General features: G+C 68.6%; 48 protein-coding genes (2 of these 48 cut by a window edge). 32 read left to right on the top strand and 16 right to left on the bottom strand.

Annotated features, from left to right (window positions below):
- From BLT71_RS03350 to BLT71_RS03380, 7 genes are all read left to right on the top strand, one after another.
- Positions 1-1,512, top strand: the 3' portion of a protein-coding gene (locus BLT71_RS03350; protein WP_091717563.1) for a dipeptide/oligopeptide/nickel ABC transporter permease/ATP-binding protein. 612 nt of this gene lie to the left of the window's left edge; 1,512 of the gene's 2,124 nt are visible here — the last part of the coding sequence; the start codon falls outside the window, past its left edge; its stop codon occupies positions 1,510-1,512.
- Entirely contained in the window at positions 1,509-2,516 is a 1,008-nt protein-coding gene (locus BLT71_RS03355; protein WP_091717565.1) for an oligopeptide/dipeptide ABC transporter ATP-binding protein, read from the top strand. Before BLT71_RS03350 ends, BLT71_RS03355 begins: the two co-directional genes overlap by 4 nt.
- Before the next feature lie 68 nt (positions 2,517-2,584).
- On the top strand, positions 2,585-4,879 hold the full coding sequence (locus BLT71_RS03360) for a family 78 glycoside hydrolase catalytic domain (protein ID WP_091717567.1): 2,295 nt from the start codon (positions 2,585-2,587) through the stop codon (positions 4,877-4,879).
- On the top strand, positions 4,876-5,832 hold the full coding sequence (locus BLT71_RS03365; RefSeq protein ID WP_231994434.1) for a glycoside hydrolase family 43 protein: 957 nt from the start codon (positions 4,876-4,878) through the stop codon (positions 5,830-5,832). Before BLT71_RS03360 ends, BLT71_RS03365 begins: the two co-directional genes overlap by 4 nt.
- A 261-nt stretch (positions 5,833-6,093) precedes the next feature.
- Positions 6,094-6,558, top strand: a complete 465-nt coding sequence (locus BLT71_RS03370; protein WP_091717569.1) for a phage tail protein — start codon at positions 6,094-6,096, stop codon at positions 6,556-6,558.
- 62 nt (positions 6,559-6,620) lie between these two features.
- Positions 6,621-8,966 (top strand): glycosyl hydrolase family 95 catalytic domain-containing protein, encoded by a 2,346-nt coding sequence (locus BLT71_RS03375; protein ID WP_091717571.1) that lies wholly within the window; start codon positions 6,621-6,623, stop codon positions 8,964-8,966.
- Positions 8,967-9,052: 86 nt separating this feature from the next.
- Complete coding sequence (locus BLT71_RS03380) at positions 9,053-10,549, top strand: glycoside hydrolase family 43 protein (RefSeq protein ID WP_091717573.1); 1,497 nt, start codon at positions 9,053-9,055, stop codon at positions 10,547-10,549.
- 29 nt (positions 10,550-10,578) lie between these two features.
- Here BLT71_RS03380 and BLT71_RS03385 read toward each other — a convergent pair whose 3' ends face one another.
- On the bottom strand, positions 10,579-11,046 hold the full coding sequence (locus tag BLT71_RS03385) for a CBU_0592 family membrane protein (protein WP_091717575.1): 468 nt from the start codon (positions 11,044-11,046) through the stop codon (positions 10,579-10,581).
- A gap of 100 nt (positions 11,047-11,146) precedes the next feature.
- On the opposite strand from BLT71_RS03385, the gene BLT71_RS03390 reads away from it, so the two are divergent.
- The 3 genes from BLT71_RS03390 to BLT71_RS03400 all read left to right on the top strand — a co-directional run bounded on the left by BLT71_RS03390 (position 11,147) and on the right by BLT71_RS03400 (position 13,787).
- Complete coding sequence (locus BLT71_RS03390; RefSeq protein WP_091717577.1) at positions 11,147-12,070, top strand: LysR family transcriptional regulator; 924 nt, start codon at positions 11,147-11,149, stop codon at positions 12,068-12,070.
- Between the two features lie 132 nt (positions 12,071-12,202).
- The gene (locus BLT71_RS03395) at positions 12,203-12,598 is read left to right on the top strand and encodes a hypothetical protein (protein WP_091717578.1); all 396 of its coding nucleotides are present in this window, start codon (positions 12,203-12,205) and stop codon (positions 12,596-12,598) included.
- 37 nt (positions 12,599-12,635) lie between these two features.
- Entirely contained in the window at positions 12,636-13,787 is a 1,152-nt protein-coding gene (locus BLT71_RS03400; protein ID WP_091717580.1) for a cation:proton antiporter, read from the top strand.
- A gap of 4 nt (positions 13,788-13,791) precedes the next feature.
- Here the strand turns inward: BLT71_RS03400 and BLT71_RS03405 are convergent, their stop codons facing one another.
- Entirely contained in the window at positions 13,792-14,634 is an 843-nt protein-coding gene (locus tag BLT71_RS03405) for an IclR family transcriptional regulator (protein ID WP_091717582.1), read from the bottom strand.
- Positions 14,635-14,793: 159 nt separating this feature from the next.
- Between BLT71_RS03405 and BLT71_RS03410 the strand changes: the two genes are divergently transcribed.
- The 4 genes from BLT71_RS03410 to BLT71_RS03425 all read left to right on the top strand — a co-directional run bounded on the left by BLT71_RS03410 (position 14,794) and on the right by BLT71_RS03425 (position 20,198).
- Positions 14,794-17,559 (top strand): alpha-L-rhamnosidase, encoded by a 2,766-nt coding sequence (locus tag BLT71_RS03410; protein WP_091717583.1) that lies wholly within the window; start codon positions 14,794-14,796, stop codon positions 17,557-17,559.
- Positions 17,556-18,623: an alpha/beta hydrolase gene (locus BLT71_RS03415; RefSeq protein WP_091717585.1), complete on the top strand. Its 1,068-nt coding sequence runs from the start codon at positions 17,556-17,558 to the stop codon at positions 18,621-18,623. The genes BLT71_RS03410 and BLT71_RS03415 overlap by 4 nt, the downstream gene beginning before the upstream one ends.
- Positions 18,620-19,573 carry an alpha/beta hydrolase gene (locus tag BLT71_RS03420; RefSeq protein WP_091717587.1) on the top strand — a complete coding sequence of 318 codons (954 nt, stop codon included), beginning with the start codon at positions 18,620-18,622 and terminating at the stop codon, positions 19,571-19,573. The genes BLT71_RS03415 and BLT71_RS03420 overlap by 4 nt, the downstream gene beginning before the upstream one ends.
- Before the next feature lie 244 nt (positions 19,574-19,817).
- A complete protein-coding gene (locus tag BLT71_RS03425; protein WP_091717589.1) occupies positions 19,818-20,198 on the top strand; it encodes a nuclear transport factor 2 family protein in 381 nt (126 codons plus the stop codon).
- A gap of 52 nt (positions 20,199-20,250) precedes the next feature.
- Here BLT71_RS03425 and BLT71_RS03430 read toward each other — a convergent pair whose 3' ends face one another.
- From BLT71_RS03430 to BLT71_RS03455, 6 genes are all read right to left on the bottom strand, one after another.
- Entirely contained in the window at positions 20,251-21,474 is a 1,224-nt protein-coding gene (locus tag BLT71_RS03430) for a glycerate kinase (RefSeq protein ID WP_091717591.1), read from the bottom strand.
- A 2-nt stretch (positions 21,475-21,476) separates the two neighbouring features.
- Positions 21,477-23,003: a C4-dicarboxylate transporter DctA gene (gene dctA / locus BLT71_RS03435; RefSeq protein ID WP_091717592.1), complete on the bottom strand. Its 1,527-nt coding sequence runs from the start codon at positions 23,001-23,003 to the stop codon at positions 21,477-21,479.
- Between the two features lie 167 nt (positions 23,004-23,170).
- Entirely contained in the window at positions 23,171-24,268 is a 1,098-nt protein-coding gene (locus tag BLT71_RS03440; protein WP_091717594.1) for a tartrate dehydrogenase, read from the bottom strand.
- A gap of 135 nt (positions 24,269-24,403) precedes the next feature.
- Positions 24,404-25,321, bottom strand: coding sequence for a LysR family transcriptional regulator (locus BLT71_RS03445; RefSeq protein WP_091717596.1), 918 nt, complete (start codon positions 25,319-25,321; stop codon positions 24,404-24,406).
- A gap of 92 nt (positions 25,322-25,413) precedes the next feature.
- The gene (locus BLT71_RS20530; protein ID WP_091717598.1) at positions 25,414-27,759 is read right to left on the bottom strand and encodes a multicopper oxidase domain-containing protein; all 2,346 of its coding nucleotides are present in this window, start codon (positions 27,757-27,759) and stop codon (positions 25,414-25,416) included.
- Entirely contained in the window at positions 27,756-28,448 is a 693-nt protein-coding gene (locus BLT71_RS03455; protein WP_091717600.1) for a hypothetical protein, read from the bottom strand. The genes BLT71_RS20530 and BLT71_RS03455 overlap by 4 nt, the downstream gene beginning before the upstream one ends.
- A 163-nt stretch (positions 28,449-28,611) precedes the next feature.
- Between BLT71_RS03455 and BLT71_RS03460 the strand changes: the two genes are divergently transcribed.
- The 8 genes from BLT71_RS03460 to BLT71_RS03495 all read left to right on the top strand — a co-directional run bounded on the left by BLT71_RS03460 (position 28,612) and on the right by BLT71_RS03495 (position 39,442).
- Positions 28,612-29,616 carry a bile acid:sodium symporter family protein gene (locus tag BLT71_RS03460; protein ID WP_091717602.1) on the top strand — a complete coding sequence of 335 codons (1,005 nt, stop codon included), beginning with the start codon at positions 28,612-28,614 and terminating at the stop codon, positions 29,614-29,616.
- A gap of 101 nt (positions 29,617-29,717) precedes the next feature.
- The gene (locus BLT71_RS03465; protein ID WP_091717604.1) at positions 29,718-30,740 is read left to right on the top strand and encodes a 3-oxoacyl-ACP synthase III; all 1,023 of its coding nucleotides are present in this window, start codon (positions 29,718-29,720) and stop codon (positions 30,738-30,740) included.
- Positions 30,734-33,427 (top strand): alpha/beta fold hydrolase, encoded by a 2,694-nt coding sequence (locus BLT71_RS03470; protein ID WP_091717606.1) that lies wholly within the window; start codon positions 30,734-30,736, stop codon positions 33,425-33,427. The genes BLT71_RS03465 and BLT71_RS03470 overlap by 7 nt, the downstream gene beginning before the upstream one ends.
- Positions 33,424-34,395 (top strand): NAD-dependent epimerase/dehydratase family protein, encoded by a 972-nt coding sequence (locus BLT71_RS03475; protein WP_091717608.1) that lies wholly within the window; start codon positions 33,424-33,426, stop codon positions 34,393-34,395. Before BLT71_RS03470 ends, BLT71_RS03475 begins: the two co-directional genes overlap by 4 nt.
- Before the next feature lie 75 nt (positions 34,396-34,470).
- On the top strand, positions 34,471-35,430 hold the full coding sequence (locus BLT71_RS03480; RefSeq protein ID WP_091717610.1) for an alpha/beta hydrolase: 960 nt from the start codon (positions 34,471-34,473) through the stop codon (positions 35,428-35,430).
- A 58-nt stretch (positions 35,431-35,488) separates the two neighbouring features.
- Positions 35,489-36,388: a fumarylacetoacetate hydrolase family protein gene (locus BLT71_RS03485; protein WP_091717612.1), complete on the top strand. Its 900-nt coding sequence runs from the start codon at positions 35,489-35,491 to the stop codon at positions 36,386-36,388.
- On the top strand, positions 36,388-38,229 hold the full coding sequence (locus BLT71_RS03490) for an FAD-dependent monooxygenase (protein ID WP_091717614.1): 1,842 nt from the start codon (positions 36,388-36,390) through the stop codon (positions 38,227-38,229). Before BLT71_RS03485 ends, BLT71_RS03490 begins: the two co-directional genes overlap by 1 nt.
- Positions 38,207-39,442, top strand: coding sequence for a DUF3500 domain-containing protein (locus BLT71_RS03495; protein ID WP_091717616.1), 1,236 nt, complete (start codon positions 38,207-38,209; stop codon positions 39,440-39,442). The genes BLT71_RS03490 and BLT71_RS03495 overlap by 23 nt, the downstream gene beginning before the upstream one ends.
- Positions 39,443-39,588: 146 nt before the next feature.
- Here the strand turns inward: BLT71_RS03495 and BLT71_RS03500 are convergent, their stop codons facing one another.
- The 6 genes from BLT71_RS03500 to BLT71_RS03525 form a co-directional block, all read right to left on the bottom strand.
- Positions 39,589-40,659: a quercetin 2,3-dioxygenase gene (locus BLT71_RS03500; protein WP_091717618.1), complete on the bottom strand. Its 1,071-nt coding sequence runs from the start codon at positions 40,657-40,659 to the stop codon at positions 39,589-39,591.
- Between the two features lie 121 nt (positions 40,660-40,780).
- Entirely contained in the window at positions 40,781-42,484 is a 1,704-nt protein-coding gene (locus BLT71_RS20890; protein WP_091717620.1) for an acyltransferase, read from the bottom strand.
- The gene (locus tag BLT71_RS03510) at positions 42,481-43,452 is read right to left on the bottom strand and encodes a sugar phosphate isomerase/epimerase family protein (RefSeq protein ID WP_231994435.1); all 972 of its coding nucleotides are present in this window, start codon (positions 43,450-43,452) and stop codon (positions 42,481-42,483) included. Before BLT71_RS03510 ends, BLT71_RS20890 begins: the two co-directional genes overlap by 4 nt.
- 121 nt (positions 43,453-43,573) lie before the next feature.
- Entirely contained in the window at positions 43,574-44,869 is a 1,296-nt protein-coding gene (locus tag BLT71_RS03515) for a BNR-4 repeat-containing protein (RefSeq protein ID WP_091717622.1), read from the bottom strand.
- Between the two features lie 142 nt (positions 44,870-45,011).
- Positions 45,012-45,311 carry a DUF4193 domain-containing protein gene (locus BLT71_RS03520; RefSeq protein ID WP_056082606.1) on the bottom strand — a complete coding sequence of 100 codons (300 nt, stop codon included), beginning with the start codon at positions 45,309-45,311 and terminating at the stop codon, positions 45,012-45,014.
- A gap of 166 nt (positions 45,312-45,477) precedes the next feature.
- Entirely contained in the window at positions 45,478-45,873 is a 396-nt protein-coding gene (locus BLT71_RS03525; protein ID WP_091717624.1) for a hypothetical protein, read from the bottom strand.
- Between the two features lie 476 nt (positions 45,874-46,349).
- Between BLT71_RS03525 and BLT71_RS03530 the strand changes: the two genes are divergently transcribed.
- The gene (locus tag BLT71_RS03530) at positions 46,350-47,558 is read left to right on the top strand and encodes an aspartate transaminase (RefSeq protein ID WP_091717626.1); all 1,209 of its coding nucleotides are present in this window, start codon (positions 46,350-46,352) and stop codon (positions 47,556-47,558) included.
- A gap of 63 nt (positions 47,559-47,621) precedes the next feature.
- A complete protein-coding gene (locus BLT71_RS03535; protein WP_091717628.1) occupies positions 47,622-48,317 on the top strand; it encodes a 4-carboxy-4-hydroxy-2-oxoadipate aldolase/oxaloacetate decarboxylase in 696 nt (231 codons plus the stop codon).
- A 141-nt stretch (positions 48,318-48,458) separates the two neighbouring features.
- Here the strand turns inward: BLT71_RS03535 and BLT71_RS03540 are convergent, their stop codons facing one another.
- Together BLT71_RS03540 and nac are read right to left on the bottom strand one after the other, a co-directional pair.
- A complete protein-coding gene (locus BLT71_RS03540) occupies positions 48,459-48,701 on the bottom strand; it encodes a hypothetical protein (protein WP_091717629.1) in 243 nt (80 codons plus the stop codon).
- Between the two features lie 132 nt (positions 48,702-48,833).
- Positions 48,834-49,787: a nitrogen assimilation transcriptional regulator NAC gene (gene nac, locus BLT71_RS03545; protein ID WP_091717630.1), complete on the bottom strand. Its 954-nt coding sequence runs from the start codon at positions 49,785-49,787 to the stop codon at positions 48,834-48,836.
- A gap of 400 nt (positions 49,788-50,187) precedes the next feature.
- On the opposite strand from nac, the gene BLT71_RS03550 reads away from it, so the two are divergent.
- From BLT71_RS03550 to BLT71_RS03585, 8 genes are all read left to right on the top strand, one after another.
- Positions 50,188-50,973 (top strand): LamB/YcsF family protein, encoded by a 786-nt coding sequence (locus BLT71_RS03550; RefSeq protein WP_091717642.1) that lies wholly within the window; start codon positions 50,188-50,190, stop codon positions 50,971-50,973.
- A 2-nt stretch (positions 50,974-50,975) separates the two neighbouring features.
- Positions 50,976-51,707, top strand: a complete 732-nt coding sequence (locus BLT71_RS03555; protein WP_091717644.1) for a 5-oxoprolinase subunit B family protein — start codon at positions 50,976-50,978, stop codon at positions 51,705-51,707.
- Positions 51,704-52,717, top strand: a complete 1,014-nt coding sequence (locus BLT71_RS03560; RefSeq protein WP_091717646.1) for a 5-oxoprolinase subunit C family protein — start codon at positions 51,704-51,706, stop codon at positions 52,715-52,717. Before BLT71_RS03555 ends, BLT71_RS03560 begins: the two co-directional genes overlap by 4 nt.
- A gap of 41 nt (positions 52,718-52,758) precedes the next feature.
- Complete coding sequence (locus BLT71_RS03565; RefSeq protein WP_091723784.1) at positions 52,759-54,099, top strand: MFS transporter; 1,341 nt, start codon at positions 52,759-52,761, stop codon at positions 54,097-54,099.
- 82 nt (positions 54,100-54,181) lie between these two features.
- Positions 54,182-54,937 (top strand): SDR family oxidoreductase, encoded by a 756-nt coding sequence (locus BLT71_RS03570; RefSeq protein ID WP_091717648.1) that lies wholly within the window; start codon positions 54,182-54,184, stop codon positions 54,935-54,937.
- Positions 54,938-55,010: 73 nt separating this feature from the next.
- On the top strand, positions 55,011-55,997 hold the full coding sequence (locus tag BLT71_RS03575) for a 2-hydroxyacid dehydrogenase (protein WP_091717649.1): 987 nt from the start codon (positions 55,011-55,013) through the stop codon (positions 55,995-55,997).
- Positions 55,994-56,764, top strand: coding sequence for an SDR family oxidoreductase (locus tag BLT71_RS03580; protein WP_091717651.1), 771 nt, complete (start codon positions 55,994-55,996; stop codon positions 56,762-56,764). The genes BLT71_RS03575 and BLT71_RS03580 overlap by 4 nt, the downstream gene beginning before the upstream one ends.
- A protein-coding gene (locus tag BLT71_RS03585) for an L-idonate 5-dehydrogenase (RefSeq protein ID WP_091717653.1) crosses the window boundary here: on the top strand, positions 56,764-57,671 show its 5' portion. The gene runs 199 nt beyond the window's last position; only the first 908 of its 1,107 coding nucleotides appear in the window; the start codon lies at positions 56,764-56,766; the stop codon falls past the right edge of the window. The genes BLT71_RS03580 and BLT71_RS03585 overlap by 1 nt, the downstream gene beginning before the upstream one ends.

Genomic DNA, 57,671 nt, shown 5'->3' on the forward strand with positions numbered 1-57,671 from the left:
AAGGTGGACGGCCTCAGCCCGGTGGGCATCAGCCTCCGCCACGTCCTTCCCGGCCTGGCCAACACCATCGTGGTGCAGGCGGCCCTGATTTTCGCCGTCGGCATGCTGATCCAGGCCGGCCTGGCATTCATCGGCTTCGGCCCGCCCCTCCCGCAGCCCAGCTGGGGCGGCATGATCCAGGGCGCCTCGCAGCACGTCTATGACGCCCCCTGGATGATGGTTCCCACCGGCGCCGTCCTGGCGCTGACAGTCCTGTCCGCCAACGCCATCGGCAACGCCCTGGGCAAGGCACCCAACGCCGCCGCACCGCACCTTCCCTCCGCCGCCGCGCGGAGGCAGCGGGCCAAAGCCGTGGCGGCGATCGCCGCCGCCCCGGCACCCAAGGACGCAGAGGCGCAGGAGGCCCCCGGGAACGGAACCCTCAGCGTCCGCAACCTTTCCGTCGGCGTCGACGGTGCTGGTACGGGCAACGGCGTCGCCCTTGTCACGGGCGTCTCCTTCGACGTCGCACCGGGCACCGTCCTGGGCCTGGTGGGCGAATCCGGGTGCGGCAAGACCATGACCGCGCTGTCCCTGCTGGGGCTGCTGCCCTCCGGCGTCTCCGTCAGCGGTGGGCAGATCCTCTGGAACGGCCGGAACCTCGCCGCCGCAATGGAGAAGGACATGGAAGGCATCCGCGGCCGCGACATCGCGCTGATCAGCCAGGAGCCCATGCGGGCACTGGATCCCATGTTCACCGTGGGGTACCAGCTCACCGCAGCCATCCGCCGGCTCCGCGGCATGGGCAAGACCGAGGCGCGCACTGAGGCCCGGAACCTGCTGGAAAAGGTGGGCATCGTGGACGCCCAGCGGATCCTGAAGACCTATCCGCACCAGATCAGCGGCGGCATGGCCCAGCGCGTTGCCATCGCACTCGCCCTCTCCGGACAGCCCCGACTGCTGGTGGCGGACGAGCCCACCACCGCCCTGGACGTCACGGTGCAGGCAGAGATCCTGTCCCTGCTCCGGGCCCTGGTCAAGGACACCGGGATGTCAGTGGTGATGGTGACGCACGACCTCGGCGTGGTGGCGGACATCTGCGACCAGGTGGCCGTGATGTACGCCGGCCAGGTGGTGGAAAACGGCAAGACCGCCGCCATCCTGGACAACCCGCGCCACCCCTACACCCTGGCCCTCCTGGCCGCGGACCCGCACGCCAACGACGCGGACAACATGCCCGAACGCCTGGCCACGATTCAAGGCCAGGTGCCGCAGCCCAAGGACTGGCCCACCGGCTGCCGCTTCGCCGCCAGGTGCCAGTTCGCCGGCTCCGCCTGCACGGACCCCGTTCCGCTGCTGGCGTCCGGCACCGGCGAGGGCCTGGTGCGCTGCGTCAAGGCGGACCAGTTGGCCGTCGAGGGCATGGACTGGCTTGCCACCGATGTGCCCGCCGCCCGCCTCCTCCCGATTAGCTCCCAGCACACCACCGCCACCTCCCAGCACACCGCCGTCATCGAGAAGGACCTGGCATGAGCACCGCAGTCACGGAACGCACCGATTCCACCCTTCCCTACGACGGCACCCCCATGCTGGAGGTCAAGGACCTGGTGGTCCGCTACGGCCGGGGACGCAAGGCAGCAGCCGCACCGGCCGCCGTCGACCATGTCAGCTTCAGCATCGCCCCTGGCGAAACCGTGGGACTGGTGGGGGAGTCCGGCTCAGGCAAGTCCACCATCGGCAAGGCCATCCTGGGCCTGCAGAAGGTCTCCGGCGGGTCCATCAGCTACCAGGGCAAGGACATTACCTCCGCCGGCGCCGCCCAGCGGCGGGCCCTTGGCGGCGAACTTCGGGCGGTTTTCCAGGACCCCAACTCCTCCCTGAACCCCCGCAACACCGTTGGCACGTCCCTCGCGGAACCGCTGCGCCTCCGTGGCGTGCCGGCGGCAGAGGCCCGCGCCAAGGCTGAGGACATGCTGGAACGCGTCGGGCTCCCGCGCGAGGCCGTGGACCGCTACCCCAGCCAGTTCTCGGGTGGCCAGCGGCAGCGGATCTCCGTGGCGCGGGCCCTGATCTGCGACCCCCAGCTGGTGGTCTGCGACGAAGCCGTCAGCGCCCTGGACCTCTCCACCCAGGCGCAGGTGCTCAACCTCCTGGCCGACCTCCGCGACGAGCGCGGGCTGAGCTACCTGTTCATCGCCCACGACATCGCCGTGGTGCAGTTCCTGGCCCAGCGGGTGGTGGTGCTCTACCGCGGCCAGGTCATGGAAAGCGGACCGGCGGCGGCCGTCACCGAAAACCCGCGGCACCCCTTCACGCAGGCCCTCGTGGCCGCCTCACCCGTGCCCCGGCCCGCCGAACAGGCCGCCCGGCGGGAAGCCCGCGAATCGCTCGGAGTCCGCACCGGCGCCGCCGCAGTACCCGGTCCCGGCGGCTGCCCCTTCCGGCTCCGCTGCCCCCTCGCCACCGAACTCTGCGCCACCGAACGCCCGGCGCTGCGGCGCGTGGGCACGGCGGACGTCGCCTGCCACTACGCCTGACGGCGCCCGCGTTTTCGCGGACCGAACCACCCTTGACCCTGCTTCCACCAGAACGGAACACTCCCTCCATGACTTCAGCTTCCTGGCTCGCCGCCATGATCACGCCCGAAAACGACTTCGACGGCGCCCCGCTGCTCCGCAAGGAGTTCACCCTTGAGGAGGACCACGGCGCCGTGGTGAAGGCGACGCTGCGGGCCACCGCGTTGGGCGTCTACGAGGCGTCCATCAACGGCGTCCCCGCGGGTCCGGATGTGCTGAGCCCGGGCTGGAGCTCCTACGAGTGGCGCCTCCGCCACCGCAGCTACGACGTCACCGCACTCATCCGGCCCACCACCGTGATCGGCGTCGAGCTCGGCAACGGCTGGTACCGCGGCAGGCTGGCCTGGCACGGCATGTCCAACCTCTACGGCAGCGAGCTGGGGTTCTTCGGCCAGATGGACATCGAGTTCGCCGACGGGCACGTCCAGTCCGTTGCCTCGGATGCGTCCTGGCAGGCCGGCCTGTCCGCCACCACCTTTAACGACCTCTACGACGGCCAAACCATCGATTCCCGCCGGCTCCAGCAGGGCTGGGCGGAACCGGGCTTCGTGCCCGGCACCGGTTGGACCGGTGCGCGCGAGGTGGCGTTCGACGTCGGGCGGCTGGCTGAGCCGGTGGGCCCGCCCGTGGTGCGTGCCGGCGTCGTACGTCCCGTCGAGGTCTTCACCTCGCCGGGCGGAAAGACTTTGGTGGATTTCGGCCAGAATCTGGTTGGCTGGCTGCGGTTCACCGTGCAGGGCGAAGCGGGCCACACCATCACCATCAGGCATGCCGAAGTGCTGGAGGAGGGCGAATTGGGCGTCCGGCCGCTGCGCACGGCGAAGGCCACGGACACGTTCATCCTCTCCGGCGGCCAGGATTCCTTCGAGCCCACCAAGACCTTCCACGGCTTCCGCTACGCCGAGGTGACCGGCTGGCCTGGGAACCTCGGTGCCGATGACCTCGAAGCCGTGGTGGTCCACTCCGACCTGGAGCGCACCGGCACCTTCGAGTGCTCCAACGAACTGGTGAACCAGCTGCACCGCAACATCGTCTGGGGCCTGCGCGGCAACTTCCTGGACCTGCCCACGGACTGCCCGCAGCGCGACGAACGGCTCGGCTGGACCGGCGACATCGGCGTCTTCGCGCCCACCGCCGCCTTCCTCTACGACGTCAAGGGCTTCCTGCAGGACTGGCTGCTGGACCTCGCCGCGGAGCAGAAGGCGCAGGACGGGCTGGTCCCCATCACCGTGCCCGACGTCCTGAAGTACTGCCCGCAGCCGGCTGAATTCCCCGCCCCGGAATCCTCCGCGCTGTGGAGCGAGGCATCCGTCTGGGTGCCCTGGGCCCTGTGGGAGGCCTACGGTGACCTGTCCGTGCTGGAGAACCAGTACGAATCGATGGCCGCCCACACCCGCCGGGTGGAAGGCCTGCTCTCGCCCGCCGGGCTGTGGGATTCGGGCTTCCAGTTCGGTGACTGGCTCGATCCCGATGCCGCTCCGGACCAGCCGTGGGCAGCCAAGGCGGACACCGCCGTCGTGGCCACCGCCTGCATGTACCGGACCGCAATTCTCACCGCCCGGGCCGCAGGACTGCTGGGGAAGCACGACGACGAGGCCTCCTTCGAGGCGCTCGCCGCCCGGGTGCGGAACGCCTTCGCCGAGCATTACGTGGCGGCCGACGGCACCATTTCCAGCGACTGCACCACCGTCTACGCGCTGGCCATCGCCTTCGACGTCCTGCTGACGCCGGAGCTGCGGGAATTCGCCGGCAACCGCCTGGCCGAACTGGTCCGCGACAACAGCTACCGGGTGTCCACCGGCTTCGCGGGGACGCCGTTCATCACCCACGCACTGACCGATACCGGGCATGTGGACGGGGCGTACCGGCTGCTGCTGGAGGAGGGCTGCCCGTCCTGGCTGTACCCGGTAACCATGGGCGCCACCACGGTGTGGGAACGCTGGGACTCCATGCTCCCGGACGGCACCATCAACCCCGGCGAAATGACCAGCTTCAACCACTACGCCCTGGGCGCTGTGGCGGACTGGATGCACAAGGCCATCGGCGGCATCCGCCCGCTGGAACCCGGCTACTCCCGCGTGCTCATCCAGCCGCAGCCGGGGGAGGGGATCGACTGGGCGTCCACGTCCCTGAAGACCCCGCACGGCGAGGTCCGCACCGCGTGGAAGTACGACGACGGCGGGTTCCGGCTCGAGGCGACCGTCCCGGACGGGGTGGCGGCCGACGTCGTCCTTCCGGACGGTGCGCGGCACGGCGTCACGGGCGGAACGCACCACTTCGAAGCGGCGCTGGCGCCTGCCCCCGACTATGAGGTAAGCCGATGACGGGCCAACAGGAGACTGTTCCGCAGTTCCGCCTCGAGGACATCCGGATGCGTGACCCTTTCATCCTGGAGTCTGCCCCCGGCGAGTTCGTCCTGTTCGGAACCAGTGACACCAACGTGTGGGGCGGGCCGGCAACGGGTTTTGACTGCTACACCAGCCGCGACCTGGAGCACTGGGAAGGCCCCATCGCAGCGTTTCGGCCGCCCGACGGCTTCTGGGCGGACACCCAGTTCTGGGCGCCGGAGGTGTACGCCCTTGACGGGCGGTTCTTTATGTTCGCCACATTTGCCACGTCCACTGGCGAGCGCCCCCGCGGGGTAGCAGTGCTGGTCTCGGACAGCCCGACCGGCCCTTACCGCCCTTGGAGCGACGGACCTGTCACGCCGGCAACCCAGCCATGCCTGGACGGAACCCTGCATATCGACGGCGACGGCACCCGCTGGCTGGTCTACAGCCGCGGGACGGAGGGGACGCCGGACCAGGCAGGCATCGGTGACGGCAAAATGTACGCGCTGCGGCTGTCCGAGGACCTCCGCTCCGGTGTTGATGAGCCGGTCCTCCTGTTCGCGGCGTCCTCGGCCAACTGGACCCGTCCCCTTCGTTTCCCGGAGGGCGTGGAACCTCCCAAGGGACTGAACCTGGCCGCGGATCCCATGTTCACCGACGGGCCGTTCCTGGTGCGCGCCGCTGAGGACAGGCTTCTCATGCTGTGGTCCAGCCATGGCGAGACTGGGTATGCGATGGGCGTCGCCGAGTCGGCCAGCGGGACCATCACCGGGCCCTGGACCCAGCATCGCGAGCCTCTGTGGTCCAGCGACGGCGGCCATGGCATGATCCTCCGCACGGCCGGCGGACGTGACTACCTGAGCTTCCACTGGCCCAACAGCTCTCCGGACGAACGGGTCACCCTCACCGAGATTGGGATCAGCGGGGCCGGTATCAGGATCCTGTAATGATGGAGGGTGTTCCGGTACCCGTGGCTGTACAACGATGTAGGCTGCCGGAATGAGCGACAGCCCATCGCGGTCGACTGGGAGACCGCACGCGCCACCAACAGGGACAACTGGGAAAACCGGACGGCTACGCGTGGCCGGAAGCCGAGCGGGACCTCGTCCCCTGCACCCACACCGTGGTTGCCCGCAAACCGGAGCTGTGAGTGCGCGGCAGCCCCTGATCTGCAACGATGTGCCACAGGACAAAACCCAGGAGGACTCATGCCGTACACCGTGGACTTCAAGAACGTCTCCACCGTTGGCCTGGAATCATCGCCGGTGGTGGACGCCCTGGCCGGGCTGCGCGCCAACGAGGCACGCTATTACAAGAACAAGTACGACCATGACTTCACCGTCACCGCCGCCCAAGACGATCCGGAGACGCTCGCCTACATCCACAACATCCTCGCCGAGGAGCGGGACCTGGTGATTGCCTCGAAGCCGCTTGAAGTGTCTTCTTTCGAGGTGGACGGGCTGCGGATGGCGTACGTGTTCTACGAGTCCGGGCTGGCCATCAACGTCATGTACGGCATCGAGGAGGGCGCCAAGCGGGCGGTTGGATTCAAGCTGTCCGACGGCATGGAGGTGCCGGAGGAACTGGCGTCCAGCTTCAAGTTTGCGCGCCAGAAATCCAAGCTCGCGGGCACCATCCGCGGCTCCTACTTCGTGATTAAGGGACAGTACTGAGCCGCCCGGCCGCCGCGGGGCAACCGCCGGCCATCGAACTGTCCCGCGCCGATCCCGGCCACGTGCTCTGGTACCGCGCTCCCGCGGAACAGTTCGTCGAGTCACTGCCGGTGGGCAACGGCCTAACCGGTGCCACGCTGCGCGGCCTGGCCGGCGGCGAGCGCGTCCAGCTCAACGAGGGCTCGGCCTGGTCCGGCCCCACGGACAGGTCTGCGCCGCTGCTCGACCCGGCCGACGGGACGGCCCGGCTCCAGGCCGTCCGCGAGGCCATCGACGCCGGTGACGTCCGGCGGGCGGAAGACCTGCTGATGGCCTTCCAAAGCACGCATTCACAGGCGTACCTTCCGTTCGCCGTCGTGTCCGTCGAAGCCGCCGGCACCGCCGCTCCGGCAGATGGCCCCGCCCGGTGGCTCGATCTCCGGACAGGCATCGCCGGGCACCGCTACCTCCTGGACGGTTCCGAGGCACGTCACCGGACGTTCGCTTCCCACCCCGACGCCGTCATTGTGCACGACATCGCGTTTGGTGCTCCCGCTGACCTGCGGATCGGGATCTCGCCGGACAAAATCGCCGCACGGGGCATGGACGCCGTCACGCAGGACTGGGGAACGGAGCTCCGGCTGGGCGTGGTGCTTCCCGCTGACGTCGCGCCGTCCCATGAACAGACTGCCGAACCGGTCGTTTATGGCCCGGATTCCCGGGCCGGTGCGGTCCACGCCGGCATTGTCACGGACGGCGAAGCCGGCTTTGCCCACGGGGTCCTGGGCATCCGGGGCGCCACTTTTGTCCGGATCGTCGTGGCGACGGGCACCGTGCTCAACCACCCTTATGCCCGCCACGCCAACACCGCGGACGACGCCGATGCGCTGGCACGGCTCCTCAGCGCACGGATCGCGGGGGTACTGGAAGAAGAATCCTTCGAGCCGGCCATGGAGCGCCACCTCGCCGACCACGCCGGGCTCTACAGCCGCGTATCCCTCGAGCTCGGCGGCGGCTCGACGGCCGCCGCAGGGAAACCGACCGATGAGCGCATCCACGCCTTTGAAACGGATAGGTCCGACTCTGCCCTGATGGCACTGCTGTTCCACTACGGCCGGTACCTGCTGATCGCCTCCTCGCGGGCGGGCGGGTTCCCGGCCAACCTCCAGGGCATCTGGAACGAGCAGCTGCAACCGCCCTGGAGCAGCAACTACACCATCAACATCAACACCCAGATGAACTACTGGCCGGCCCTGACAACCAACCTCGCGGAATGCCACGAAACGCTGCTCCGGCTGGTGGACACCCTCGCCCGCACCGGGACCGCGGCGGCGGGCCTGTACGGTGCCCGCGGCTGGGCGGCCCACCACAACACCGACCCCTGGGGCCACCCGTTCGCGGTGGGAGCAGGCAAGGGCAACGCGATGTGGGCCAGTTGGGCGATGGGCGGAACATGGCTGGCGGACTCCGTGTGGCGGCACTACTCCTATACGGGGGACCTCGCCCGCCTCCAAGCGTCGTGGCCCGCCCTCGAAGGCGCGGCCCTCTTCGCACTGGACTGGATCATCGGCGAAGCTGACAGCGGAACCCACACGTCGCCGTCGACCTCTCCCGAAAACCGCTTTGTCGCGGACGACGGCGGCCCCGCGGCGGTGGGCAGGTCCGCCACCATGGACGTTTCCCTGCTCAGTGCACTGTGCGCCTCGGCGCGGCAGGTGGCGGCAGTGCTCGGTGCCCCCGTGCCTTGGCTCGATGACCTCACCCGGAAGGTGGCGGCGCTTCCGCAGCCAGCCATCGGCGGCCGCGGTGAAGTCCTCGAATGGTCCTTCCCGGCCACCGAACACGAGCCGGAACACCGGCACACCTCGCACCTGGCGGGGCTGTTCCCGCTGCAGGAATGGAGCCTGGAGGCTACCCCGGAACTGGCCGCCGCGGCAGTACGGACGCTGGAACTCCGGGGCCCGGAGTCGACGGGCTGGGCCATGGCCTGGCGCCTCGGCCTGTGGGCCCACCTGGGCGTCGCCGGCAAAGCGGAGGAGAGCCTGCACCTCGCCTTGCGCGTTGCCGGGGACGGGCTGACCGAACGCGGCGGGGTCTACCCCAACCTGTTCACCGCGCACCCGCCCTTTCAGATCGACGCCAACTTTGGGACCACGGCTGGAATCGCGGAGATGCTGGTGCAGTCGGACGCCGCCGCCATCCGGCTCCTCCCGGCACTGCCGGCCGCATGGGGCGAGGGATCGGTCAGGGGGCTGCGCGCTGTGGGCGGCATCGGGGTGGACCTTCGGTGGTCCGGCGGGGTCCTAGGGAGCGCGGTGCTCCGTTCGCCCGAGGCCGTGCGGCGGGACGTCGTGTGGGACGGGAGACGCGTCAGCGTTGAACTGGCAGGGGGCGAGGATTTCGAGCTCAGCGAGGACAGCTTCCTGTAAAGGACGCGCAGCCTGCCGGGCAGAATGCCTTCCAAAGGGTGAAACCGGCCCGGCCCTGACGTGGCTGCAGGCGGCAGGATGGCTGGATGCAGACCAACCCCATCCTGTCCGGATTCAACCCTGACCCCAGCATCGTCAGCACCCCGAACGGCTACTACCTGGCCACGTCCTCCTTTGAATACCTGCCGGGCCTGCCGATCTATCACAGCAAGGACCTCAAGGACTGGGAGCTGGTGGGGCACGTGGCCACCCGCGAGGAGCAGGTCCGGCTCGCCAACGTCCCCACCCCCGGAGGAGTCTGGGCGCCCACCCTCCGCTACCGTGACGGTGTCTTCTACCTGATCGTGTCGATCTTCCTCGGCGGCCGGGGCTGCGTGGTGTTCACGGCCACCGACCCCGCCGGCCCCTGGAGCGACGGCACAGCCATTGGGGCGGTGGACGGCATCGACCCGGACCTCGCGTGGGATGAGAACGGCACCGCTTATGTCACCTTCGCCCGCCACCCGGACGCCATCCAGCAGGTGCGGGTGGATCTCGCAACTGGAGAAGCGCTTGAGCAGCCCCGCGCGCTGTGGTCCGGCAGCGGACTCTATGCGCCGGAAGGGCCGCACCTCTACCACCGCGGCGACTGGTGGTACCTGGTCGCTGCGGAGGGCGGGACGGACAGGGGCCACGCCGTCACCGTGGCACGGTCACGCCGCCCGGACGGACCTTTCGAGCCCGCGCCGCACAACCCCGTCCTCACCGCTGCAGGCACTGGATCCCCGGTCCAGAACACCGGGCATGCAGACCTGGTGGAGCTTCCCGACGGCGGCACGGCCATGGTCCTGCTGGGCGTGCGTCCGGTGGGCCTCACCCAGGCGTTTTCACCCCTGGGCAGGGAAGCCTTCCTCACCGGGGTGGAGTGGAAAGACGGGTGGCCCCACGCGCAGCTTCCCGTCGTGGGCGGGACGCGGCCGGAACAGGCGGAGTACGACTTCACCCACGGTGCAGGCCCGGACCACCCCGCCTGGATCGGGGTCCGCAGGATGCCCGCCGAATTCACGGCGCCGACGTCCAAGGGCCTCCTGATCGCCGGCGACGGGAGCACCATGGGTTCGCCCCGGCCCTGCTTCCTCGCCCAGCGCCAGCGCCACCTCGGCATGGAATTCCGGGCGGTGCTGAGCGTCGCCACGGGCAGTGGGGGCGTGGCCGTGCGGAACGCCGAGGACAACTGGTTCGGCATCGAAGCCAGCCAGGGGCAGAGTAAGGACTGCGACGGCGTCAGGATCACCGCGCGTGCCGTCGTCGCCGGCTTTGACCGGACGTGGGAGGCGACGGTTCCGTCCGGCGACGTGGAACTGGCCATCGTGGCCAGCCCGCCGCCGTCGGACTTCAGCGCCGGCGCCGTGGGTGGCGACAGGATCCGCCTGACCGTCCGCGCCGCCGGGCCTGGCGGGAGCCCGGAGGTGCTGTTGGCCGAGCTCGACGGGCGGCACTGGACCTTCGAAACCGCCAAGGCCTTCACCGGGAGGGCGTTCGGCGTTTACGCCGTTGACGGTGAGGTCCTGGTCCGCCGGGTGTCCTACCGCGGCGAAGACTGACTGATCAGCACGGTGCCCGATGGCCACCGCTAGACGGCGACGGCGCCCTGCCGTGTGGGTGCGACGGCGGATGCCGTGCATGCCGCGTAAGGCTCAGCGACGTAGGGCTGAGCGGCATAGGTCTCCGCTGCATAGGCTTCGACCGCTCGCGCCTCAATGGGGTACGGTCCGCTGACGCGCGGCTCGATGACGGCGAGCTGGCCGGTGGCGTCCGGGACGCCGGGCAGTTGCACCGCGGGAGCGTCATTGCTGGCAGAGCCGCCGGCGGCGCGCATGCGAAGAAGCGCCACGGCGGAAATGAGGCACCAGGCAACGTTTGTGGCCACGGAAGGCCACGCACCGTGGAAGGCGCCGTTGATGATGAATGCGGACGCGCCCACGAGGTTCGCGGTCTGGAAAGCCTTGCCGGCCTTCAGCCACCCCATGGAGACGGTCAGGTATGCACTGAGGATGGCGACGGCGCCGGCCCAACCGGCAATTTCCCACAGCAGTTCCATGGTGTCCTCTCTGAAATCGTTACCTAACGGCAATTGTGGGGGCCGGAAGAGGTGTAGTTCAATTGCATTCTTCTGAAGACCAGGTTTAGAACGGCTTAACATGAATCTCGACCCGCGCCGCCTGCTGGTGCTGCTGGCCGTGGCCCGCACGGGCGGTGTCCTCGCGGCGGCCGATGAGCTGCGGATCACGCCCTCCGCCGTGTCCCAGCAACTGAGCAAACTGGAGCACGAAACGGGGCAGGCGCTGGTACTGCGGACGCCGAAGGGATCGGTGCTGACGCCCGCCGGCCTGGCCATGGCTGAAGCGGGCGAAGAGATCGAACGCGCCCTCACCGTGGCGCGCGCACGGATGGAAAGCGGCGCCACCATCGAAGGGGTGGTGCGCATCGGCGGGTTCACCAGCTTCGTGCGGACAGTAGTGATTCCGCGGCTCCCCGAGTGGCGGAACCAGTTCCCCCAGCTGCAGATCCGGATCGTGGAGGACGACTATCCCGCCCTGATGCGGCTGCTCCGGCAACGCCAGCTCGATGCCGTGGTGGTGGAGCTGGACTCGACCACAGCGGAGCAGCGGACACTCGCGGCCGGGATGATCGAGGAGCCGCTCCTGGACGAACCATGGAAACTGGTTGTCCCCACCGGGGCGCTGCTGACCACCGAAAACGTGGACCTTGGCCGGCTCCCGCTTCCGTGGCTGGGCGTCGAGCAATCAGCAGCCAACGCCGCCGTGATCGGACGGCTTCGCCACTCGACGGGCGCCCACATCGAAACGGTGCACCAGTACCAGGAAACCCTGACGGCACTGGCGCTTGTCGCCGCGGGCGAAGGGGTGGCCATCGTCCCCACCCTGGCCCTCGCCGGCGTGGTCCAGGACGGAGTGGAAGTCCTGGACGTCCCCGGCCTGGGAACCCGGCGCATCGTCCTGCGGCGCTTCGCGGGGCGCCGGCCGGCCAGCACCCCGCTGGATACCGTTGCCCGGCTGCTGCGTGAATCAGCGGCAGCGTTCGACACCCGGTCTGCTTCCTGACCGGCCCACAGTCCCTATGCCGTTGACCGCCTGCACCGGCGTGGATACTGTGAGCGCACCATCCGCGCCGCTGGCGAATCCCACGGGCCACGGACGCTGCGAGCCGGCACCCCGGCAGGAAAGGACCCGCATATGAGTGACAGCGGCAAGGATGGCGTCCTGTGGCTGCTCGAACCTGAGGCGAAGGACTATCCCGCTGCCGCGGACTACCTTTCCCTGCTGGCGCCCGACGACGTCGCTGCCGCCATCGTCGCCTCGCTCCAGGCCGCCCCGATCCAGCACCGGAAGGCGAAGGACATTCTCCGCGCCGCCAGGCTGGCCTTGCTGCCCGCGGACAATGCCCATGTGGCATCGGACCTGAAGAAGGTCAGGGACGGCAGGAAGCTTTCGCCCATCCTGATGGTCCGCGGCGACCTCGCCAAAGGCATCCCGGCCCAGATCGCTGACGGCTACCACCGGGTGTGCGCGAGCTACCTGACGGATGAAAATACCGACATTCCGCTCAAACTGGCCGACGCACCCCGGTAACCACCGCAACACCAACCGCCCAGGCCGAAGGAGGGCCGTGTCGTTCTTCCAGCTCTCGCTGATCGCCGCCGTCGCGCTCCTCGGACCCTTGCTGGCGTTCCCACGGAAGTGGCACCTGCCCATGGTGCTGGGGCAGCTGCTGGCCGGCATCGCCATTGGGCGCACCGGCCTGGGCCTTGTGGATTCCTCAGACCCGACCTTCACATTCGTGGCGGAGGTGGGGTTCGCGCTCATCATGTTCGTGGCCGGAACGCACGTGCCGGCGCGGGACCGGGCCATCCGCCCCGCCCTGGCCGGCGGGGCGCTCCGCGCAGCCATCGCCGCGGCGCTCGCGGCCGCCGTCGGAACCGGCATTGCGTTCGCCTTCGGCACCGGCCACGCCCCGCTCTACATCGTCCTGCTTGCCTCGTCCTCGGCGGCGCTGGTCCTGCCGATCATTGATTCCCTGCGGCTGGCCGGTCCAAAGGTCCTCACCACCACGGCGCAGGTTGCCGTGGCGGACATCGCCTGCATCGTAGCGCTGCCGCTCGCCGTGGACCCGCCCAACGCTGCGCGGGCGGCGGTGGGGGCGGCCGCCGTCGCGGCCTGTTCGGTGGCGTTGTTCTTCGTGCTCCGCTGGCTGGAGCTCAGCGGCACCCGCGGGCGGGTGCACGACGTGTCCGAGGACCGGAAGTTCGCCCTTGAACTCCGGATCCAGCTGGCCCTGCTCTTCGCCCTCTCCGGGCTTGCGGTGGCAGGGCATGTGTCCGTGATGCTGGCCGGATTCTCCTTCGGGCTGGTGGTGGCGGCCGTGGGTGAACCCCGGCGGCTGGCGCATCAGCTCTTCGCCGTGAGCGACGGTTTCCTCGGGCCCGTGTTCTTCGTCTGGCTGGGCGCATCGCTGGACCTGCGGGCCCTCGCAGGCACCCCCGGCATGGTGCTCCTCGGGCTCTGCCTCGGAGCAGGAACCCTGCTGGTCCACGGCAGCCTGCGCCTGCTCGGCCAGCCGCTGCCACTCGCGGTGCTCTCGGCGTCCCAGCTGGGCGTGCCGGTTGCTGCCGCCGCCATCGGCACCCAGCTGAACCTGCTGGAGCCGGGCGAAGCCTCGGCGTTGATCCTGGGCGCCCTGATCACCATCGGTGCCAGCGCCGCCGCAGGTTCCCGGGCGGCCCGCTCGTTTGCACGGAACGCCCCCGCCACGGCGGGCTAGGCGGCTACCCCCGCGAGTGCGTCCGCACGTCAGCGCTGACCGTTGCCTGGTGCCCCAGGTTCCTGGAGACGGCGCGGGCGGCGGCGCGGACCGCCGGCGCCAGCACGTTCGGTGGCGTGGAGCCGTCCGGAACCACGATGGACAGGGCCGCCACCACCGAATTCTGCGCATCGAAGATCGGCGAGGCCACGGACACGGTCATTGATGGGTGGCTGCGCCGGATCATGGCGATTCCGGTGCGGCGAACGTCGGAGAGGGTCCGCCGCAGCTGCCCCTCGGGCATCTCCGCCACACCCGGTTCCTTCTCCGGCGGTTTGGCCATGATGGCTTCCTGGAACTGCTGGTCCGCTCCCGCCAGCAGCACCAGCCCCACGGCGGTGGACCGCAGCGGCGCCCGGCCGCCCACCCGGTACGCCACCTCGGGGGCGTCCTTGGATGAGAGCCGTTCGATCAGCACCGCCTGTTCGTTGTCCCGCACGGCCAGCAGGACGTGGTGGCGCGTGACTTCGAAAAGGTCCTCGAGGTAAGGCAGCGCGATTTCTCGCACGCCGTGCCCGCGGGGAGACAGGGATGCCACCTCCCAGAGGCGGACCCCCACGACGTACCGGCCGTCGTCGAGCCTCTCCAGCGCACCCCAGGCCACCAGCCGGGAAATCAGGCGCAGCGCGGTGGGCGCGGGCATGTCCGCGTGGCGGGCGAGCTCCGAGAGGGTCAGCGCCCGGCGGCGGTCCGAGAAGACGGCCAGCAGGCTCAGCGCCCGGTCAATGACGGGTTCGCCCTGTTTGGGCCGCTTTCCGCGGGCAGGCGCGGCGGCGTTGGGGGTATCCGTGTCCGGAGTGAGGGTCATGGCAGTGGTTCCTAGCGCCGTTGGCAGAGCATACGGCCCACGGCGGCACCGTGAGCTGAACCACAATACTATTCCAACCATTGAAAGCCGCCTGTGAGGGTAAAGCCCAGCCAACGAAGCTTGAAGTCCCAGCACCACCACCTCCAGGAGTCCTGCCGCATGACCGCCCCCACCCGGCTCCGGGCCGAACACCTGAGCGAAGCCATGGGCCTGGCCGTCCGCGAGCCCCGCCTGGGCTGGACGCCGCCCGCCGGAACCATCCGGCAGGCCGCGTACCGGATCACAGCTTCGAACGGCTGGGACACCGGACGGATCGAGTCCGCGGAGTCCAGCGGCATCGCCTACAGCGGACCGGCCCTGGATTCCCGCAGCCGGTTCGAGTGGCAGGTGCGTACCTGGGACGTCACCGCCGGCGGCACGGAAACGCCCAGCGACTGGTCCCAGCCCATGATCGTGGAGCTGGGGTTCCTGCACCCTTCGGACTGGACGGCACAGTGGATCGGCGCCGACGAGTCCGCGATTCCGGGTCCGGGGGAGCGGCCCGGCTGCGCACTCACCAGGACCTTCGACCTGCCGGCAGCCCCGGACAAGGCCCGCGCCTACGCCACCGCCCACGGCATCTACGAACTCTTCATCAACGGTCAGCGCGTCGGCGACCAGCAGCTCACCCCCGGCTCCACCAGCTACAACACCACCCTCCAGGTCCAGGCCTATGACGTCACCGCCCTGCTCACTGCGGGCCGCAACACCCTCCGCGCCGTCGTCACCGACGGCTGGTACCGCGGCACCTTCGGGTACACGCGCGACGCCGACATGTACGGCACACACACGGCATTCCTTTGTCAGCTCGAGCTGGAGTCCGGGGCGGGACGGCAGGTCATCGGCACCGACGCGTCGTGGCTGGTGTCCGCCACGGAAGTCGTCAGCGCGGACCTCATGGCGGGGCAGCACGTTGATTTCCGAAGGGCCGACGGCGGTGAGTCACCCCGGGCAGGCGACCGCGGGGAAGCTGCGCGCGGACCAGGTCTTCGGCCAGCGCCGCCGCGGGCCGCCGTCGTGCGTTCCGGCAGCTTCGACGCACTCACCGGGCCCCTCGCCCCGCCCACCCGGGTGACGGCGGAGCTGGCGCCGGTGTCCATTACGCGGCTGCCCAACGGACACCAGGTGGTGGACTTCGACCAGAACATCCACGGCTGGATCCGCCTGGCTGCACTTGGTGCGGCGGGCGAAACCGTCACCCTGGAACACGGCGAGGCACTCGGTCCGGACGGTGACGTCACCCGGGACCACCTGCGCCCGCATGACTTCCGCACGCCCGGGGCTTTCCGGGACGCCGGGCAGGTGGACACCGTGACCGCCTCCGGCGCCGCCGGCGAAGTCTTCGAGCCCCGGCACACCACGCACGGGTTCCAGTACGCCTCGGTCCAGGGCCTCGCCGCGGACCTTCACCAGGAGGACATCACCGCCTGCCTGGTCCGGAGCGACCTGGAACGCATCGGCACGTTCCACTGCAGCGACGAACGGCTGAACAAGCTCCACGAGATTGTGGAGTGGAGCTTCCTGGGCAACTCCTGCGAGGTCCCCACCGACTGCCCGCAGCGCGAAAAGGCGGGCTGGACCGGGGACTGGCAGCTCTTTGTCCCCACAGCCGCGTACCTGTACGACGTCACCGGCTTCACCCGCAAATGGCTGCGGGACGTCCGCGCCGACCAGTGGGACAACGGCGTCATTGCCAACATCTCGCCGTCGCCCGGCCCTGCCGCCACCTCGGCCGAATTCATGGGCTTCACCAATGGTTCCTCCGGATGGGGCGACGCGATGGTCATGGTGCCCTGGGAGGCCTACCTGGCCACCGGGGACGCCTCGATCCTCGCTGAAAACTGGGCGGCCATGAAGCGGTGGCTGGGCTTCGTCCGGACCACCGCCGAAACCCAGCGGCACGCCACCCGCGCAGCGCAGGCGCCTGTCCCGGCCGCCCACGAGAAGTTCCTGTGGGACACCGGCTTCCACTTCGGCGAATGGATGGAACCGGGCGGCCCCGAGCCGGACCTCTTCGCTGCCCGCACCGCGGACAACGGCATCGTGGCCACCGCCTACTACCGGCACACCACGGACCTGATGGCCCGCATCGCCCGGGTGCTCGGGTTGGTGGAGGAAGCAGCCGGCCTCGCGGAGCTCTCGGACACCATCCGGGACGCCTGGGCCACGGAATACGTGGACGCCGCCGGCCGGGTCACCGTCGCCAGCCAGGCCAACTGCGTCCGGGCACTGGCGTTCGGACTGGTCAGCCCGGAGCACCGCCCAACCGTCACCGCACAGCTGGTGGAACTGATCCGCGACGCCGGCACCCACCTGGGCACCGGTTTCCTGGCTACCCCCTACCTGCTCCCGGTCCTGGCCGACAACAGCCACCTGGGCCTCGCCTATGAACTGCTGATGCAGGACACAGAGCCGTCCTGGCTGGCCATGGTGGACCGCGGCGCCACCACTGTCTGGGAACTGTGGGACGGCATCGATGCTGACGGCACGCCGCACCAGTCGCTGAACCACTACAGCAAGGGCGCGGTGGTCTCGTTCCTGCACCGCTACACCGCCGGGCTGCGGCAGGTGCCCGGCAGTGCCGGCTGGGACCGGGTCATCATTGAACCGCGCCCCGGCGCCGGCATCACATCCGCCGCCACCTCCCACCACGGGCCCCACGGCCAGATCACTGTGGCCTGGACCCTGTCAAAGGATGCTTCGGCGCCGGGCGGAATGACGGACGACGGCGTGCTGACGCTCACCGCGGACATCCCCTCCGGCACCACTGCTGAGGTGCTGCTGCCCGGGAAACCGGCCGCCGTCGTGGGACCCGGACACCATACTTTCCTCGCCGCCACCGGCGGGGACACCGCACACCCCGAGCTGATGAGGAGCACACTATGACAGTGGACTACGCTACCGACGTACTTGACCCTTCCCGCCCTGACGTCTCCGGCCCTGGCGTTTCCCGCCCTGACGTCTCCGGCCCTGACGCTTCCGGCCCTGACGCTTCCGGCGCTGACGTTTCCCGGCCGGGAAACAGGGACGTCCCGCCGTTCCCCGTGTACGACGCACCCGGTACACCGGAGGCCGTCTCGGACGCGTCGTCCGTGCACCGCGAGGTCACGTATGCGCGCGCCATCGGATTCCGCCCCCTCAAGATGGACATCTGGCTGCCACGCCGGGCGTCCGGCCCGACGCCGTTGGTGCTGTGGGTGCACGGCGGCGCCTTCCAGCTGGGGGACCGGCGTGAACTGCCGCCCACCTTCGCGCCGGATTCGGTCTTCAGGCTCTTGAACGAGGCCGGCATCGCCTGCGCCACCGCGGACTACCGGCACTCGCTGGAGGCGCCGTTCCCGGCCCAGCTCCACGACCTGAAGGCCGCGCTGCGCTACCTCCGTGAGTTTGCCGCCCCCCTGAACATTGATCCGGACAGGTTCGGCGCCTGGGGCGAATCCGCCGGCGGGCACCTTGTGGCGCTGCTTGGGCTCACCGGCAACCGCCCGGATCTGGACGGCGGCCTCGGCGCGCAGGGGCACGCCACCGGCGTCAGCGCCGTCGTCGACTTCTACGGGGTGTCCTCCCTGGCGGACATCCCGCCCATGCAGCTCCCGGAGAGCCTGTTCCCGCCCGCGCTCACCGCGGCAGTTCCGCCCGGCATGACGCTGCAGCCGGAATACATGCTGGTGGGCGGCTCGGACCGCCCGGACCTGCTGGCAGCGGCCAGCCCCGTCAGCTACGTGGCGGCCGGCGCCGCGCCTTTCCTGCTGGTCCACGGCGACAGCGACGGATTGGTTCCGCATTCCCAGGCCGACCTGCTGGCGGCCGCGCTCGCGGAGGCCGGCGTGGAACACGAGGTTGTCACCATCAAAGACGCCGACCACTGCTTTTTCGGCGCCGAAGACCAGATGGACTCCATCCTGGCCCTCGCCGTCGGCTACTTCTCCCGGAAGCTGGGAACACCATGACGCCACGCGAAACAGCCCAGCAATCAGCCAGCCAGCTGCCCGGAGCCCCGGCCGCCGGGTTTGCCGAATACCTTGCCTCGCCGGAAGGCCCCCGGTTCCTGAACCCCGACGCCGAACGGCAGCCGGGCCCCGACGTTCCCATCCGTACCGTGACAGCCGACGGACGGCACGGTCCCGTGGCCATCCGGATCTACGGCGAAGCCACCGGGACGGACACTCCGGCCCTGGTGTGGCTGCACGGCGGCGGCTTCGTCAGCGGCAGCGTGGACATCCCCGAATCGGACTACCTGGCCCGCGTGCTGGCGGACTTGGGGACACCGGTGCTGTCCGTGGACTACCGGCTGGCCCGCGACGGCGTGTCCTACCCCATCCCACACGATGACGCCCTGGCCGGCTGGTTCTGGGCCCGCGAGAACGCCGCCTCGCTGGGGCTGGACCCGGAGCTGCTGTGCCTGGGCGGCGCCGGCGCGGGCGGCAACCTGGCCGTTGGCGCCGCGCTCTACCTGATCGATGCCGGAAAGCCGCTGCCCGCCAAGCTCCTGCTGGCCTACCCCTTCCTGCACGCCGAACTCCCGCCGCCCGCCGCCGGGTTGGACGAGGACGTCATGGCGGGCCTGCCCCGGCACCTGCGGTTCACCCTGGAGGACTGCATCCGGACAGCGGAGAACTACGTGGGCGGCCCGGTCAGCATGGCGCCGTCCTACGCGATGCCCGGGTACGCGGACCCTGCAGGGCTCCCGCCAACGGCCCTTCTTGCCTGCGAGTACGACGACGCCCGCGGCTCCGCCGAGCTCTTTGCGGCCAGCCTGGAACAGGCCAAAGTCCCCGTGACCTACTTCCTCGCCGAGGGCGGCGTGCACGGGCACCTGAACCACACGGCCGGGCTGCCCGAAGGCCAGGCTGCGCTGGACTTCATGGCAGGCGAACTCCGGTCCGCGGGGGAGCGGTAGCCAGCCCCTGCCTGTCACCAGCACCCCGGCCATCCGTGGCTCCTTCGCCGCCGCCCTGGCGGGCTGGCTGGAATACGGCGGCGGCACCGGCTGCGGCGCCGGCGGGTCCTAGGAACCGCGGCCGCTCAAGGTGCGGCCCTGCCGTCGTCCGCCGGGCCGTTGCCCTGCCGGCCGGACAGGCCTAGCATGTGCGCACAATCCACTGCGAAAGTGGACGGTCCGCAGGGAAAGGGCGGGGCAAACCATGGATGAGACGGGCAGCAACGAGAAGGTGGTGCACCGGCTGATCCAGTGCATCAACGACCGGCATATTGAGGTCATGGACGAACTGTTCCATGAGGACGCGGTGATGCACTGGCCCCAGTCCGGCGAGTACGTCCGCGGCGCCGAAAACCGGCGGGGAATCTACAACGCTTTCCCGCAGCTGCCCACCATCACGCCCCGGCGGCTGACCAGCGGCGGCAACCTGGTGGTGGCCGAGGCATCCCTCGACTACGGCGGCCCCGTTTACGAAACGGTGTTCATCTTCGAGCTCCGCGACGGCCGGATCGCCACGGAAACGGCCTATTGGAGCGAAGCGTTTCCGGCTCCTGAATGGCGCTCGCAGTGGGTGGACATCGGCTAAAACGGCATGGCACGCCCGGGTTTACGGACGTGCCATGGGCCTGGGCGGTGCCTTAGCGGAGGGCGGCGCTTGTGCTTTCTACGGTGCTCTCTGCCCGGTGCCGGCCGCCGGATGGTTCGATGTCCTGGCCGATGCCCTGCCCGATTTCCCTGCCGATCCGCCGCAGCAGGGCGGCGGACAGTTCCGGATCGCGGGACGAATCCAGCTCCGTGTAGTCCGCCAGGGCGTAGACCCGGTCCAGCGGCAGGTCCGCCCAGCGCTCCCGCGGCAGCAGCGAGCGTCCGGTCACGGCGAGGACCGCGCGGTTTCCTGAGCGGCGGGCGACGGCGGCCGGCAGCTTCCCGGCCAGCGTCTGTTCGTCGATGCTGCCTTCGCCGGTGATGACCACGTCGCAGGGCTCCCGGCGTGTGTCGAAGTCCAGCAGGTCCAGGAAGAAATCCGCCCCGGAAACCTGGTGTGCCCCCAGTAGCATGCATGCGAAGCCGATGCCGCCGGCGCTTCCGGCACCCGGGTGGGCGGCCAGCTCCGCAGCGGTGCCGGTACCGGCCCGCGCCAGGGCCGCCACCAGATTTCCAAGGCCCCGGTCAAGGGCGGCGATGTCAGCAACCGTGGCGCCCTTTTGGGGTCCGAAGACGGCCGGAGCGCCGTCCGGCCCAGCCAGCGGGTTGGACACATCGCTTGCCACAATGAGCTCCGTGCCTGCCAGCTCCGGTATCGGCCGGACGTCCACGGAGCTGATCTCCCGCAGGTTCCGGCCCGTGCCTGCCAGGAAGAGGCCATGGCTGTCACGGAACGTGAACCCCAGTGCGGTCAGCATGCCCATGCCGCCGTCGGTGCTGGCGCTGCCACCCAGTGCCAGCACTATCCGGGCCGGATTAAGGCTGAGGGCCATCAGGATGGCCTCGCCGAAGCCGCGGCTGGAGGCATCCAAGGGTTCCAGTATCCCGTGGGGGAGCAGCCCCAGCCCGCAGGTGTTGGCCACCTCCACCACCGCCGTCACGCCGTCGAACGCGATGCTTGCCTGCACGGGCCGGCCGGTGGGCCCGGAGACCGTGCAGCTGCGCCTGGTAAAGCCGGCAGCGACGGCGGCGTCGACGCTGCCGTCGCCGCCGTCGGCCAGGGGGAGCAGCTCGCACCGGATTCCTGCGGACATTCCGGGCCCACCTGCCACGGAGCGGATGCCGTCAGCCAGGGCCTCCGCCACCTCTGCGGCGGTGAGGCTTCCCTTGAACTTGTCCGGGGCGATGAGTACGGTCTTCGCGGTGGCTGCAGTCATGGTCAGACAGTCTCTGAGTAGGCCGGGCGGCGGTCAGCGGACGCGTGCCCGGCGGAGGCGGCGGCTTCGTTGTGGGAAAGGACGACGCCGGTGGGTCCGGCGGGTGCCGGACCGCCGGCCCGTGCGTCCCCGGCGGATGCTGCGGCTGGCTGTGCTGCCGGCACCACTTCTGCTGCCGGTGCTGCCGGTACCGCTTGCATCGTGGCGGCCAGGGGCTCCACCGTTTCACCGGCGAAGACGCGGCGGGCGCGGTCCACGTCCAGCGTGCGGTCCCACCGGGCGATGAACAGCGTGGCCACGGCGTTGCCCGTGAAGTTCACGATGGCCCGGCATTCGGACATGAACTTGTCGATGCCGAAGATCAGCATGATGCCGGCGGCCGGGATGGTGCCGATGGTGGTCAGGGTGGCCGTGAGGGCGATGAACCCGCCGCCGGCCACGCCCGCCGCGCCCTTGGAGGTCAGCAGCATGACAGCGAGCAGGCCGAGCTGCTGGCCGATGCTCAGGTCCGTGTTGGTGGCCTGGGCGATGTAGAGGGCGGCCAGGGACAGGTAGATGGCCGCGCCGTCGAGGTTGAAGCTGTAGCCGGTGGGAACCACCAGGCCCACGGTCTCTTTCTTGACACCGGCGTGCTCGAGCTTGCGCATCAGACCCGGGAGGGCCGGTTCGGCGGTGGAGGTGCCCAGGATGAGCATGTACTCCTCCTTGAGGTGGCGGATCATCGTGAAGATGTTCAGTTTGAGGAACGCCATGACTGAGCCGAGGACCACCACGATGAACAGGATGGAGGTGACGTAGAACAGCGCGATCAGCCCGCCCATGCTGGTCAGCGATGAGACGCCGTACTTGCCCACGGCGTAGGCCATGGCACCGAAGGCGCCCAGCGGGGCGGCCTTCATGATGAAGCCGAGGATCTTGAACATCACGCCGGTGAGCCGCTGCACGCCGTCCAGGACGGGGGCGCCCACTTTGCCCATGGCGTTCAGGGCGATGCCGAAGACCACGGCGATGAAGATGATCTGCAGGATGTCGCCCTCAACGAAGGGCCCCGCGATGCTGCTGGGGATGATGTGGGTGATGAACTGCCACCATTCCTGGTGCTGGCCGGCGTCGATGAGCTTCGCGGCCGAGTCCGAGGTTTTGATGCTGCCGGCGTCTGCATTGACGCCGTCGCCCAGCCGGAAAATGTTGATGGCCACCAGTCCGAACACCATGGCCAGGATGGTGCCGACCTGGAAGTACGTCAGCGCCTTCAGCCCGGTCATGCCCACCTTTTTCAGGTCCGCGACGCTGGCGATGCCTCCCACGATGGTGAGGAACACGATGGGGCCGATGAGCATCTTCATCGAGTTCACGAATGTGGTGCCGATGGGTTCCATGGCGATGCCCGCGGACGGGGCCAGCCAGCCCACCAGGATGCCGACGACGATGGCGGTCAGTACCCAGAAGTACAGCTGTTTGTACCAGCGGGTTTTGGCTGGCGCTTGTTTTCCTGCGGCGGGGCCGCCGGCGGTTGTGATGTGGTCCATGATTCCTACCTCATTGTGGAATTTCTTTGGAGAACGCTGGGGGGATGAATGCGGGATAAGCGGCGCCCCGAGGGCCCCGACGCGAGCTTGCGGGCGTTGGGACGGGGCCTTCGGGGTACGACGGCGGCTGGCGGGCGGCCGTCGTACCCTCACCCTGGCGGGAGGTGCTAGACGGTGGCCTGGGCCAGTGTCAGGGCCTTGATGATGGCCTCGGTGACGTCCTCGGTGTTGGCGTCGCCGCCGACGTCGCGGGTCAGGTGTCCGCTGCCGGTGGCTGCTTCGATGGCGGCCTCAACCTTGCGGGCTTCCTCGTGCAGGCCGAAGTGGTCCAGCATGAGCGCTGCGCTGGCGATCGCACCAATCGGGTTGCTGATGCCCTTGCCGGCGATGTCCGGGGCGGAGCCGTGGACCGGTTCGAACATGGACGGGAAGCGGCGCTCCGGGTTCAGGTTGGCGCTGGCGGCCAGGCCCAGGCTGCCGGCCAGGGCGGAACCGAGGTCGGAGAGGATGTCGGCGTTCAGGTTGGACGCCACCACCACGGACAGGTCTTCCGGCTTGAGGATGAACTTGGCGCTCATCGCGTCCACCAGGACGCTTTCGGTGCGCACGTCCGGGTAGTCGAGTGCCACGCGGTTGAAGACTTCATCCCACAGGACCATGCCGTACTGCTGGGCGTTGGACTTGGTCACCGAGGACACCTTCTTCACGGTGCGGGTGCGGGCCAGGTCGAAAGCGAAGCGCATGATGCGCTCGCAGCCCTTCTCGGTGAACAGCGCGGTCTGCAGCGCCACCTCGTTGCCGGGGCCGCGGCCGCTGAGGTTGCGTCCGCCCAGGCCGGCGTACTCGCCTTCGCTGTTCTCACGGACCACCACCCAGTCGAGCTCAACGGTGTCGGCCTTGCGCAGCGGGGACTGCACCCCGGGGAGGAACTTCACCGGGCGGATGTTGGCCCACTGGTCGAAGTTCTGGGTGATGTTCAGGCGCAGGCCCCAGAGGCTGACGTGGTCCGGGACGTTTTCCCAGCCGACGGCGCCGAAGTAGATGGCGTCGAAGTCCTTGAGGGCTTCCAGGCCCTTGGGGTCCATCATCAGGCCGGTCTTGGCGTAGTACTCGGAGCCCCAGGGGAACTCGGTCCAGTCGAAAGCGAACTTGCCGTTGGAGCTACCGGCCAGGGCGTCCAGGACCCGGCGGCCGGCTGAAACGACCTCTTTGCCCACGCCGTCGGCGGGGATGGAAGCGATGCTGAAAGTCTGGGTGGTGCTCATTTTCTGTGTCTCCTCGTTGAGTGGTTCCAGTGCGGCGCTGTTATCGGCATCACACTGTTTCCTTCCTCTTCAAGTAGACGGGCGAGGGTCCCATAGCGTCCAAGACCAAGAATCGATCCGCTAGATAGGCAACGCCTATGTTTCCCCGGCAGCAACAGCAGCGGGCTTGGCCGTCACATGCTGTTCGGCGACTTTCAGGAACGCGCGGGCGGCGGGCGTGAGGCCTTCCTTCCGGCTGAGGATGGCGACCTCCAGCTGGGAGGCCGGCTCGATCAGCAGGGTGCGCAGCCCCGCTCTGTGCGCCGTGGGGGCCCACGACGACGGCATCACCGCGTGCCCCACACCCGCCAGTACCAGCGGGAGGATGGAGGTCCGGTGCGCCACCTCCACCACGATTTCGGCGTTGATTCCGGACGCCAGTGCCTCGTCCACCAGTCCGCGCATCAGCGAGCCGCGCTGGCTGGCGATCAGGCGGTGCCCGCCCAGGTCCTCCCGCTGGATGGCCTTCACGTTGCCGAACGCGTCCGCATGGGGATTGACGATCAGGATCAGCGGCTGCCGTTCCAGTTCCAGGACCTCGACGCCGGGAACGCGGATGGCCGTGGGGGAGCCGGCCAGGCCAATTTCCGTGCTGCCGCTGCGGACGGACTCCACCACTTCTTCCGGGGTGAAGGCGGCCGAGACGTTGAGGCGCACCGACGGGTAGGACAGGGTGAAATCGCTGATCATCGAGGTCAGCGGCTCGATCCCCGGCGACGGCATGGTGATGATGTCCAACCGGCCGCTCCGGATTCCCCGCAGCGACTGGACGGCCGATTGTGCGGCGTCGAGGTCCCGCATCACCACCCGCGCCGGGCCCACCAGCTCCTTGCCTGCATCGCTGAGGACCGCCCGCCGCCCGATGCGGTGGAACAGCGGCACTCCCAGTTCCTTCTCGAGGCCGGCGATGGTCTGGGACAGCGACGGCTGGGCAATGAGGAGGTGTTCCGCAGCGCGGTTGAATCCGCCGTGGTCAACCACAGCCAGGAAATACTTCAGCTTCCGGGTGTCCATGCGCGGCTCCTTGGGCGTAGGGCTCCAATAGCCTACGCCTATCAATGAGCCTTTATAGATTGGGGGCTTTCCTAAGCGCTGACCCCGTGGCGTCAGGCCGCTGTGACGGGGATCTTCCGGGTGTGGAGCACCTTCTGCGTGATCCAGTCCAGCAGGTCCACCGTCAGCGTGTAATTGCCGGGCGCCGGCGGGCGCAGCAGCATGTCGTACCGCTCGGCGGCACCGAAGTTGATGAGGCTGGTGCGCAGGGGCCCCGTCTCCGAAATGGGCCGCGCCGGCCCTGACGGGCTGGACGTATCGCGGAACGGCCTGCCGTCATGCGAGATCAGCTCGGCCATGGGCACACGTTCGTTGCCCGCGTTGGTGAAATACGCATTCACCGGGAAATAGTTGGCGTTGAGCAGCCGGAGCAGCGTGGGCTTGACGCTGCCGTTGGGTATGCGGGCACGGATGCGGCTGAGGATGGCTGGTCCTTCCTTCGTGGCTGTGGACGCGAGTTCACCGCCGAGCAGGTAGAAGTGCTTGGGCTGGAATCTGTCCAGGCCGGCATCGTCGCCGGAGAGCCCGGCGGCATGGTTGAGCTCATGCCAGCGCGGATCCACCGAATACGGAACCAGGATGGTTTCCGTCGCGGTGTCGTACTCCGGTCCGTCCACGAACGCCCGCCGCGCGCCCGCAGCCACCGGGTAGTCCGGGTGCGGTGCCGGATCAATGATCAGCGGACCGAACATGCCCATCTGCACGTGCAGGGGCGTGTTGACGTGGCAGTGGTAGAAGTATGTCCCGGACGCACCCACGTTCGGGTTCCCGGGCGAGCCCTTTTCGGGCCGCCACTGGTACGTGTAGGAGCCCGACACCTCAAAGGAGGTGTGGCCCACGCCGTCGTTCCGTGGATCCGGTTCCATGCCGTGCCAGTGGACGGTATGGACCCGCTTGCTGGGGTGAATGGTGCCGTGGAACAACTGTCCCTCGGTCAGCCGCACCAGGGGTGCCGGAAAGATGCGGCCCGATTTTTCCGTCTCGAACGTCCACATTTCGAATTCGCCGCCGTCGTCGAACTTCATCTTGCGGTTGAAGAACTTGAACTCGTGCGCAACGTCAGGCTTCTGGCGGAACTCCGTGGCCGGGCTGCCTTCATGCATCTGGTCCGAGCTGAAGTCCGCCTGGCTGCGGTACAGCGGGTGCCCTCCGGTGGCGTCCCCGGGCCCCGGAGCCGCGATGGTCCAATGGCCCACCAGCCCGCCGGGGTACATGCCGCCGCGCGCCACCTGCGAAGGTTCGGCGTGGCAGTGCATCGGGTAGAACCAGTCCGTCTTCCGCGCGTTCCACACCTGGTCGATCGCTTCCGGCGGCCGGCGCAGCGGCAGCATCGAGTCCTTCCGGTCCAGGGGATGCATCTCGATGACGTCTTCCCACTGCTGGAGCTCGATGTGGCCGTCGGCGTCGATACGGCCGCCGCTGCGCGGGAATGCCGTCCCGTTCCGCTGGACCGTCCAGAGGTGGTTGCCGTGGAAATGGAGCTGGTGGTGGACCACCCCGGCGTTGATGAAGCGCATCAGCTGCCCGGTACGGACCGTGCCCGGCGCCGCCGACAGGCTGAAGTTGCGGACGTCCACCTGGCGGGCGGAGCCGGACATCAGGGTGTCTTCCTCACGGGTCCGGTTGAGTGCTTCGTCGGTGGAGGCGGCGAGGGACTGGAAGCCGCTGCGCCCGTTGAGGGTGAAATAGCGCGGATAGGCAGGAGTTTTGTCCGGATCCACCGTTCCCTGGCGGGACGCAATGCCGGCCCACACAGGATCGACGTTGTGGAGCATCCACAGCCATTGGCGCTCAAACTCGTGCCCGCCCGGTCCAGGCAGCCACGGCGAGTCAGGGTTGACCACCAGCAGGGCGCCGAACAGGCCAAGGATCCGCTGGACGGGATCGGCTTCGGGATCGGCCGGGTCATCACCCGGATCGCAGTAGATGTACGTACCTTCCGCCGGCGCCTGAAAAGTCAGGGTGCCGCTCTGGCCGGGCCTGATGACGCCGGTGCCCTCGTGGCCGCCGCCCCCGCCGGCATTGAGGAACAGGAGTGAATGGTCCTGCGCGAGGTTGTTGGTCACCCGGATGCTGACGGTACTTCCGGTCTCGGCGATCAGCGTGCGGTCCGGAAAGAAGCTGGCCCAGTGCCCGCGCCGGACCAGGTACTCGCCGGGATTGAGGGGATCCTCGCCCGCAGGTGCGGGCCGCCCCAGTCCAGGCGCCGGAGCGTGAAGCGGATAGGTCCTGCTGGCAATCACGGTGCCGTCGCGCTGGAACACCCGCGGGCCGACCGCCAGGCTCGGATTGGGGTCTGCCACCGTGGTCTTGCGGTCCCCGAACCCGCGGTGATAAACAAGGGTCCCGTCCACCATGGGTAGGAAGCCTTCATTGATGTGGAGCTCCAGGGGGCTCATGACCGGACCCCCGTGACAGTCAGTTGCGGCAGTGCCAGCAGTTGCGAGGCGTCGTCATCCAGCCCCGAGTATTCGATCTGCATAGTGACGGCATCGTGCGGTGCAAGATAACTGATCCAGACCCGTTCCGTGGCGCCGGCGGCGATGGTGCCAGGCCCGTGGTCGGAGTCCTGCGGGGCCACCGTGATGCCTGACGGCAGCAGCCTGAGTCGCAACTGGCCCGGACTGAAGAGGACCGGCTCCGGCTGGTCATTGCGTAGCGCCACTTCAAGCACAACCACATCGCCCCAGGTGAAGTTGCCAGGCTGCGGCCAGTCGGAGTCCAGCAAGGGGTCACTGTCGTGGCCGGGGTCGTGGCCGGCGCTGCTGGGTTGCCGGCTCGAGGCCTGCCGTATTCCCTGGCGTCCGGCGGCTGCAGTGTGCAAGCCGTCCTTGACTTGGGATATTGCCGAGGCCAGCGGCCTGGCCGCAGGGTGTCCCTGGGCATCGAGCCTTGCCAGGCGGCCGGCGTCGACGATGGACAGGGCGCCAAAGGCCGTGGCGAGGCCGCTGCCGCCGCCGGGCGTGCTGCGCGAGACAACGCCGTAGGTTGCGCCGCCCAGCAGCAGCAGGGCGCCCCCGCCAACGACGAGTCCGAACTGCCGCCGGCTCAGGGGCAGGGCAGCAGCGGACGGTGGAGTGTGGCTCATGGTTCCTCCCCAATATGGTTTCTTACGGCAACAACCATGGTGGGCGGAGCGCCTAGGAGGGCCCTAGGGGAAAACTTGGGATGCCGTTCAGCATCCAGCGGCCGGTGTTACCGCGCCAAGTCACGGATTCGCCTGGGATCGCCGCGGGTGGCAGCATTGTTAGATGCTTGAGGCAACCAAACCGCAGAATTCCCCTGAGGGAGCACCCCTTAATCCGGCACTGGCAGCGGAAAGCAGGATTGCCCGCGTCGCCGTGACGGTCTTCCCGCTCCTCGTGGTGGCCGCAGGTATCGCTGGATACCTGCTTCCCGGGACCTTCAAGCCCATGGGGACCGCCGTGCCCTACCTGCTGGGCATCATCATGTTCTGCATGGGACTCACCCTGACCCCTCCCGACTTCGCCGCTGTGGCAAAGCGGCCCTGGGCCGTGGCGCTCGGCATTGTGGCGCACTACGTGATCATGCCCGGTGCCGGCTGGCTCATCGCCCAGGCACTGAACCTCGAGCCGGAGCTTGCCGTGGGCCTGATCCTGGTTGGCTGTGCCCCGTCCGGCACCGCGTCCAATGTCATGGCCTTCCTCGCCAAGGGTGATGTTGCCCTCTCCGTGGCGGTGGCCTCAGTGTCCACCCTGATCGCTCCCATCGTCACCCCGCTGCTCGTGCTGTTCCTGGCGGGCTCCTACCTGAACATCGATGCCGGCGGCATGGTTGTGGACATCCTCAACACTGTCCTCCTCCCGGTGGTCGCCGGGCTGCTGGCCCGGCTGTTCCTGAAGAAGCTCGTGGACAAGGTGCTGCCGGCACTGCCGTGGGCGTCCGCCGTCGTGATTTCCCTCATTGTGGCCATCGTGGTGGCCGGCAGCGCCAGCAAGATCGTGGCCGCCGGCGGCATCGTGTTCCTGGCCGTGGTCCTGCACAACGGGTTCGGCCTGGGGCTGGGCTACCTCGCCGGGAAACTGGGCCGGCTGGATGACAAGGCACGCCGCGCCCTGGCCTTCGAAGTCGGCATGCAGAACTCCGGACTGGCCGCCACATTGGCCACGGCACACTTCAGCCCGCTGGCCGCGCTGCCGTCCGCCGTTTTCTCGCTGTGGCACAATATTTCAGGCGCCATAGTGGCAGCTTGGCTGGCCCGCCGCCCCCTCCAGGACACCCCGGCACCGCAGTGACCCGGGAATAAATGTGCACGACGGGGCACTTGCCTGCATAGTTAAGCTCCTGCGCCGGTGGGTAATAGACACCGCAGGACAGAAACGAACAGGGGCTTGAATTGGTAGGTAATGCAACCTTCCGTCACACCAACACCGCGCTGCTCTCGGTGAGCAGCGTCGAAGCTCCAAGGATCGTGAGTTCCGTTGACTTCGACCGCCGGCTGGCGTCGACACTGCAGCGGCTGAAATTCCCGCCCCGGCTCCTGGAGCGCGTCGCCGGGATCACGCACCGCCGCTGGTGGGCGGCCGGCACGTCGTTTGACGACGCCGCCATCGAGGCAGGAGCCAAGGCCCTTGCCGAAGCCGGTGTGGAAGCGTCCGAGGTTGGCCTGCTGATCAACACCTCGGTGACCCGGCGCAACCTTGAGCCGTCCGTTGCGGTGAAGATCCACCACGGACTGGGCCTGCCGTCGTCGGCCATGAACTTCGACCTTGCCAACGCGTGCCTCGGGTTCGTCAACGGCCTGACCCTCGCGGCCAACATGATCGACTCTGGCCAGATCAAATACGCCGTTATTGTCAACGCCGAGGACGCCGAAGCAACACAGGAAGCGACGATCGCCCGGCTGCAGCGTCCCGAAACCACCCGCGAGGACTTCAACCGCGAGTTCGCCACACTCACCCTGGGCTCCGGCGCTGCCGCGGCCGTCCTTGGCCCGGCAGACGGACACCCCGGCGCGCACCGGCTGGTGGGCGGGGTGATGCGCGCGGGCACCGAACACCACGAACTGTGCGTGGGCGGCATCGACGGCATGAACACCGACACCAAAGGATTGCTCGACGGCGGCCTGCAGCTTGTGGTGGACGCCTGGCACGAGGCGCAGCCGGAGTGGGACTGGGCCACCATGGACAGGTACGTCACGCACCAGGTAAGCAACGCCTACACCCAGGCCATCATCGATGCCATCGACCTTGACCCGGCCAAGGTGCCCATCACGTTCCCGCACTGGGGCAACGTGGGACCGGCTTCACTGCCCATGACGCTTGCCGCCGAATCCCAGTCCCTCGAAGCCGGGGACCGCGTCCTCTGCATGGGCGTGGGCTCCGGCCTGAACACCGCAATGATTGAGATCGTTTGGTAGCCGCCGCCTGGCCCGGCGTGGATCCGCAGTGGTCCCGCGAACTTGCCGTGCCCTCCACCTCCGGGGCGGATGAGCCCGGAACGGTCCGCAACTGGCACATCCTGGATAACGGCGCCCAGCTTGAGGCCCGGGGCCTGACACCCGCAGGCACCCTGCTGTGCGTGCATGGCAACCCCACCTGGTCCTACCTCTGGCGCACGCTGCTGGCCCCCGGGTCCGATCCCGCCCACCCGTGGCGCGTGGTGGCTGTGGACCAGCTGGACATGGGGTTTTCGGAACGCACCGGCACGTTCCGGCGGCTCGCCGACCGAATCAACGACCTGGGCGACCTCACCACGGCGCTGGGCCTGGACGGTCCCGTGGTCACAGTGGGGCACGACTGGGGCGGGGTCATCAGCCTGGGCTGGGCGCTGGCGCATCAGGACCAGCTCGCCGGGGTGGTCGTGACCAACACGGCAGTCCACCAGCCATCCACCTCCAAAATTCCGCCGGCGCTCCGGCTGGCCCTGCACCCCGCCGTGCACCAATGGGGAACGGTCACCTCTGACGCCTTCCTGCGGGTGACCCATTCGCTGGCCCACCCGCCGCTGGCCGCCGACATCCACGCCGCCTACATGGCCCCCTACCGGGGCGCCAGCCGGCGGTCCGGTGTGGGCAACTTCGTGGCCGATATCCCGGTGGACGAATTCCACCCCAGCTTTGCGGCACTGGCCGGCGTGGCCGAAGGGCTGCGCGGGCTGGCAGTCCCGGCCCTGATGCTCTGGGGCCCCCGCGACCCCATCTTCTCCGACCGCTACCTCAAAGACCTGATCGGCAGGCTTCCGCACGCCAAGGTGCACCGCTTCGAAGGCGCAGGACACCTTGTGGCGGAAGACCGGGACATTGCCACGCCGGTGTTTGAGTGGCTTGCCGCCCGGGAGGGTTCTGCCCCTACCGACGCTGATTTGTCTGGCGCCGCTGATGTTTTGGACACCTCAGCAAACCCGGCGGCGCCGGAAACCGCTGAATTCCGGCCCCTCTGGGACCTGCTCGGCGAGCAGGCCGCAGGGCCGGCCGGCACCGGGTCCGCCGTCGTGGAGATGGCCCCGGACGGCACGGCAGCCCGGTCGCTCAGCTGGCAGCAGCTGGACCAGAAGATCCTGGACCTCGCTGCCGGGCTGGAGAAAGCCGGAGTGCAGCGCGGCAGCAGGGTCAGCCTCATGGTGCCGCCCGGGGTCGACCTCACCGTGGCCCTCTACGCCTGCCTGCGCCTTGGTGCCGTGGTGGTGGTGGCCGACGCCGGACTGGGAACCAAGGGCCTGAGCCGCGCCGTGAAAGGCGCCACCCCGGACTTCATCATCGGCATCGACAAAGCCCTGGCTGCGGCCGCCGCCCTTGGCTGGCCCGGCCGTCGCATCAGCGTGGGCACCCTCCCGGCCGCCCGCCGCCGCCTCCTCGGCGCCGAAACCTCCCTCGCAGAACTGACCCGGCCCGGCGCCGCACACGCTGGGGCCCAGCACGCCGATGCTGCCGACCCCGACGCCCCCGCAGCCGTGCTGTTCACCTCGGGCTCCACCGGGCCGGCCAAGGGCGTGCTCTACACGCACCGGCAGCTGGCCGCGATGCGGGACACCGTGGCCAGCACCTTCGGTATCCGGGCAGGGTCCAACCTCGTGGCCGGTTTCGCTCCGTTCGCCCTCCTGGGCCCGGCACTGGGCGCTGTGTCCGTCACGCCGGCCATGGACGTCACGGCACCCCGCACACTGACAGCCCGCGCGCTGGCCGACGCTGCCAGAGCCATCGACGCCACCGTGGTGTTTGCCTCCCCGGCGGCGCTTCGCAATGTCGTCGCCACCCGGGAGGACCTCGATGAGGCGGGCCTGAAGGCGTTGGCACGCGTTGAGCTGCTGCTCTCCGCCGGAGCCCCCGTCCCCGAACCGCTCCTGGCAGAGGTCCAGCAACTGGTCCCCGCGGCCTCGCTGCACACCCCCTACGGGATGACCGAGGCCCTGCCGGTCACGGACATCAGCCTGGAACAGATCAGGGAAGCCGACGCCGAAACAGCGGCCGGAACCCTCCACGGCGGCGGCAACGGCGTGTGCGTCGGCAAACCCGTCCACGGAGCACGCCTGGCCATCATCCCGCTCTCGGCGGACGGCACCGCGTCCGGAACCACGCCGGTGACGGATGCCGGCGTGGCCGGTGAAATCCTGGTCAGCGCCCCGCACGTCAAGGACTCGTACGACAGGCTCTGGCTGACCCAGCGCGAGAGCGCCGGCCTGCCCGGCTGGCACCGCACCGGGGACGTGGGGCACTTCGACGCCGCCGGCAGGCTCTGGGTGGAAGGCCGCCTCGCCCACGTGGTGACGGCACCCGGCGCCGCGGTAACCCCGGTGGGTGCCGAGCAGGCCATCGAACGGCTGGACAATGTCCGGTTGGCGGCGGTCACCGGGGTGGGCCCGGCCGGCACGCAGGCGGTGGTGGCCGTCGTCGAAACCGCGCCTCCAACGCGCACCGCGGGACCGGCTGAACCCGCCCTCTCCGCAAGCGTCCGCGCAGCAGCCCGCACGGCCGGCGTCAGAATCTCCGCTGTGCTGGCCGTTCCCGCGCAGCCCACCGACATCCGGCATAACGCCAAGATCGACAGGACACGGCTTTCGCGCTGGGCAACGCGCGTGCTGGCCGGCGGCCGGCCGGGTAAACCGTGAGGGTCCTGGTCACCGGAGCCAGCGGCATGCTCGGCGGCGCCGTGGCGCGGCTCCTGGTCCGCGAGGGCCACACCGTCACCACGCTGCAGCGGCGCCCGTCGGGGGTCGACGGCGCTACGGACCTCCGCGGGTCCATCACCGATGCCGGGGTGCTGAAGGACGCCGTCCGGGGCCAGGACGGCATCATTCACCTCGCCGCGAAGGTCTCCTTCACCGGACGCGCGGCGGAGTTCGACGAGGTGAACATCGAGGGCACCCGCCGGCTCCTGGACGCCGCGCGGGCGGCGGGCGTTCGGGACTTCGTGTTCGTTTCTTCCCCGTCCGTGGCGAATTCCGGGGCCGCCATCGTGGGGCTGGGCGCGGGACCGGCAGACCCGGAGCACGCGCACGGCGACTACGCCCGCACCAAGGGCGCCGCCGAATTGCTGGCCCTGGCCGCTGATTCCCCGGGCTTCCGGGTGGCCGCCGTGCGCCCGCACATCGTCTGGGGCCCGGGCGACACCCAACTGGTGGAGCGCGTCCTGGCCCGCGCCGCCGTCGGCCGCCTGCCCTTGCTGGACGCCGGAGCTGCCCTGATCGACACCACCTACGTGGACAACGCGGCGTCCGCCATGGTGGCCGCGCTGGAACGGATGGAGCGCGTCCACGGACAGGCGGTGGTGGTCAGCAACGGCGAGCCCCGCCCAGTGGGTGAACTTCTGGCCGGCATCTGTGCTGCCGGCGGCGTTGCGGCGCCGACGTGGGCCGTTCCCGGAGCCGTGGCCCGGGGTGTGGGGTCCGTGGTGGAAAAGCTGTGGCTGTGGGCCGGACGCACCGAAGAGCCGCCCATGACCAGGTTCCTCGCGGAGCAGCTGTCCACCGCCCACTGGTTCGACCAGCGCCGCACCCGGGAGCTCCTGGACTGGACCCCTGCGGTGTCGCTGGACGAAGGACTCGCGAAGCTCGCCGCCCACTACGCCCCGCGATAAGCCGCAGCCAGCAACCCTTTTCATTCAGTGAAACCGGCCGCGCCGTGCGGCTTCCCGATACCCCACAGTTGATTCATGACGCAGCCCACACCGGGCTTGTCAGGCAGTCACCACGGGATCATCACGGGACAGAACGGCGCGGTACACATGGAGTCAACGACGACGGCGGGGCGGATCCTTCGGGGGATTGAGTTCGCCCGCCCCGGCGGCGGAGCGCCGCTGCTGCTGGACCTCTACCTCCCGGCGGATCCCGCCCGGGGCACCGCTTCCCCGCACCCCGCGGTGGTCCACTTCCACGGCGGCGGCTGGCGGACCGGGGAGCGCTCCTCGCTGGGGCCCACGGTGGACGGTTTCGGGCTCAGCCCCATTGAACAGCTGGTGAACGCCGGCTTTGTGGTGGCTTCCGCCGACTACCGGCTCACGGATACCGCCACCTTTCCCGCCCAACTGCACGACGCCAAGGCCGCGGTCCGCTGGATCCGGGACCACGCCGCCGATTACAACGTGGACCCCGGGCGCATCTACGCGTGGGGTGATTCCGCGGGCGGCCACCTCGCCAGCCTGGTTGGCCTGACCGCCGGGTCAGCGGCGTTTGCGGACGACGGCGGCACGGGGACCGCCGACAGTGTCGCCGCGGTGGTGGCCTGGTATCCGCCCACCGACCTGGTGCTGATGGGAGCCCAGGCCCGGCCCGACGCCGTTGCCAGTGCCGACGATCCCGGTTCCCGGGAAGCACTCCTCATCGGTGCCCAGCCCGCCGACGCCCCGGACAGGGCCAGGGCCGCCAGCCCCCTCGCCTACGTGCATGCGGGCGCCCCTCCCTTCCTCCTCATCCATGGCACGGCGGACCGGTTCGTCCCGGCGGCCCAGTCCGCCGCCCTTGCCGGGGCGCTGGAAGACGCGGGCGCCGCCGTCGAACTTCTCCTGCTGGACGGCGCGGACCATATGTGGGCCACCCCGGACGGCAGCAGCGCGGCCGCCGAAGCGGCCACCGCAGCAACCCTCGATTTCCTCCGCCGCCAGTCGGAGCACTGATTTTCCACTACGCCCGGGCAGCCCGCCTGCCCGGCCGCCAGACCTGAAAGGCCACCTCATGCAGTTCATCGGCATCAACCACAACGGCGAACCCTGGGCGGCAGCCCTCGCCGGATCGCACGTCCTCCCGCTGGCCACAGTCACCGACTTCTGGGCCGACCCCGAGGGCTGGCAGGACAAGGCAGCCACGCTGGTTGCCGGCGTTTCGTCCCATGCCGGCGCGGAGGGCAATGACGCGTCCGACGCCGGCGCCTGGCTGGAGCGGGGCAGCGTCACCGAGGTGCCCCTCGTCCCGGCCGCGGCCCGGGTGATCTGCGTGGGCCTGAACTACAAGGCGCACGTGGCCGAAGGAAGCTTCAAGGACCTGGAACTGCCCCCGTACCCCACCCTGTTCGCCCGCTGGACGGCGTCCCTGTCCGTGGGCAATGTCCCGGTTCCCGTCCCCGCCGGTGAGGCCGGGCTGGACTGGGAGGGGGAAGTGGCCGCCTACATCGGCCGCCGGGTCGAATCGGCAGACGAGGCCGCCGCGGCGGACGCCGTCTTTGGCTACTCCACCTTCAACGACATCACCTCCCGCAAGGCCCAGAAACTGACCTCGCAGTGGACGCTGGGCAAGAACGGCGATTTCAGCGGGCCGCTGGGTCCGCTGGTCAGCCGCGACGAGGTGGGCGATCTCCGGGACGGGCTCCAGGTCCGGACCCTGGTGAACGGCATCGAAGCCCAGAACGGCAACACCCGGGACATGATCTTCTCCGTGCCGGCCATCATCTCGCTCATCAGCCAGACCTTCACGCTGCACCCGGGCGACGTCATCGCCACCGGCACCCCGGAAGGCGTGGGCTACGCCCGCACCCCGCAGTGGCTGCTGCAGCCCGGCGACACCGTGGTGGTGGAGATCGAGAAGCTCGGCAGCCTGACCACCCCCGTGGGCGACACTTCCCTGCGGAGCCGTGCCTGATGGACACCTCGCAGGGCACCTTCCCCCGCATTTTCCCCGTGACGGCTGCGGCGGACATCCCCCAGGAGGCCCAGGTCCTCATTGCCGGTGGCGGCCCCAGCGGGCTGTTCCTGGCGCTGGACCTCGCCTCCCGCGGCGTCGCCAGCACCGTGATCGAACCCCGCACCGGCGTGGACCACACCAGGCCACGGGCCAAGACCACGAACGCCCGCACCATGACGCACCTGCGCCGGCTGGGGCTTGCCGAGGCCCTCCGGGGCGCGTCGCCACTACCGGTGGACTACGCACAGGACGTCATCTTCTGCACCGGACTGACAGGCCCGGCTGCCCACGAGCTGCGGCGCTTTTCCAACGCCTTCCAGCTGGTCCCCGGCCGCTACGGCCCGCAGCCCGAAGGCGGGCAGCAGGTGCCGCAGCCGGTCCTCGAGGAAGTGCTCCGGGCCGCCGTCGGCAGCCATCCGCTGGTGACATTCGTGACCGGATGGGCTGTCAGCGAGGTCCATGCCTCGGGTGAAACTGCCCCGGCGGCGCACACCGCCGTTGTTTCGAATGGAACGTCCGGTGCCGCCCACACCATTGCGGCGGAATATGTGATCGGCGCCGATGGCGGGTCCTCCGCAGTCCGGCGCAGCCTGGAGATCCGCCTGGAGGGCGGCTCCGCGGCGCTGTCCAACATCAGCATCCTGTTCCGCTCCGGGGCGCTGGCCCCGGCCATCACCCTGGACCCGGCCGTGCAGTACTGGGTGGTGGGCTCGGACACGTCCGGCATGGTGGGGCCAGTGGACCTGGACGGTACCTGGTGGGCCATCGTGCAGGGTGTGGACCCGTCCGTCACCGTCAGCACGGAGGACGCGGGCGCCATGGTCCGCGCGCTGGTGGGCACCGAGGTGGACATCGAGGTGCTCGCCACCGATCCGTGGACCGCCCGCATGCTGCTGGCCCCTCAGTACAGCCGCGGCACCATTTTCCTGGTGGGCGACGCCGCGCACCTCAACCCGCCGTGGGGCGGCCACGGCTTCAACACCTGCATTGGCGATGCCGCCAACCTGGCCTGGAAGCTGGCCGCCACCATCAACGGGTGGGGCGGACCTGCGCTGTTGGCCAGCTACGGCCAGGAGCGCCGGCCGGTGGCGGACCGCACCATCGGCGACGCCGCACGGAACGGCAAAGCGCTGGCGTACCACTTCGCTGATCCGGAGCTGGCGGCATCCGGGCCTGACGGTGATGCCGCCCGGCTCACCGCCCGTGACGCGTTGGCCGTGAAGCAGAGCGAGTTCGATTCCCTGGGGTTGGTGCTGGGCTATGCGTACACTGGCTCGCCCCTGGTGGTGCCCGACGGCCTGCCTGTGCCGCCCGAGGACCCCATCCACTACGTCCCGTCCGCCAGCCCGGGCTCACTGCTGCCGCATGCCTGGTTGGCGCAGTCCTACTCTCTCTACAGTGCGCTGGGCCCCGGTTTCACGCTGCTGGCCGACGCCGCCGTGCTGGGCGGAGTGCCGGCGGATGAGGCTTTTGCGCCGGTGGTGGAGGCGGCGGCCCGGCAGGGCATTCCGGTGACCGTCGCCGCCGTCGGGCCTTCCGACGACGGCACCCCCCTTTCCGATCAATGGGGCGCCGACGCCGTGCTGGTCCGGCCCGACCAGCACGTGGCGTGGCGCGGCAATTCAGCCGAAGCCGCCGCGGCCGCGCTGTCCATCGCGGCGGGCCGGCTTCCCGGTTCGCGGCGAGAAGCCGCAGGCACCGGGCCGGCACACGAGCCGGTCACAGAAATCCCAGCAGAAGAAGTTCCAGCAGCAGATTTTCCAGCGAGGAGCGCCCGTGTCGACGCCGTCATTCCGTGACTACCTGTTTGCCCCGGACCATCCGCGCGTTGCGGAGATCCGTGGCCTGAACGCCCGCGAATATGCCGAGGCCGCGAAGACCGACTCCTTCGCAGGCCCGATGATTGAGGGCTGGCAGAAGCTGTACCCGCAGCCCTTTGCCGGCATCACCAGCGACGGCGTCCGCCGGGAAGGCCTGTTTCCGCTCGCTCCCGCCCGGGCCGGGGAGGAAGGGCCGACGGCGGACATGGTGGCCGCCGCGCGCAAGCTCCTGGGCACCATCACGCCGGAACAGGCGGGGAAGCTCTCCTACGCCGTGGACGCGCCCGAGTGGCAGAGCTGGGCCAACCCCGAGTTCATGCAGCACGATACCGGGCTTCGCCTGGACGAACTCGGCGAGCCGGTCCGGGACGCGATCCTTGGCGTGGTGGAGGCGAGCCTGTCCGGGGAAGGGTTTGAACTGGTGCGGAACCTGATGCGCATCAACGGCTTCCTGGGCGACCTGGTGGAACTGCCGCTGCTCATGAACGAGTTCAGCTACAACTTTGCGCTCTACGGGGAGCCGTCCGAAACGGAACCTTGGGGATGGCAGCTTTTTGGCCACCACGCGGCGATTAACTGCCTGGTGGCAGGCAGCCAGCTGGTGATCTCACCGGTCTTCATGGGCGCCGAGCCGGACATGATCGACGCCGGCCCGCACCGGGGCGTGAAGGTCTTCAAGGAGCGCATCGCCCTGGCCCGGCAGCTGATGGGTGCGCTGCCTGCGGACCTTCGTTCCCTTGCCGTGGCCTACGGGTCCATGGTGGACCCGGCAATGCCTGAAGGCCGGATCCACCCGGGCGACGAGCGGCACCTGGGCGGCTGCTTCCAGGACAACCGGGTGATCCCCTACGAGGGCATCCTGGTGGCGGACATGCCGGTGGAAGCCCGCGAACTCCTGGACGCCGTGGTGGACGACTTCATCGGCTACCTTCCGGACGGACCCCGCGCCGCCCGCCGTCGGGAAATCCAGGAGCAATACGGCGAGACGTACTTCAGCTGGATCGGCGGCTGGGAGGGGGACGGGGCGTTCTACTTCCGCCTGCAGAGCCCGGTAGTGGTGCTGGAACTCGACCACCACACCGGCGTGTTCCTCAGCAACGATGAACCTGCCCCGTTCCATATGCACACCGTGGTCCGCACCCCCAACGGCAACGACTACGGCCGCGAACTGGTCAAGCAAGCCACCGCCTGACCCACCCCAATCATCGATTGCTCCGCATGGGCCCTTATCAGGCGCCAAAACGGCGGTTACGGAGCAATGGATGGTCCCTGAATCGCAGAAGGCCCGGATTTCCTTTCGGAAGTCCGGGCCTTCTGCGGTGGCGGTGGCGGCTGGCGCTAGGGGATGTCGAGGGCTGCCCGGCGCTGCGGCGGGGGTCCGACGACGGTCAGGTCCATCTCCGCCTGGGCCCGGCCGAAGCCTTCCATGTCCATGTAGGGCTCGCCGCCCTCGGTGTACATGTAGTCCTCGGTGGGCTTGTTGAAGTACTCGAAGAACCCGTTGAACACCGACGGCGTCAGGAAGCCCACCATCTGGGTGTTGTGCGCGTCGAGCGCGAACGAGTGGATGGTGCCGGCGGGGGCGTGCACGAAGTCGCCCTTCGTCAGCAGCATCTCTCGGCCGTTGGCGTAGAGCCACATCCGGCCCTCGGTGCAGAGGAAGTTCTCGGTGTGCTCGGAGTGGAAGTGCAGCGGGATGTAGGGCGACTTGGCGCCCTTGGTGTGCACGGCGAAGTAGTTGGACCCGGTGTTGGCCGGGCGGGACAGGTAGGTGAACATCGTCTGGTAGCTGGCCAGCCGCTCACCCTCGCCGGCGCTGAGGAAGTAGGGGCTCTGTGTGGGCGGCAGCCCGGCGTCGTGCTTGAACGACGGCGCCACGCGCTCCACGTCCGGGAAGGTGATGCCGAACTCGGCACCCACCTCGGCCTGCTCCTGCAGGCTCGCGGACCGGCCGGCGCGGACCGGCGGGACGTGCGAATCGATGGGCGTGCCCACTCGCTCGTAGTACGCCTCGCCGCCGCCGGGCGTCATCCAGTTCAGGAACCGGGTGTAGTGGCTGGCCATACGGTAGGCGTGCGGCGTGTTCGGCGGGATGACCACCGAATCGCCGGGAGTCAGGATACGGCTCTCGCCCGGCAGCCAGACGTGCAGGATGCCGTCGAAAACATAGAGAGTCTTGTGCTCGATGCTGTGGCTGACGAACGGGGATTCGGCGCCCATGCCGCCGGAGATGTAGGCGGCGCTGAAGATGCCGCCGGTGTCCGCGGCGCGGGCGATGACCGTGACCAGCTGCCCGTTGATCTCGTACCGGGCGCCCTCGCCGGAGGCCATGTAATAGGGGACGGCCTCGCCCGGCAGCGCATTGGCCACCGGCAGCTGTTTGTTCATTTCCTCCACGCTGAGGGACATCTGTTCCTTCTTTCGGGTCGCCCGGCACGGCCGGAATGTGAGTCCCCACCAGCATGACGGACCCCCGGCCGCGCGTCAGGCCCGGTTTTCAATCAATGAACAGCCCGCTGCCGGCCGGCGGCTACAGCGTGCGGAGCAGGAAGGCCGGCTCCGGCCGGTGCACGCCGCGGGGGCGGTAGCCCAGGGCCTCCGAATGTCCCAGCAGGTCCGCCAGGTACCAGATGATGCTGAGCCACATTTCGGTGCCCTGCAGGCCGGGGAAGTTCTGCTGGCCGCTTTCGGGTGCCGCACTGAAGGCCATGCCCTGCCCGGGGCACCACTGGCCGAGGGCGTGGTCCAGCTGGGTTGTGGCCCAGGCCTTGATGTCCGCCTCCCGGTGCGTCACCTGTTTCCGTGCGAGCCAGAGCGGATGGACCACGTCGAGCACGTTGCAGGCGTTCTGCCGGCCGTCTGCGAAATACCGGGGATCAGCTCCGTGCTCCAGGACGGTGTCGATCAGTTGTTCCGGGTGGGGGACCGGCAGTCCGAACTGGGCGAAGGTGCCGCGGGTGAGCCGGTAGTAGCCGTTGACCACCTTGAGGCGGGTATCGGCGGAAGGGGTTCCCCAGGTTCCCGCGGCGCTGTTGACCCGGGTCAGGAGCCAGCCGAACAGGGCCTCAAGGGTGCCGGTGCTCAAGGGGTTTGCGTCCGCAGCATGGGCCAGGTTCCAATACTCCGCGGTTCCCCACGCGTCCACCCAAGCGCCGGATTCCCAGGCTTCCTTCCGCCACGGCAGCGCGTTCAGCCGGGCTGCCAGATCCGCAGGCCCGGTCCCGGCCACCGCGTGGATGGGGTGCTTGAATCCGCTTCCCAGCAGATCGAGGGCGTACCCCACGGAGAGCACGTGATACGTGGCCGCCCCGTGCCCGAAAGCCAGTTCTTCTCCGGCGTCCGGCAGCCCGTCCGGGCCGTACTCGGGCACCAGGCCCGTCCGCGGATCCTGCAGGGACCGGAGCCGGTCCGCGTGTGCGTCCCTGCTGAGCTGCGGGGGAGTGGTGCGGAGGAGGAGATCCGCGATTTCGACCGCGTCGCAGTGGGCCCGGACCGTTGCCGCCGCACCCGGACGGTCCACGTAGCGGCCTTCGCCGAAGCCGCCGGTGCCGGACGCCTCCTGCTGCCACGAGCGGGCGATGATCTCCGGGGCGTCCGCGCGGGCCGTTCCGGCGAAGGACGCAAGCCGTTCACGCAGGATCCCATCGCCGCCGCCGGCAGGCCTGCGGGGAGTCCGCCTGTCGCGGATAAACCGTGCCGGATTGCCGCCCACCACCGCCCAGTCGGGCACGTCCTTGGTGACCACGGCACCGGCGGCGAGGACCGCGTGGGAACCCACCGTGACGCCGTCGAGCACCACCGCGTTGGAACCGATCCAGACGTCATCGCCGAAGACGATGCCCTTGCTGGTGAGCGGCTGCCGGAACACCGGTGCGGACGGTTCCATGGAGTGGTTGAACCCCAGGATGGAGGTGTGGGCGCCGATGCGGACGCCGTCGCCCATGCTGACGGTTCCGCGCACCACCGTGAAGGCGTTCACGGTGCAGTTGCTGCCGATCCGAAGGTCCCCGGTGAGGTACGCGTGGGCGGCGATGAGCGATTCGTCCCCCAGGGCCAGGCTGTCCGGGTCCACCATGGCCAGCGCAGAAACGTAGGCCCCTTCGCCGATGGTGATGCCGTCCTTGCCGGCCAGTGCCCGCTGCCGTTCCAGCTGCGCCTCACGCTGCGCCTGGGAGGCGTTGTCCCGGAAGGTCCAGGGGGAGTAGTCGAAATTCAGGTCTGGCTGGGCGTTCACGGTGTCTCCACAACGGTGTCTTGGGCTGAAACGGGCGGCTCGCCGGGGCTCACGGCCGGCAGGTCAGGCGCCGGCTGCCCAACCGCTGCCTGCTCAACCACTGCTGGTCTGTCCGGCCAGTGACGCAGGTACCAGGCCCTGGTGGACCCCATGGCGGCGTCCAGCCGGACCGCATCGGGGTGCCATGCCTTCTCCCATTCCAGGCACAGCAGCCCGGTGTAGCCGCGGTCCTTGAGGAGCTGCGCAAAACCGTCCACCGGGAGGGTCCCATCTCCGATCGTCACCGGCGTCCGGCTCTCCGGAAGCCCGGCGTCCTTGACCTGGACGCTGCCCAGGCCGTTGGTGAGCCAGGGCGCCAGGATGTTCCACGTATCCTCGAGGCCTTCGCCCACACGCCAGGGGTGCATCAGGTCCCACACCGCACCCACCCTTCCCTCCACCTGGCCCAGGATGGCGGCAATGTCTTCTCCGCGGGGGTGGGAGTCGTGCGTTTCCAGCGCCGGGAACACGTCCAGGTCTTCGGCAAGGCGGCCGACGGCGGTGAGTCGCCCGGCGGCGAGGGCGTTGACTTCGTTGCGGGCCGTCGTCGTCACGGGAACCTGCTGGTAATCCGCGGGCTCCGTGGGGGCGCCCGGAAAGACCCGGACCGTGGGGGCTCCGAGGTCCGCGGCCAGGAACAGCGCGGCCTCCAGGGCACCCACCACGAGTTCGTCCGGCGCCGGGTCAGCCATCCGGATGTAGCTGGCGAGCCCCGTGATGGCCACGCCGGCGTCCGCCACCTCCGAGCGGAGGCGGGCACGGTCCTGCCGGGTCATCGCCGGTGCTGCGATCTGGCCCGGCGCAAGCCGCAGTTCAACGCCTGCCACGCCGTGTTCGGCCAGCCAGCCCAGAACGGTGCCGAGCCCTTCGCCGGGGGCGCCCAGGGTGGAAACTGTCAGGACCGGGCGGCCCTCTGGAAGGTAGTGCAAGGGTCTCCCCGGTCTGTAAGGAATATCGTTTCAACCATTCTTTGCGGGCCCTCCTGAGCGGTCAACCGATTTATGGCGGTTCGATCACAATCGGTCAGCGGGACGGCTGCAGAACCGTCCGTCAGCTCTCGTCCGGGCTGCCCACCTGTCCCACCACCTCGGCGGTGTACGCCTGGGAAGAGGCCATGCTGCCGCGGAACCACAGCACGGCGTGGACCGAGGGATCGCCGGGAACCACCAGGGGGCGGAGGTTGTCGGAGCCGGAGTTTTCGGTCACCGCGCTCCAGCTCCAGCCGGCGCCGCAGTCGGCCGTCCGTCCCCGGTAGATCTCGTAGTGGTCCGTGGCTTCGCCGGTGCCGGGGTGGACCGGCGTGGAAATGTAGACCTGGTCCAGGTTGTTGGGATCCACGGCGCCCAGCCCGGTGTAATCCTGCTCATGGGGAAGCAGGCCCGGGCCGGCCACGGCCAGCGGGTGCAGGGCCCACTCCGTTCCGTCGAAGCGCGCGTACAGCAGCCGGTGGTCGTCGACGTCGAGCCGTTGCTGGCGCTGGAGCGGCCCGTTCACGTCGTTGGCCCGGCAGCTGATGATTGCCGCCAGCTGGTTGCCCTGCCCCCGCAGGTCTGCCGTCCAGGCGTGGGTGAGGACGTCGCCGTCGATCTCGGTGCCGGCCCGGAAAACGGTGGTGAGGGTGTCCTGGTTGACGCCCGCGGACCCCAGGAGCGGCTTGCTCACCACCCGGCCTTCGGCGTCGTGCAGCGCATTGTCGCGGATAAAACCGTGGTAGATGCTGTTGTTGAAGTCGCGGGGGTGGTGGTCCGTGGTGATGAGGTCGATCCGGTCCACCCCGTTGCCCCAGTAGCGGGTGTAGCCGTTGACGTAACCCACCTTGGCGCGGGTGAAGAGCTTGCCGCCGTAGCTCCAGGTGCTGCCGTCGTCTTCGGACACCAGCATGGTGGGGTCGTCGTTGATGGCGCGGACAAAGTTGTAGACGCGGGATTCGGCGTCCAGCCTGTGCAGGTTGGAGTAGGTGGCGCCGCGGCCGCCGGCCAGTTCGGTCCAGTTGAAGACCTGCTCGGGCTCCCATTCGGAGGCGTCATGCGGCCGCACGGATACGCGCCAGCGGGAGTAGTTGTCCGTCTTGTGCCGGGCGTACATGGCCACGTACCGGCCGTCCGGCCGGATCAGCAGCGCCGGGGCGTTGTGGTCATCGGATTCCAGCCGTTCGTGCAGCACGTGGACCTGGCTGTGCCCCGTGGCGGGGTCAAGCACTGCCACCTCGATGTTGCCGCCGCGGTCAGTGCCGCCTGGGCCTTCCGGAGCGGCGACGGAACCCACCAGCAGGGTGTTGTTGGCCGGATCGATGAGGGCGCGTTCGTCCTGGAACCAGCACCATGCCCCGTTGTCATTGATGCGCACTGTGAAAGCCGTTCTGTGTGATTGAAGAAAGGGTGGCGTGCTTCATTCAATCAGGACCGGCGAGCCTTGGAAAGGGCTTTCCGTTATTGGCGGGCCAACCGGTCCGGGCGGAAGCGGCCGTCAGCCGCCTCCGCATGACCGCTCAGGACTCGCATTCCCTGCAGTACTTCTTCCCGTCCTTTTCCCGTGCCAGCTGGCTGCGGTGGTGGACCAGGAAGCAGGACATGCAGGTGAATTCATCCGCCTGGACCGGGACCACCTGGACCTGCAGTTCCTCGTGGGACAGATCGGCTCCGGGGAGCTCGAAGCTGTCCGCAAGGTCCGTCTCGTCCACATCGGGAGCGGCCTCCCGGCGTCCCGGCTTATCGGCCTTCAGCTCCTCGATGGCTACGTTCGGTTCGTCTTCCGGCGTCACCCGGGGAGCGTCGTAATCAACTGCCATTAATGCGTTCTCCTCTCTGGCTGCTGAAATCCGGAATCGCCTGGACAGGTTTTTCCGTCGGGATTGTTCCCGACTGATTCTTCTGGACAGATTCTTCCGAACAGGGCAACAACGCCGGGGCGGGGCCACAATATTCCCGTTCGGCCCGGGTGCCGGCCGCAGCCGGTCAGCCCTCCGGCCGGGTGTTCACGCCCCTGGTCATCTTGCGGATTTCGTCGTGCTTCAGGCCGCTCGCGGAGGCGAGCTGGTAATCGTCCAGCAGGCGCTGCTTCCTCGCGTCCGCCAGCACCTGGACGCGGTGGCGTTCGACGGCGGCACGCGCCGCTTCGACGGCGGACACCTCGTCCGCGATCCCGGCAATGGTGCGCAGCTGGTCCGCTGCAGGCAGGCCCGAGGGGTACAGCCCGTCCCGGCCCAGCCCGATGCCGCGGACCGCGGTGACAGGCACGCCCGCAGCCTGCGCGATGGTGGAGACCTTCACGCCGTCGCAGACGGCCTGTGCCACGCGTTCGTTGAGCTCGGAGAACAGGGCCCGCAGCCGGCTGGACCGGAGGGAAATCATCCTCCGCTGTTCCTCCAGGAGGTCCCGGATCTCGCCAACCTTGGCGGCGGCAGGGTCCGGCTGCGGTGTTCCCCGGTACCGGTACGCACCACGTGGGGAGTCGCAGTCGCAGCGGCAGCGGCCGTTGGACGGAAGGCATGGTGGGCGGACACGGCCGGCTCCTTGCTGCCAAAAGGCTCCTGGGACGAAAGTAGCGGAGGACAAACCCCAGGCGGACGGCGGAAAGCCGGCGGCCGCCGTCGTACGCCATGACGCGGAGCGCGGGAAGGAGGATGTCCAGCCTGCCACGCTACGCGGCCCCGCCGCCGGGCGGGGAATACCAATTTGGCGTGGTGTTATAGCGGATTCTTCTGGGTGCGGTGTCATAAGGGCCGCTTATCCGTCCACGCACTTTAGGTCTTATCCAAGCGGGGTGTTCCTTCCCTACGCTCGAATGAATCACACTCCGTCCGCAGTGGAAGGCCCCGGAAGAGAACATGCCTGAATTCGTGCCAGCGTCACGCGTCACCCGAATCAATACCTCACCCAGCGTGGCCGCAGCGGCCCGTGTCCGGGAGCTCAAGGCCGAGGGCTGGCGGATCCTGGACCTGACGGTGGGTGAACCGGATTTCGATACCCCCCAGCACATCAAGGACGCCGCCGTCGCCGCCATTGGCCGCGGCGAAACCAAGTACACCTCGGTCACCGGAACGCCCGAACTCCAGCAGGCCATTCTCCAGACGCTCGAGCGCAAGACCGGGCAGCAGTACACGCCCGGCGAGATCACCATCGGCGGCGGCGGCAAGCAGGTCATCTTCACCGCCTTCATGGCCACCCTGGATGCAGGTGACGAAGTGGTCATTCCCGCCCCCTACTGGGTGTCCTACCCGGACATGGTGCTCGCCAACGAGGGCACACCGGTGATCGTCCCCTGCTCCGAGGACACCGGCTTCAAGCTGACTCCGGAGGTGCTGGCAGCCGCCCTCACGGACCGCACCAAGTGGGTCATCCTCAACACGCCGTCCAACCCCACCGGGGCTGTCTACTCCCGTTCCGAACTTGCCGGCCTGGCCGCGGTCCTCAAGGAGCACCCCGCGGTCCATGTCCTCACCGACGAGATCTACGACGAAATCCACTTCGGCGCGGAACCGATCACCAGCCTGGTTGCCGTGGCGCCGGAACTCAAGGACCGCGTGTTGGTCACCAACGGTGTCTCCAAGGCCTACGCCATGACCGGCTGGCGGCTCGGCTACGCCGGCGGGCCGGCGCCCCTGGTGGCAGCCATCAACAAGCTCCAGTCCCAGATGTCCTCCTGCCCGTCGTCCGTCAGCCAGGCGGCCGCCGCCGCGGCACTCACCGGCGACCAGTCCTTCGTCCGCGAAAGCGTGGCCGTGTACCGCGAACGCCGGGACGCGGCAGTTGCCGGGCTCAACGCCATCGAAGGCCTTAAATGCGCGACGCCGGAAGGCGCCTTCTACGCGTACGTCAACTGCGGCGGGGTCATCGGCAAGACCACGCCGGACGGGAAACTTATCGCGAACGACGAGGACTTCACCCTCTACCTGCTGGACGCCGCCTCCGTGGCTGTCATCCAGGGCTCGGCCTACGGCGTGGGCCCCTACTTCCGGATCTCCTACGCCACGGGACTGCCTGTGATCGAGGAATCCATCGCTGCCATCGAAAAAGCGGTCCTGGCGCTCTCCTGAGCCCTACGTTCCGCACCTGCCCGCTGCTACACCTCCCTTTCCAGCCCCTTTAGGAGCCATCCCGTGATCCACGTCAAGACCAAGTTCGACAAGCCCTCCGAGGACGCCATCGAACGACTGTCCAAGTTCTCCTCCGCCACGGTCCACGAAGCCCAGGGGCGCAAGGGTGCGCTGAGCTCGAAGATCAAGCCGATTGACCGCAGCATGTCCTTCTGCGGCCCGGCCGTCACCGTAGTGTGCGCGCCGCGGGACAACCTCATGCTGCAGGTGGCCATCCACTACGCCCGGAAGGGCGACGTTGTGCTGGTGGCGGCCGGTGAATTCGAGGAAGCCGGAACCTTTGGCGACGTGCTGGGCAACGCCATGAAGGCAAAGGGCGTCGCCGCCATGGTCACCGATTCCGGCGTGCGCGACACCAAGGACCTGATCGAGCTCGGCCTGCCCGTGTTCTCCGGCAGCGTCTGCATCAAGGGCACCGTCAAGGAAACCATTGGCCCCATCAACCACCCGCTGGTCTTCGGCGACGAAATTGTCTACCCCGGCGACGTCCTGCTGGGCGACGCCGACGGCGTCGTGGTGGTCCGGAAGGACGAGATCGAGGAAGTCATCGCATTGTCCCAGGCACGCGTTGACGCCGAGGACGAACTCATCCGCCTCTACAAGGAGGGCGGCACCACCATCGAGCTGTGCAAGCTCACGGACGTCCTCAAGGCCAAGGGCCTGCTGGTGGAGGACGCCGAACTCGAACCCGCGCTGTAACCACAAAGCAGGGCCCGGGGTTCCTTTCGGAACTCCGGGCCTTCCTTGTGCCGGACTGCATTTCAACCAACGAGTGCTCCGTAACTGCCGTTTTGGGCGACCTAAACGGCAGTTACGGAGCACCCGATGATGTGGCGGGTGTCAGTTCATGCCGGGCAGGAGGTGCGCCGGCGGGCCAACCTGGGTGTCATCCAGGTACCACATGGTGGAGCCGCGCCTGCCCGGCGGCATCATGCTTCCCTCAAAGACAAAAACAGGGTCCGACGCCGGCCCGTCCTCAGGCCGCCAGAAACCGTTGGTGGGGCAATGCGAGCCGGTGCCCGCCTTGAGCTGGATCCTTCGGTCCGAGGACTTCCGGTATTGCAGGCTGGTGATCTTTTTCATGGCTGGGCTCCAAGGAATCATTTGTGCCGGGTAAACGCCTTAGGCGAACCCTTATGGCTTTTATCCTAGAACGCCCGCAATTCCATGGATAAGACTAATGGAGCGTGACCTGATAAGGCCGCCTTATGATGGCTAATTCGAGGCGGCAGGCTTTTCGGCGGAAATCGGCGGGTATTTGCTGCTGAGCATTTCCTGCAGCATTTCCTTCAGGACCAGCAGCACGGCGGACCCGGCCTCGGACAGCGGCTCATGGTCCGGGGTGCACAGGGCGATCTTGCACTGCAGTGCCGGATCCACGATCCGCAGGACCCGGAAGTCCTCCTCATGGAACAGGGCGTCCGCCGCCGACTTCGGCAGGATGGTGGCCCCCAGATCGCTGCGCAGCAGCCGGGTGAGCGATGGAACCGATTCCACCTCGCCCACCAGCCGGAGCGTGAGCCCCTTGCCCTCGATGCCGGCCTGCACCACCTGCCGCAGCGTGTGGATCTGCTCCGGCAGGAAGAGGCCCAGCGTGGCGGCCTGCTCCAGGGTGATGGTGTCCGCCTCCGGCCCCACCGGGAGCTCGCGGCCACCGTTGACGATCAGGTACAGGTCCTCGACGATCAGGGTGGTGAACTGCACGCCCCGGATGGGCCCGGGCTCGTAAATCAGGGCCATGTCCAGCCGGCCGTTCTTGATGGCCTCGCTGAGTACACCGCCGTAAATCTCCGTCAGGTGCAGCACGATATCCGGGTAGCGCCGGTTCACTTCGCTGATGATCCGCGGCGTCAGGCTGGACGCCATGCTGTAGGGAGCGATGGCGATGGAAACCCGGCCCGACGGCGCAGCGCCGGATGCCGCCACATCCAGCCGCGCCTGTTCCACCAGCCTCAGGATGGTCTGTGAGTGGCGGTAGAGGGTGTGGCCGGCGGCGGTGGGTTCCACGCCCTGCTTGCTCCGGATCAGGAGCCGCTGCTTCAGCTCGGTTTCCAGGGATGAAACCTGCTGGCTCAGGGCCGGCTGGGCGACATGGAGGGCGGCGGCTGCCTTGGTGATGCTGCCGGAATCGACGATCTTCACGAAGTACGCCAGCTTGCGGGTGTCCATAGCGTTCCTCTTTCCGGCGGGGACGGCACAGTGCTGCAGGGGGTCATACGTTGGCGCTATGGCGGGACAGGCATTACGTCTTTGTGTGATCCCGGCCTCAGGCATAGGTTAATTGCAGATGACTTCCCAATGACCAGAACATTCTATCCCCGCTCCGGTCATAGCGGCTTCCGATGACGGCATATGCATTTTGCATAAACCGCAGAGGCATCATTTGGCCGCATTGTTTTTACATTTTCGAAACACGCCATAAGTACATTTCCAGGTGTCGGCCACAACGCCGCAAGCGGGGGTCATAACCGTCCCCTATCCCGTGATACCGATTAGGTCTTTGTGTGAGTCAAGTCTCCGGTGCCACACTTTTTTACATCCCCGAACATGCAGCAGAGGAAGGCCCGCAATGCCCACAGTTGATCTCGTAGCGGATCTTGGTGAAGGTTTTGGTGCCTACTCGATCGGCGACGACAAGGCCCTCCTGGATATCGTGTCCAGCGCCAACATCGCCTGCGGATTCCACGCCGGCGATCCGGACATCATGAACGCCACCGTTGCCGAATGCGTCCGCAAGGGAGTGGGCATCGGTGCCCACCCGAGCTTCCCGGACCTCCGCGGCTTCGGCCGCCGCGCCATGGACCTCACCGCGGACGAGGTCCGCAACGACGTCGTGTACCAGCTCGGCGCCCTCACCGCTTTCGCCGCCTACCACGGCGGATCCGTCTCTCACCTGGCACCGCACGGACGCCTCGGCAACCTCGTAGCCACCCGCGCCGACTACGCAGAGGCCGTGGCCGACGCCGCAGCCCGCGTGGACCCCCGCCTGATCGTGCTCGCCCAGGACGGCGAACTGGCCACCGCCGCAGCTGACCGTGGCCTGCAGGTAGCCATCGTGGGCATCGCCGACCGCGCCTACCAGGAGGACGGCACCCTGGTTCCCCGCAGCCAGCCCGGCGCCGTCATCCACGACCCCGCAGCCATCGTCGAACGGACGGTCCGGATGGTCTGCGAAGGCCTGATCACCACGGCGACCGGCAGGGACCTCGCCATCCAGGCAGACACCATCCTGCTGCACGGGGACAACCCCGGCGCCGTCGAACTGGCCCGCCTGGTCCGCAGCGAACTGATCGCCGCCGGCGTCACCGTGGCCCCGCTGGCGCAGGTGCTCGCCGCGAAGCAGAAGGTTTCCTGACCATGCCGGCCCCAACCATCGCCGCCCCCGCGGCACTGGAAATCCACGAGTCGGGTGACGCTGCCCTCCGGGTGGTGGCAACTTCCGGCAACGCCGAGGCCGACTGGGCCACCGTCCACTCCCTGGCAGAGTGGCTGGCGGCGGCCGGCGTGGACGGCGTCCACGGCGCCGTGCCAACCTACGACTCCGTACTGGTGGAATTCGATCCCTACCTCACCTCCGCGCGGCAGGTCCGGGCCTTCGTGCTCCTCGCCATGCGCCAGCTGGACTTCACCGGCGCCACCGTCCGCGAACCCCGCCGCTTCGAAGTGCCGGTGGTGTACGGCGGCAGCTACGGACCGGACCTGGACCGCGTGGCAGCACAGCAGGGCCTGGACGCCGCTGACGTCATTGCCCGGCACACCGAAAAGACCTACGTCATCCGCTGCCTGGGAGCACCCGCGGGCTCTCCCATGATGGACGGGCCGGACTTCCCGTTCCCCGTCCCGAGGCTCAAGGATCCACGGCTCTCCGTCCCGGCAGGGGCAGTCTCCGTGGCCGGACGCCAGGCAGTGATTGCCCCGGCCACGGCACCCGGTGGCTGGTGTGTCATCGGCCAGACGCCGCTGACCGTCCTCGACGCCACCCGTGAACCGCTGGTGCCCTACGTTCCGGGCGACGAACTGCGCTTCTACGCCATCCCGGAAGGGGATTTCGAAAGCCTCGCCGGCCAGTTCCTGGAGGCGCGGCCATGACCGGATCCCTCGTCATCCTGCAGCCCGGGCACTCCGTGGTCACCGACCTCGGCCGCACCAAGGGCCCTGGCTTTGGCCTCCCGGTCAACGGCGCCCTGGACCAGTTCTCGGCCAAGGCCGCCAACATCCTGGCCGGGAACACGGACAACGAACCGCTGCTGGAACTCACCGCACTGGATTTCCGGATGCGCGCCACCACGGACCTGCTGATTGCCGTCACCGGCGCACCGCTGGACCTCACCGTGGGCGGCCGCGACTGCCCGCAGTGGGAGCCGGTCTCGGTCCGGGCCGGCGAAACAGTGGCAGTCCGTGGAATCCGTACCGGGCTCCGGGCCTACATCGCCGTCCACGGATCGTTCACGGTGCCCACCCTGCTGGGCAGCTGCGCCCCGGACACCGTGGTGGGCTTCGGCCTCAAACTCATTGAGGGAACCGAACTCGCCACGCAAAAGACCACCGCCCCCATCACCCAGCCGCATTACGGCCTGCCACTGTTCCGGCTGGGCCTGACCAAACCGGACTTCACCACCCACCCGGTCATCGACGTCACCGACGGTCCGGATGTGGCGGAGTTCGGCGACACCGCAGACCTGCTTTTCATCTCGCAGTACACCGTCAGCCCCAGGAGCAACCACATCGGCCTCCGGCTCGGCGGCGCACTGCCCGAACGCCAGCTCACCTCCGAAGTACTGTCCCGCGGCGTCCCGGTGGGGGCCATCGAGGTCCCGTCCCGGGAGGAACTGCTGGTCCTGCACCGGGGACGCGGCGTGACGGCAGGTTATCCGGTCCTGGCAGTGGTCGCCAGCCGCTCCCTGGACGCCCTGGCGCAGGCCAGGCCCGGACACACCATCACCTTTCGAAAGACAACCGTTGCTGATGCAACGGCCACCCACAGGGCAGCCTGCCTGGAACTGGACAGGCTGCGGAGCACCATCCAAACGGTCTTCGGACTCCTCGGCATCGGAGCCGGCGAGCGCTGGCACGAACTCAGCCCAGCGTCAGGAAGCTGAATCCCGTGAATGCTTTTCCCAAACCCACAAAGGAAAACAAGATGTCAACATCAACGAATGCGGTAGCACCGCAACATGACCGTCTGACTGCGAAGCAGACACGCAAGGTTGTCACCGCCGGATGCGTGGGCATCTTCGTGGAACTGTATGACAACGGCATTTTTGCCTTCATGGCCGGCACCCTGGCCCTGGTCTTCCTGGCTCCGGGCAACCCGGACAACGCCCTGCTGTTCGTCTTCGCGGGCTACGCGGTGTCCTTCTTCGTCCGGCCCCTCGGCGCCATCGTCTGCGGCTACCTGGGTGACCGGATCGGCAGGCAGAAACTGCTGGTCTTCGTCATCATGCTGATCAGCATTGCCACCGCCGGCATCGGCCTGCTGCCGCCGTATGCAGCCATCGGAATTGCCGCGCCCATCCTGCTGGTCCTCCTCCGCCTGGTCCAGGGCTTCTCCGTGGGCGGCGAAGCTGCCGGCGCCATGACCTTCCTCGCCGAGCACGCCCCTGAGGGTAAGCGCGGCGTGATCACCTCCTACGCCCAGATCGCCTCCTTCGCAGCACTGCTGACCGGCACCATGGTTGCGTTCTCCATGTCCCCGTGGCTCACCCAGGCAGCGATCGAGGGCGGCGGCTTCGGTTCCTTCGCATGGCGTATTCCGTTCCTGGTGGCCATCCCCATGGGCATCATCGGCTGGTACATTCGCAAGGCCATCAGCGACACCCCCAACTTCCAGAAGCTGAAGGAAGAGGGCGGCCTTTCCAAGAACCCGCTCAAGGAAGCCCTGGCCAGCCCGGTGCACCGCCGCGCCATGCTCCTGGCGCTGTTCATTCCGCTGATGAACGGTTCCGGCTACTACGTCCTGTTCTCCTACATGCCCACGTTCCTCAAGGGCAAGCAGCTGAACTTCACCATCGGTGAGGCGCTGCTGGTCACCGCCTGCAGCCTGGTGGTCATCTGCATCGCCATCCCGTTCATGGGTGCCCTCTCCGACCGTTTGGGCCGCAAGAAGGTCATTGCCGGTTCGGCTATCGCCATGGCCGTCCTGGGCATCCCGTCCTACGCCCTGATCGCCACCGGCCAGATGGGCCTGGCCATCCTCGGTGCCTGCATCATGGCGGTCGTCTTCGCGGGCCACACGGCAGTCATCCACATCCTGCTCGTGGAACTGTTCCCCACCCGCGTCCGCTACTCCGCCTACGGCGTGGGCTACAACATCTCCTCGGCACTCTTCGGCGGAACCGCTCCGCTGCTGATGACCTGGCTGATCGCGGAAACCAACAACATCTACATGCCCGCCTTCTACGCAGTCATCACGGCACTCGGCACCCTCGCGGCGGTCAGCACCGTCAAGGACCGTGCCCACGAACCGCTGCGGGATGCGTAAGCACCCCTGACCCACAGGCTCCTGCGTCCGGCCCCGCTGCCGGGCGCAGGAGCACTCCCATTCCCCACACCTGGAGAACCACATGTCTTTTTCTGACTACACCACCGCCCTCGTCACCGGAGCCTCCACCGGCATGGGCGCCGCCATCACCGAACGCCTCACCAAGCGCGGCCTCACCGTCCACGCAGTGGCCCGCAATGAAGAACGCCTCGCTGAACTGGCGGACCGGACCGGAGCAGTCCCGCACGTGGTGGACCTGACCGACACAGCCGCTTTGGCCGCCGTCGTCCGCGAACTGAACGTGGACGTCCTGGTCAACTGCGCCGGCGTCTCCCGCCCGGGCAACATCCTGGACTCCTCCGAAGAGGACATCGATGAACTGGTGGACGTCAACCTCCGCGGGCTGCTGCAGCTGACCCGGCTGGTCCTGCCGGGCATGGTGGAGCGCGACCTCGGCCACATCGTCAACATCAGCTCGATCGCCGGAACCTACAATTTCTACGGCCACACGGTCTACCACGCCACCAAGGCCGCCGTGCACCAGATCTCCCGCCAGCTCCGCAACGACACCGTGGGCAAGCGCATCCGGGTCACCGAAATCTGCCCCGGCCGCGTGGAAACCGAGATCTTCGGCCGGAACATGGGCGGCAGTCCCGAAGCCATGGAAGAAGCCTGGAAGACGTACTACGAGGGTTACGAGTCGCTGACCACTGACGACATTGTTAATGCGCTTGATTACGCCATCGAAACCCCGCGCCACGTGAATGTTGGCATGCTTGAACTTATGCCCACGTTCCAGGTTCCCGGCGGCCTCACCTTTGACCGCCGCGAGGACTGACGAACAGCCACTCCGCACTGCCCGGGACCCGGGCAGCCGAATATCCAGCCCGCCAACCCGATAGGCCGCACCGATGCAGTTGATACGTACCGTCAGTTTCCCCGAACCCCAGCTCCTGGCTGACCTTTCCCCGCTTCCCGAAGGACTCAGGGGCGTGGTGTGGGACATGCAGGGCGAACCCGACGCGGCCCACGGCAGCATTGACGGCGTCATCCTTCCGTACATCAACGCCGGGGCCGTCCTGGGGAACCTGGACAAGGTGCAGGACCTGAAGTTCGTGCAGACCCAGTCCACCGGGTTCGACGGCGTCCGCGAGGCAGCAGGGCCCGGCGCCGCGGTGGCAAACGCCTCCGGCGTCCACGCCGCTGCCACGGCGGAACTGGCGGTGGGCCTCATCCTCGCCAAGCTGCGCGGCATCGACCAGGCCGTCCGCGACCAGCAGGCCGAAAACTGGGCACCGCAGCGGCGACAGTCCCTGGCGGACCGGCGCGTCCTGCTGCTGGGCATCGGCGGCATCGGCCAGGAACTGGCCCGCCGGCTGGAACCCTTCGAGGTCACCGTCACGCGCGTGGGCAGCACGGCCCGCACGGATGAGCACGGCCAGGTCCATTCCTCCACTGACCTGGAATCGCTCGCCCGGGACCACGACATCCTGGTGTCGGTCCTCCCGCTGAACGATCACACCCACCACCTGGTCAACGCACGGGTCCTGGCCGCCCTGCCCGACGGCGCCCTGGTGGTCAACGTGGGCCGCGGCCCCGTCATCGACACTGACGCGCTCACCGCCGAGGTTGTCTCCGGCCGGCTGCAGTGCGCCCTGGACGTGGTGGACCCCGAGCCGCTGCCGAAGGGCCACCCCCTGTGGTCCACGGACAACGCCCTCATCACCCCGCACGTGGGCGGCAACGCCTCGGCGTTCGAACCCAGGATCCTCAAGCTCCTGAAGCGCCAGCTCGAAGCGCTCGCCTCCGGCGAGACCCCTGCGAACCTCGTGCAGCAGGGGCCGTTCCAGCAGGTCCCTTCCCAGCCGGGCTCTTCCAAGCAGGGAGCGTCCGCGTGAGCGCACTGTTCGACCTGACCGGCCGCGTTGCCCTGGTCACCGGCTCCAGCCGCGGCATCGGTTCCTCACTCGCCCGGGCACTGGCCGACGCCGGTGCCACAGTGGTGCTCAACGGCGTCAACCCGGAGCGGCTCAAGGAAGCCGAAACGGCGCTCGCCGCCGACTTCCCGCCCGGGCGCATCACCAGCATCGCCTTCGACGTCACCGACGGCGACGCCGCCGCCCGCAGCATCGCCTGGATCGAGGAGAACGTGGGCCCGCTGGACATCCTGGTCAACAACGCCGGCATCCAGCACCGAGTGCCCATGCTGGACCTGGACGTTGCCGACTGGGAGCGGGTGATCTCCACCGACCTCACCAGCGCGTTCCTGGTGGGCCGCGAAGCGGCACGGCACATGATCCCGCGCGGCCGCGGCAAGATCGTTAACATCTGCTCGGTCCAGACAGATCTCGCCCGGCCCACCATCGCCCCGTACGTGGCGGCAAAAGGCGGCCTGCGGAACCTGACCCGCGCCATGACGGCCGAGTGGGCCGCCTCCGGCCTGCAGATCAACGGCATCGCCCCCGGGTACATCCACACGGAAATGACGCAGAACCTGGTGGACGATGAGCAGTTCAACTCCTGGATCCTGGGCCGCACGCCGGCCCACCGCTGGGGCACCCCGCAGGACCTCGCAGGACCGGTGGTCTGGCTTGCCTCCAGCGGATCCGACTTCGTGAACGGCCAAACAATCTTTATCGACGGTGGAATGACGGTGGTGGTCTGATGCCAGGGAACACTTTCCAGGACACTGCGGCTGAAAAGCTGCCCGCCTCCGGCCCGGCCCTGGTGGCCCACGCCGCGGGCGACCTGCGCATCGATGACGTCCCGCTGGCCGACCCGGCCGAAGACCAGGCCGTGGTGGAGGTGCTGTACGGCGGCATCTGCGGCTCGGACCTGCACTACTGGCTGCACGGCGCCGCGGGGGAGTCCATCCTGAAGGACCCGCTGGTCCTGGGCCACGAGATCTCCGGCGTGGTGGTCCGCGCCGCGGCCAACGGTGAGGGACCGCAGGCGGGGTCCGCCGTCGCCGTCCACCCGGCCACTCCCGGACCCGGCGCGGCGAAGTACCCTGCCGACCGGCCCAACCTCTCGCCCGGCTGCACCTACCTGGGCAGTGCGGCCCGCTACCCGCACACGGACGGCGCGTTCAGCCGGTACGTCAACCTTCCCGTGCGGATGCTGCGGCCCCTGCCCGAGGGTATCGACCTGCGCACGGCAGCCCTGATCGAACCCGCGTCCGTCGCCTGGCACGCCGTGTCCCGGGCCGGAGATGTCCGCGGCAAGACGGCCCTGGTGATCGGCTCCGGACCCATCGGCGCGCTGGCCGTCGCCGTGCTCAAGCGGGCCGGCGCCGCGCACATCACCGCGGTGGACCTGCACCCCAAACCGCTGGAGATTGCCACCGCCGCCGGCGCGAACCAGGTCATCAACGCCGCGGACACGGCTGCCATTGAGGCCGTCGAATCGGACGTGGTGATCGAGTCCTCCGGCAACCACCACGGCCTCGCCTCGGCCATCCGCGGCGCGGTCCGCGGCGGCACCGTGGTGATGGTGGGGCTGCTGCCAACCGGGATGCAGCCGGTCCCCATCTCGCTGGCTATCACCCGCGAGCTGGATTTGAAGGGCTCATT

This window comes from Pseudarthrobacter equi (assembly GCF_900105535.1).
GTDB classification, from domain to species: Bacteria; Actinomycetota; Actinomycetes; order Actinomycetales; family Micrococcaceae; genus Arthrobacter; species Arthrobacter equi.

Coding starts and splice junctions, on each gene's coding strand:
- BLT71_RS20530 (WP_091717598.1), bottom strand. CDS start 27,759: ATGAGCCCCCTGGAGCTCCACATCAATGAAGGCTTCCTACCCATGGTG.
- BLT71_RS03460 (WP_091717602.1), top strand. CDS start 28,612: ATGCTTGAGGCAACCAAACCGCAGAATTCCCCTGAGGGAGCACCCCTT.
- BLT71_RS03390 (WP_091717577.1), top strand. CDS start 11,147: ATGAATCTCGACCCGCGCCGCCTGCTGGTGCTGCTGGCCGTGGCCCGC.
- BLT71_RS03550 (WP_091717642.1), top strand. CDS start 50,188: ATGCCCACAGTTGATCTCGTAGCGGATCTTGGTGAAGGTTTTGGTGCC.
- BLT71_RS03440 (WP_091717594.1), bottom strand. CDS start 24,268: ATGAGCACCACCCAGACTTTCAGCATCGCTTCCATCCCCGCCGACGGC.
- BLT71_RS03520 (WP_056082606.1), bottom strand. CDS start 45,311: ATGGCAGTTGATTACGACGCTCCCCGGGTGACGCCGGAAGACGAACCG.
- BLT71_RS03540 (WP_091717629.1), bottom strand. CDS start 48,701: ATGAAAAAGATCACCAGCCTGCAATACCGGAAGTCCTCGGACCGAAGG.
- BLT71_RS03445 (WP_091717596.1), bottom strand. CDS start 25,321: ATGGACACCCGGAAGCTGAAGTATTTCCTGGCTGTGGTTGACCACGGC.
- BLT71_RS03430 (WP_091717591.1), bottom strand. CDS start 21,474: ATGACTGCAGCCACCGCGAAGACCGTACTCATCGCCCCGGACAAGTTC.
- BLT71_RS03415 (WP_091717585.1), top strand. CDS start 17,556: ATGACAGTGGACTACGCTACCGACGTACTTGACCCTTCCCGCCCTGAC.
- BLT71_RS03565 (WP_091723784.1), top strand. CDS start 52,759: ATGTCAACATCAACGAATGCGGTAGCACCGCAACATGACCGTCTGACT.
- BLT71_RS03575 (WP_091717649.1), top strand. CDS start 55,011: ATGCAGTTGATACGTACCGTCAGTTTCCCCGAACCCCAGCTCCTGGCT.
- BLT71_RS03380 (WP_091717573.1), top strand. CDS start 9,053: ATGCAGACCAACCCCATCCTGTCCGGATTCAACCCTGACCCCAGCATC.
- nac (WP_091717630.1), bottom strand. CDS start 49,787: ATGGACACCCGCAAGCTGGCGTACTTCGTGAAGATCGTCGATTCCGGC.
- BLT71_RS03410 (WP_091717583.1), top strand. CDS start 14,794: ATGACCGCCCCCACCCGGCTCCGGGCCGAACACCTGAGCGAAGCCATG.
- BLT71_RS03455 (WP_091717600.1), bottom strand. CDS start 28,448: ATGAGCCACACTCCACCGTCCGCTGCTGCCCTGCCCCTGAGCCGGCGG.
- BLT71_RS03405 (WP_091717582.1), bottom strand. CDS start 14,634: ATGACCCTCACTCCGGACACGGATACCCCCAACGCCGCCGCGCCTGCC.
- BLT71_RS03530 (WP_091717626.1), top strand. CDS start 46,350: ATGCCTGAATTCGTGCCAGCGTCACGCGTCACCCGAATCAATACCTCA.
- BLT71_RS03490 (WP_091717614.1), top strand. CDS start 36,388: ATGGACACCTCGCAGGGCACCTTCCCCCGCATTTTCCCCGTGACGGCT.
- BLT71_RS03365 (WP_231994434.1), top strand. CDS start 4,876: ATGACGGGCCAACAGGAGACTGTTCCGCAGTTCCGCCTCGAGGACATC.
- BLT71_RS03555 (WP_091717644.1), top strand. CDS start 50,976: ATGCCGGCCCCAACCATCGCCGCCCCCGCGGCACTGGAAATCCACGAG.
- BLT71_RS03385 (WP_091717575.1), bottom strand. CDS start 11,046: ATGGAACTGCTGTGGGAAATTGCCGGTTGGGCCGGCGCCGTCGCCATC.
- BLT71_RS03420 (WP_091717587.1), top strand. CDS start 18,620: ATGACGCCACGCGAAACAGCCCAGCAATCAGCCAGCCAGCTGCCCGGA.
- BLT71_RS03370 (WP_091717569.1), top strand. CDS start 6,094: ATGCCGTACACCGTGGACTTCAAGAACGTCTCCACCGTTGGCCTGGAA.
- BLT71_RS03485 (WP_091717612.1), top strand. CDS start 35,489: ATGCAGTTCATCGGCATCAACCACAACGGCGAACCCTGGGCGGCAGCC.
- BLT71_RS03425 (WP_091717589.1), top strand. CDS start 19,818: ATGGATGAGACGGGCAGCAACGAGAAGGTGGTGCACCGGCTGATCCAG.
- BLT71_RS03355 (WP_091717565.1), top strand. CDS start 1,509: ATGAGCACCGCAGTCACGGAACGCACCGATTCCACCCTTCCCTACGAC.
- BLT71_RS03525 (WP_091717624.1), bottom strand. CDS start 45,873: ATGATTTCCCTCCGGTCCAGCCGGCTGCGGGCCCTGTTCTCCGAGCTC.
- BLT71_RS03570 (WP_091717648.1), top strand. CDS start 54,182: ATGTCTTTTTCTGACTACACCACCGCCCTCGTCACCGGAGCCTCCACC.
- BLT71_RS03560 (WP_091717646.1), top strand. CDS start 51,704: ATGACCGGATCCCTCGTCATCCTGCAGCCCGGGCACTCCGTGGTCACC.
- dctA (WP_091717592.1), bottom strand. CDS start 23,003: ATGGACCACATCACAACCGCCGGCGGCCCCGCCGCAGGAAAACAAGCG.
- BLT71_RS03395 (WP_091717578.1), top strand. CDS start 12,203: ATGAGTGACAGCGGCAAGGATGGCGTCCTGTGGCTGCTCGAACCTGAG.
- BLT71_RS03480 (WP_091717610.1), top strand. CDS start 34,471: ATGACGCAGCCCACACCGGGCTTGTCAGGCAGTCACCACGGGATCATC.
- BLT71_RS03500 (WP_091717618.1), bottom strand. CDS start 40,659: ATGTCCCTCAGCGTGGAGGAAATGAACAAACAGCTGCCGGTGGCCAAT.
- BLT71_RS03360 (WP_091717567.1), top strand. CDS start 2,585: ATGACTTCAGCTTCCTGGCTCGCCGCCATGATCACGCCCGAAAACGAC.